The following is a 43182-nucleotide window of genomic DNA, read 5'->3' on the forward strand; positions in this document are numbered from 1 at the left end:
GACCGCCTTGACGAAGTTCTTGACCGCCTTCTCGGGCGACAGGTCGCCGGACAAGCCTTGCGCCATGTCGGCCAGCGTTTCCATCGCCAGGTACGGGTGCACGGCTTCCGCGCCGTAGCCGGCCAGCAATGCGAAGTGGTGCACTTCGCGCGCCGTGCCGGTTTCCACCACCAGGCCAGCCGAGGTGCGCAGGCCCTTGTCCACCAGGTGGTGATGAATGGCCGACGTGGCCAGCAGCGCGGGAATCGCCACGTGATCCGCATCGACGCGGCGGTCCGACACGATCAGGATGTTGTAGCCCGAACGCACCGCGTCCACGGCTTCCGCACACAGCGAGGCCAGGCGGGCTTCGATGCCTTCCTTGCCCCATGCCTTCGGATAGCAGATGTTCAGCTCGTACGAACGGAACTTGCCGCCGGTGTAGTGCTCGATGTTGCGGATCTTGGCGATGTCCTTGAAGTCCAGCACAGGCTGGGACACTTCGAGGCGCATCGGCGGGTTGATGTTGTTCAGCTCGAGCAGGTTGGGCTTGGGTCCGATGAAGGACACCAGCGACATCACCATGTTCTCGCGGATCGGGTCGATCGGCGGGTTGGTGACCTGGGCGAACAGCTGCTTGAAGTAGTGGTACAGCGTCTTGTTCTTGGACGACAGCACGGCCAGCGGGCTGTCATTGCCCATCGAACCGGTGGCTTCCTCGCCGGCCAGCGCCATCGGCGCCATCAGGAACTTGACGTCTTCCTGGGTGTAGCCGAAGGCTTGCTGGCGATCCAGCAGGCGCGCGTCGGGCTTCTTCTCGGCGGCCACGTCCTCGGGCTTGGCGTCGAGCTCGTCGAGCTTGATGCGCACGGCGTCGATCCAGCTCTTGTAGGGCTTGGCGTTGGCCAGGTTGTCCTTGAGTTCCTTGTCGTCGATGATGCGGCCTTGCTCCATGTCGATCAGGAACATCTTGCCCGGCTGCAGGCGCCACTTTTGCACGATGCGCGACTCGGGGAACGGCAGCACGCCGGCTTCCGACGCCAGCACCACAATGTCGTCCTCGGTCACATAGAAACGCGCCGGGCGCAGGCCGTTACGGTCCAGCGTGGCGCCGATCTGGCGGCCATCGGTGAAGCAGATTGCGGCGGGGCCGTCCCACGGCTCCATCATGGCGGCGTGGTATTCGTAGAAGGCGCGGCGGTTGTCGTCCATCAGCGTGTGCTGTTCCCAGGCTTCCGGGATCATCATCATCATCGCGTGGACGAGCGGGTAGCCCGCCATCGTCAGCAGTTCGAGGCAATTGTCGAACGATGCGGTATCCGACTGGCCGGGGTAGATCAGCGGCCACAGCTTGGGCAGGTCGTCGCCCAGCACCGGCGACGAGATCGCGCCGGTACGTGCGTTGACCCAGTTCACATTGCCCTTGACCGTGTTGATTTCGCCGTTGTGGGCGACCATGCGATACGGGTGGGCCAGTTCCCAGGCCGGGAAGGTGTTGGTSGAGAAGCGCTGGTGCACCAGGGCCAGSGCCGACACGGMRCGCGGGTCCTGCAGGTCGAGRTAGTAKTCGCCGACCTGGTYGGCCAGCAGCAGACCCTTGTACACCACCGTGCGCGCCGACATCGACGGCACGAAGTATTCCTTGCCGTGCTTGAGCTTGAGCGCCTGGATGGCGTGGCTGGCGGTCTTGCGGATCACATAGAGCTTACGTTCCAGTGCGTCCGTGGTCATGATGTCGCGGCCGCGACCGATGAAAATCTGGCGGATCACCGGCTCGGTGGTGCGCACCGTCGGCGACATCGGCATGGCGGCATCCACCGGCACATCGCGCCAGCCCAGCACGACCTGGCCTTCCAGGCGCACGGTGCGCTCGAGCTCTTGCTCGCAAGCCAGGCGGGATGCGTGTTCCTTCGGCAGGAAGATCATGCCCACGCCGTACTCGCCGGACGGCGGCAGGGTCACGCCCTGCTTGGCCATTTCCTCGCGGTAGAACTGGTCCGGGATCTGGATCAGGATACCGGCACCGTCGCCCATCAGCGCATCGGCGCCAACCGCGCCCCGGTGGTCCAGGTTTTCCAGGATCTTCAGGCCTTGCTGGACGATCTCGTGGCTCTTCTTGCCCTTGATGTGGGCGACCATGCCGACGCCGCAGGCATCTTTTTCATTGGCGGGGTCGTACATGCCCTGGGCTTGGGGACGCGAGGCAGGCGCGTACGCGGCGGCAGACTCTGCGGCCTGCGCTTGGGCCATCGTTGGCTTCGATTGGGATTGCGATTGGTCCACGGGCTTGATTCCGGTGAGGGCTGCGCAGCCAGCAAGGCAGACCGGAACGGGAACCGCACTCTTCCACCGGGGCCGGTCGTAAACCGGGATCGGGGCAACGAGAGAGACAGCGGGGCCGCAGCGGCGTACACAGGCGTGACGCGCCGCACAATGAATGTGGGTGGAGGAACTATAAAAGAATCGTACCCGTCCCGCAAAATTTTTAAATGGGGTCAGAACATAATTAATCTCGCACCACTTCAGGGATGGTCTTTATTTGGGGACAGATTAATCCTGGTGCATTGCAACGACGATTTGTGATGCGCTGTTGCTGTAGGTGATGACTCCGCCGCACGTGGCGGCGGCCGACCTTAGATCGAGTCCGGCTCTGCCTCCCTGGCGGCCGCCGAGCGGCCCACCGGCCTTCCCTTGGGCAACTGATGCACGCGCCGCCCACCCTGGCGCTCCAGTTGGGCGAGGAAGGCCGCATCGCCCAGGGGCCAGCCGCTATGCGCATGGCTGCGCAGCGTGGCCAGCGTCATCGAGGACAAGCCCTCGGCAGTCACGGAGCGGTAATTCGACTGGCGCTCGAATGGCGTATTGCCCAGCGCCCAGTATGCAGAGTGATCGCTCACAAATGGGCTGGCTTCGATGCCGGCGTGGTGGCGATAGCTGCTCCAGCGGTCACCTTCGGGCGAACTCACTTCGCCCGCGCGCACGGCGTTACCCTCCACATACAGCATCGCGGGCAACATCCAGGCCGCGGGATCGAACACCGCCGAACGGAAGCGGCCATCCCACAGCGTGCCCGTGCGGCCGGCAACCCGGTTGAAATGGCGCGCGTAGCGGCGCCCGACCGCCTGCATGGTCAGGCTGAGCGAGTCGGCATGGCGAGGGGTTGCCACGAGGTGAACATGATTTGGCCGCAAGGCGTAGGCGTGGATCGCCAGATCGTGCTCGCGCGCGGCCATCCGCAGGCAGTCGAGGTAGTGCGGGCGATCGTCGGCGCCAAGGAAGATCGGCTGGCGATTGTTGCCGCGTTGCAACACAAGCGCCGGCAGCGACGCCGGGGAAAAACGAGGAAGTCGGGCCATGGTGAGCGAGGAGAATCGGTGACCAGCGATCACCGGATGAATGGCTCAAGCGGATGCCATACCCGATGATAGCCTAGTCGCCGCCTGATCCGTCCCCAATTTCCCCGCCGTTTATGGCTGCCTAGTTCCCCTCGTCAACCGCAAAAATGCGGCGGTGCTCGCGAATCGCATAGCGGTCGGTCATGCCGGCGATGTAATGCGAGATCAGGCGAGACTGGTCGCGCCCCTGCCCGGCCTGGTACTGCGGCGGCAACAGGCGCGGATCCGCCATGAAGGCGTCGAACAGGTCGGTGATGATGCGGTGCGCCTTGGAGGACATGCGCATCACGAGGTAGTGGCGGTACAGATGGCGGAACAGGAAACGCTTGAGCGCCGCCGCTTCCTCGCGCACTGCCGGGCTGAAGGCCACCAGCGGGCCGGCGGCCCTTACCGCGTCAATGTTGCGCGGGTTGGCGGCGGCAATATTCTGGCTGGTGGTTTCGATCAGGTCGACGATCAGGGTGTTGATCATGCGCCGGACCGTTTCGTTAATGACGCGCCGCCCGTTGATGCCGGGAAACGCCGCCATCGCCTYGGCCCGGTGGCGCCCCCACATCGGTACTTCGTCCATCTGCTCGAGCGTGAGCAGGCCGGAGCGCAGGCCGTCGTCGATATCGTGGTTGTTGTAGGCGATCTCATCGGCCAGGTTGGCCAGTTGCGCCTCCAGCGAAGGCTGGGTGCCCTCCAGGAAACGCCGGCCCAGTTCGCCCAGCGCCGAGGCATTGACGCGCGAGCAGTGCTTGAGCACGCCCTCGCGGGTCTCGAAGGTCAGGTTTAGCCCGTTGAACCCGCCATAGCGCTCTTCCAACTCGTCCACCACCAGCAGGCTCTGCAGGTTGTGTTCGAAGCCGCCATGGTTCTTCATGCAATTGTTCAGTGCGTCCTGGCCGGCATGGCCGAAAGGCGTGTGCCCCAGGTCATGCGCCAGCGAGATGGCCTCGACCAGGTCTTCGTTCAGGCGCAGGTTGCGCGCAATCGAGCGGGCGATCTGCGCGACTTCCAGGCTATGGGTTAGCCGGGTACGGAACAGATCACCCTCATGGTTGACGAAGACCTGCGTCTTGTACTCGAGCCGCCGGAAGGCTGTGCTGTGGATAACGCGGTCGCGGTCGCGCTGGAACTCCGTGCGCGAAGACGAAGCCGCTTCGAGATGCGCCCGCCCAAGGGTCTGCGCGGAGCGGGCGGCATAGGGAGCGAGGTGGCTTTCGAGGTCGGTCATGCGGCAATCCGGTCAGGCATCCGGCCGGGCGGCTACGCGCCGTCCGGCCGGGGTTGCAAGGCACAACCGATCGCGTCAGGCGACCGGCGCCTCGGTAGGCGGCCTGAGCACCGCGTGCTGCAGCGTAGCGCGCAGGTCAGGATCCGGCACGGTGGTAATGAAGGCTTCGCCAAGCTTCCTCAGCAGGATGAACTTGATGCTGCCAGCTTCCGCCTTCTTGTCCACTTTCATCAGTTCGATGTAGCGGTCGGTGCCGAGTTCCGGCGCCACCACCGGCAGCATTGCGGCGCGCGTGAGCTGCACTACGCGGGCGCGCGTTTCGGTGTCGATAAAGCCGAGCCGGTGCGACAGGTCCGCCGCCATCACCATGCCGCACCCCACCGCCTCGCCATGCAGCCACTCGCCGTAGCCCAGGCCTGCCTCAATGGCATGGCCGAAGGTGTGGCCGAAATTGAGCATGGCGCGCAGGCCGCCCTCGCGTTCGTCCTGGGCCACCACCGCGGCCTTGATCTCGCAGGAACGCTTCACCGCCAGCGCCATGGTGTCCGGGTCGCAGGCATTGAGCGCGCGGATATTACGTTCGATCCAGCCGAAGTACTCGGCATCGGCCATCGCGCCGTGCTTGATCACCTCGGCCAAGCCGGCCGCCAGTTCGCGCGCGGGCAGCGTACGCAGCGTGTCGATATCGGCGATCACCGCGTTGGGCTGGTGGAAGGCGCCGATCAKGTTCTTGCCCAGCGGGTGGTTGATGCCGGTCTTGCCGCCCACCGAGGAATCCACCTGGGCCAGCAACGTGGTGGGCACCTGCACGAAAGGCACGCCACGCATGTAGCAGGCCGCGGCAAACCCGGTCATATCGCCCACCACGCCGCCGCCAAGGGCGATCAGCGTGGTCTTGCGGTCGGCACCCGCCGTCAGCAGCGCGTCGAAGATCAGGTTGAGCGTTTCCCACTGCTTGAAGGCTTCGCCGTCGGGCAGGGTGACGGTGCGCACGGTCTTGCCAAGCGCCGCCAGGGTGGCCTCGACCCGGGCGGCGTAAAGCGGCCCCACCGTCTCATTGGTGACGATAACAGCGTGCTGGCCACGTACATGGGGACGGAACAATTCGACCTGATCGAGCAGGCCGGTACCGATGTGGATGGGGTAGCTGCGCTCCCCAAGGCTGACTTCAAGGGTGATCATCGTGTTTCTGGTCCTGCGCCGGAAGATTGTCCGCGCACGCGCCGTCGCCCTCTTCGGGCTCCTCGGCGGCAACGGCAAAACCGGCCATCTCAAGTTGCATCAACACCATATTAGCAAGCTGCGCCACCGAAGGCTTGCCGGTTTCGATGATGAAATCCGCCACCTCGCGGTAAAGCGGGTCGCGCTCGCCATAGAGCGCTTCAAGCCGCCCCTTGGGGTCTTCGGTCTGCAGCAGCGGGCGATTGCGGTCGTGCCTGGTGCGCAGCCACAGGTCGTGCGGGCTGGCGCGCAGGTAGACCACGGTGCCGCGAGCCTTCAGGTGGGCGCGGTTCTCGGGCCGCAGCACCGCGCCGCCGCCGGTCGCCAGCACAATGCCGTGCCGCTGGGTCAGCTCGTCGATCATCAACGCCTCGCGGTCCCGGAAGCCGGACTCGCCCTCATGCTCGAAGATGATCGGAATACGCACGCCGCAACGCGCCTCGAGTTCGTGGTCCGAATCGAAGAACGGGTAGTTCAGGCGCCGGGCCACGGTGCGGCCAACGGTGGTCTTGCCGGCACCCATCAGGCCAACAAAGAAAAGGTTCGGGCGGGTGAATGTCACTGGCGTGTCGGGCGGGAGCCGGGTCTCTGGCCGGTCCTCGCGGTAGGAAACTGCATCATCTTCTTATGTTGGGGCGCTGCGGGCAAGTGGCGCGGCGCAATCGGCACAAGGCAACCCGCCTCGCGACCCGCCTTGCGCGCCTGCCATGCACCCTCGCGCCTGCTCGCCCGCCTGGGCAATAAAAAAGCCGCATCGGATCGATGCGGCCTGTCAGTCTACTGCATCCGGCGCGGCCGGGGCTATTTCAGCGACATGCTGTCGTTCAGCACGCGCGGCGTCAGGAACACCAGCAACTCGGTCCGGTTATTGACCTTGGCATTGTCCTTGAAGAAGTTGCCGAGTATCGGGATGTCGCCCAGCAGGGGCACCTTGTTCACATTGTTGGACTCGGTCTGGCTGTAAATGCCGCCGATCACCACGGTGCCGCCGTTCTCGACCAGCACCTGCGTCTGCACGTGCTTGGTGTCGATGGCGAAGCCCGACGTGGTCTGGATACCCACGCTGTCCTTGTTGACGTCGACGTCCAGCAGGACATTGCCTTCCGGCGTGATCTGCGGCGTCACTTCCAGCTTCAGGTTGGCTTTGCGGAACTGCACCGAGGTGGCGCCGCTGGAAGTGGCGGCCTGGTAGGGCAGTTCCGTGCCTTGCTCGATCAGTGCCTTGATATTGTTGGCGGTGACCACGCGCGGGCTGGAAATGATCTTGCCCCGCCCGTCGGCCTCAAGCGCCGACAGCTCCAGCGCCAGGAAACGGCCGGCCGTGTTGCTGAACAAGCTGACCGCGACCGAGCCCGGATTGACGCCGTTGATCGCTGCGGCCGGCAGGCTCAGTGCCGGGCTGCTATCCCAGGTGCCACCCGTGAGCGGGTTCGTGATCGGGCTGACCACATTGGTGTAGTTGTTGCCGTAGCCGGCGCCAGCCGTCTTGGAGGCAAAGCCCAGCCTGACGCCCAGGTTGCGGCTGAAAGTGTCATTGGCCTCGACGATGCGCGCCTCGATGATCACCTGGCGCACCGGAATGTCGATCTTGCCGAGGAAGCTCTGCACCTCTTCCAGCTTGGTCGCGATATCTGACACGAATAGCTGGTTGGTACGGGGATCGGCTGTCAGCGAGCCGCGCTTGGACAGCATGCGCGTGTTGCTGGCCGCCGCGCCGCCCACTCCACCCACCCCGCCGATCGCACCCGCGCCGCCCAGCGCCCCGCCACCGACGCCGCCCGCGGCCAGCCCGAGCAGCATGCGCCGCACGTCCTCGGCGCGCTGGTAGTTGAGCTGGAACACCTGGCTGCGGATCGGCTCGAGGTCGTTGATCTGCTGCTGCGATTCGAGCTCGAGTTTTTCCTTGGTGGCCAGCTCCGCCTTGGGCGCAACCAGCAGCACATTGCCATTGCGGCGCGAGGCCAAGCCCTTGGCGTCGAGCACAATCTGCAGCGCCTGGTCCCACGGCACATCCTTCAGGCGCAGCGTCAGATTGCCCTGCACGCTTTCGCTGGTGATGATGTTGAGGTTGGTGAAATCGGCAAACACCTGCAGCAGCGAGCGGATGTCGATGTTCTGGAAGTTCAGCGAGAGCCGGTCGCCGCGGAAGCCCGCGCCGCTGATCAGCTTGGCCGGATCTTCCTTGACCGGGCGCACCTCCACCACGAACTGCGTATCGGTCTGGTAGGAACTGTATTCCCAGTTTCCGCGCGGCTCGATGGTGAGGCGGGTGTTGCCGCTGTTTTCGCTCGCCCGCATGCCCTGCACGGGGGTGCCGAAGTCGGTCACGTCATAGCGCCGCCGCAGGCTGTCGGGCAATGTCGTATTGAGGAAATCGACCACGACGTTCTGGCCCTGCTGCGCGATATTGATGCCGGAATCCCGCGACGACAGGTCCACCACGATCCTGCCCGCGCCATCCTGGCCACGGCGGAAGTCGATATTGCGCACGGTCGACCGGTTCGACGGCGCCAGCGGCGCTTGCGCCGAACTTGGGGCGAACGTCGGCACCGCCGCCCGTGCCGTCTGGGCAACGTTGTCGAGCATCACCACGAACAGGTTGCCGCGCACTTCGGTACGATAGGTCGCCACGCGGGTCAGGTCGAGGACGACGCGGGTGCGGTCGCCGATCTGCACCACGTTGGCGCTCTTGAGCAACTTGCCGCCGAGGTCGTACTGGGCCCGTCCGGCCGCAAAGCCGGTATCGATGAAATCGATGGCGAGCTTGGGCGGGTTCTGCGTAGTGAAGTCGGCCGGCTTCTGCGATGGCGGCCCCTGCAGCTCGACTGTGAAGACAGTCTGCTCGCCCACCGTCGTGGCATCGACGCGCTTGACCGCATTGCCCGTTGTCGATTGCGCCTGCGCAGCCGGCGCGCCCAATACCAGCACCATCACCGCGGCGCCAGCAAGCGCGCGGTACCAACGACCGATGATCATGCCGACCCCTCCAGCTTCAGGCTGGTGATTTTCTCTTTCCACTCGGCTACCCCTTCCCGGACCAATTCGCGCAACACGATCTCCTGATCGCTGATGCGGACCACCCGGCCGTAGTTCTGGCCGAGATACTGACCCACCTTGACGTGGTGGATCTTGTTATCTACCTGCACGACGCCGTAGGTCTCGCCGCTCTTCTTCATGGCGCCCAGCATCTTGAAGTTCTCCAGCGGGTAATCCTCCAGCGGCTCTCGCCGCCGCCCGGACTCCGGCGATTCGGACAGCACACGGTTAAGGTCGCCGATCTTGTTCTGGGCAAACGGCTCAGGCGCGCTGCGCGCCGCGTACTCGCGCGGCGCATAGGGCTTGGGCTCGGGCAACGGGGCCGGCGGCGGCACCTTGGCCGCCTGGGCTTGCGCCATCCACTGGCGCAGGCTGTCTTCCTCGCTGCCGCCGCAGGCCGCCAGCAACGCGGCGCCAATCAGCGCGCAAGCGCAGGCACGCAGGCCCGGGGCCTGGATCACAGGCATCATTTCTTCACTCCCGCAGCCGTCTTGGCCGCCGCGGCTTCCGCCTTGCGCTGTGCCGCCTGTTCATCGGGATCAAGCGCGCGATAGGCCATCGCCACGGCTTCCATCGCCAGGCCACCATCCTTGCCGGTAGTGAACTGCAACCCTTGCATTGACACGATGCGGGAAAGCGCAGCCACGTCGGCATTGAACTGCGCCACGTCGTGATAGCGCCCGGTGACTTTCAGGTTGACCGGGATCTCGGCAAAGTAGGGCTTCATCACGGCGGCCTGCGGCTTGAACAGCTCGAACTGCAGGCCACGCGCCACGCCGGCGTGATTGACGTCGGCCAGCAGTGCATCCATCTCCGTCTTGTTGGGCAACTGGCGCTCGACCAGGGCCACGCGCTGCTCCACTTCCGCCTTCTGCTTGCGCAGCGCGTCCAGGTTGGCCACCTGCGCCACCTTGCTCAGGTAGGACTGCTTCAGGCTGTCCTGCTCGATATGTTTGCGATCGAGGTCGTCGAGCTTGCCGCTCCAGTAGAACTGCCAGCCCAGCACCAGCACCAGCACCGCCGCCAGCACGGCGAACAGCAGGCGCGGGGCGGTTGGCCAGGTTTCCGGCTCATTGAGGTTGAGGCCACGGAACTGCGCGCCGAGGTCGTTCAGCGTGGCCATCGAGATTTCGATATCACGTGCCATGGTCAGCCCTTTCCGCCAACGACGGCGCTTGCGGCCGCCGGCCCGGATTTGCCCTTCTTGCCGTCGTCCGGCACTTCAGCCGCACGGTAGGCGAAACGCATCGAGAAATCGAACAGGCGGCGCTGCTCACGCAGATTATTGGTCATCATCACGGCCTTGGATTCGACCAGTTCGGCCTTGTCCAGCCACTGCACCTGGCTGAGGTTGCGCAGCAGCTCCGAGACGCGCTCGTTCGACTGCGCGACGCCGCTCACGGTGAACGACTCGCCGGTCTGCTTGAGCGTGGTCAGGTAGACGCCTTCGGGTACCTGCCGCACCAGTTCCTCCAGCAGTTGCACGGGACGGTTGCGCTCGTTCTGCAGGCCTTCGATGGCCTTCTGCCGCTGCAGCAGGCCTTCGATGTCCTTGCGCAGCGTATTGACCTCTCGGATCTGCCCGTCCATGCGGCTGTTCTCGGCGGTGAGCACCTGGTTCAAGCTGGCAACGGCATCGATGCGGTGATCGATGTACATGCCGCCCAGCAGCACCACCAGCGCGCCGGCGCCGGCGGCCCCGCCCAACAGGGTGTAGACCTTCTTGCGCCGCGATGCCTTGCGGGCTTCGTGGTAAGGCAGCAGATTGACTGTCGGGATCGTATTGGTAGGCATGCGGCTTCCTCGCTCGCTTACTGCAGGCCGCGCAGCGCAAGCCCGGCGCTCACGATATAGGCCGGCAGGTCGCGCTGCAGATAGCGCTCGTTGACCTTTCCGGCTGTCATCATGTTCGCGAACGGGTTGGCCAGCGTGGTGGTGATCTCGGTCTGTTGCTCGATGGCCGCCTGCACGCCGACCAGCGAGGCGTGGCCGCCCGAGAGCAGGATCTCGTCGACCCGGCCGATGCTCGAAGCAGACAGGAAGTTGCGCACGGCCCCATGCACCTCCGCCGCCAGCGCCTCCAGGGAGGGACCGAGCAGCTGGGTACGCCAGGATTCCGGCAACGTGTTCTTGCGCTTCTTGATCTCGGCCTTGAGCGCGTCCAGCGTGAACATGCGCGCGGCGCTCTGGGTGAGCTGGTCGCCGTAGCTGTTGAGCGATTGCTCGTAGAGTTCTTTCCAGCCTTGGTAGAAGATCGCCTTGGAGCGGCTGCCGCCAAGGTGGATCACCGCCACCACGGGCAACTCCTTGGCATCGGTCGCGCTGATGTCGGCCGATACGCCCAGCATCTGCACCACGGAGCGCTGTACCGCGTATTCCTCGACGTCCATCACGTGCGGCTTCAGCCCGGCCATTTCGGCCGCGGTGACGCGTTCCTGCACGCGATCGCTGTTGGCGGCGGTAACGCGCACGCCAATGCCCCCCTCGGTTTCGCTGGGGCCGATCACGGCAAAATCGAAATTGACGGCCTGCGACGGCGGATAGAGGCGATGCGCCTCGGATTCCACCTGGACGTAAAGCTCATCCTCGGACAGGTTGTCCGGCAGGCTGACGGTCTGCGATTCGGTCAGCATCGACGGCACTCCCAGCACGACCTCTTTCGTGCGAATCCCGGCCTTGCCGAGTGCACGCTTGAGGGCGATGCCCACCGCTTCGATATTGACCACGTTGCCATCGGCAACGGCATTGCGATCCAGCAGTTCGCTGGCGCATTTTTCCAGCCGATAGTCGTTCTTGCCGCTGCCTACCGACAGCTCGACTACCTTCACGCTGGACGACCCGATGTCCACGCCGACCGTCGTACGGCGCAACAACCCCGACAAGATACCTCGCCGCAAGGTGACCCCCTGACCGTTGAACTCGCCTTGGCTTGGTTGCTCTAATTTGGCGAGTCTTTATTGTTTCTTGGATGAAACGTTTTGCTCTTTTGGTTGGTGGATTCTCACCAAAAATCGGGGCGCTGGCAATGTGCCGGTTTGACCACGATTGCTTTTAATGAGCGCCCCTTGCAAAGCGTTGCCAAAATCCCACGGTAGCCCTGCCCCTCCCCCGATCCGCTCATCTTTTCGTTTCATGCAGATCTCAATCCCATTACATCTTGTAACAGCGCGATAGCGGCGCGCACGCCACAACGCGCCGGGCCCCGCGGATCCCGGGAGATATAATCCCGGCACCTCTAACTAGGTATTTCCCTTATGGCCACAGCACAACAAAAGCCTGCCCTACCCGCCCGGCGTCCGATCTGGATGCGGCTGACCTTTTGGGCTCTGGGCCTGCTGGTGGCCGGGATCGTGGCGGTGGCGCTGCTGGTGGGATATGCGCTGCTGGTGGCCGCGCCCAACCTGCCATCGCTGGATACCATCACTGACTACCGGCCGAAGATTCCGTTGCGGATCTATACCGCGGATAACGTGCTGATTGGCGAATTCGGCGAGGAACGGCGCAATTTCGTGCCGATTACCGAAATACCCGATGTGATGAAGAAGGCGGTGCTGGCCATCGAGGATGACCGGTTCTACGAACACGGCGGGGTCGACTTCGTCGGCGTGCTACGCGCGGGGCTCGCCAACCTGCGCGGCGGGCTGTCGCAGGGTGCGTCCACGATCACCATGCAGGTGGCGCGCAACTTCTTCCTCTCCAGCGAGAAGACCTACACCCGCAAGCTGTATGAAATGCTGCTGGCCTACAAGATCGAGGCCAACCTCTCGAAGGACCAGATCCTCGAGCTCTACATGAACCAGATCTACCTGGGGCAGCGCGCCTATGGCTTCGCCAGCGCGGCACGTGTGTATTTCGGCAAGTCGATCAAGGACGTGACGCCGGCCGAGGCCGCCATGCTGGCCGGCCTGCCCAAGGCGCCCTCGGCCTACAACCCGGTGGTCAACCCGAAGCGCGCCAAGGTACGCCAGGAATACATCCTGCAGCGCATGCGCGACCTGCGCTACCTCACACCCGAGCAGTACGACCAGGCTATCCACGAAGAACTGAAGGTGCGCGGCGAAGGCAATGAGTTCTCCACGCATGCCGAGTACGTCGCCGAAATCGTGCGCCAGCTTATGTATGCGCAATACCGCGAGGAAACCTACACCCGCGGCCTGACCGTCTACACCACGCTCAACAAGACCGACCAGGACGCCGCCTATGAGGCCGTGCGCTCGGGCATCATGAATTACGAGCGCCGCCACGGCTACCGCGGGCCTGAGGCGTTCATCGACCTGCCCGCCAGCGCGGACGAGCGCGAGCAGGCCATCGACGACGCACTGCTGGAGCACCCCGGCAGCGACGACCTGCGCTCGGCCGTGGTCACCAGCGTGACCGCCAAGCAGGTGCAGGCCACGCTGCTGTCGGGCGAAGTCGCTACCATCGAAGGCCAGGCGCTGCGATTCATCGCGCCGTCGCTCGCGGCCAACGCGCAGCCCAAGGCCAAGATCCGGCCGGGCGCGATCATCCGCGTGACGCAGGACGAGAAAGGCGCGTGGACGGTCACGCAGTTGCCTGAAGTATCCGCGGCCTTTATCTCGCTCAATCCGGAAGACGGCGAGATCCGCTCGATGGTCGGCGGCTTCGATTTCAACCGCAACAAGTTCAACCATGTGACGCAAGCCTGGCGCCAGCCGGGATCGAGCTTCAAGCCGTTCATCTACTCGGCGGCACTGGAAAAAGGATTCTCGCCCGCCACCGTGATCAACGACGCGCCGCTCTCGATCAGCGACAACGGCGGCCAGGTGTGGGAGCCGAAGAACTACGACGGCAAGTTCGAAGGCCCGATGACCATGCGCCGCGCGCTGGCCAAGTCCAAGAACCTGGTGTCGGTGCGCATCCTGCGCGCCATCGGCACSCAGTACGCSCARGACTACATCACGCGCTTTGGCTTTGACGCCGACAAGCACCCGGCTTACCTGCCGATGGCGCTGGGCGCCGGCAGCGTCACCCCGCTGCAGATGGCTGGCGCCTACTCGGTCTTTGCCAACGGCGGCTACCGCGTCAATCCCTATCTGATCCAGAAGGTGGTCGATGCGCGCGGCAATGTGCTCTCCGAAACCAAGCCCCAGCGCGCTGGCGCGGATGCGGTACGCGTGCTGGATGCCCGCACCGCCTTTATCGCCGACACCATGCTGCGTGAGGTAGTGCGCAGCGGCACGGCCAACAGCGCCAAGCAGCGCCTGGGCCGCAACGACCTGGCCGGCAAGACCGGCACCACCAACGACGCCGTCGACGCCTGGTTCGCCGGCTACACGCCCAAGCTGGTGGCCATCGCCTGGATGGGCTACGACCAGCCCAAGAGCCTGGGTGTGCGCGAGACCGGCGGTGGCCTCGCGCTGCCAATCTGGGTGGGCTACATGGGCAAGATGCTGAAGGGCGTGCCCGAAATGCCCGAGCGCCAGCCCCCGGAAGGCGTGATCACCGTCGGCGGCGACTGGACCTTCGAGGAAAACRCGGGCGGCGCCGGCGTGGCTTCGGTTGGCCTGGGCGATCCGTGGCCGGGCAAACCGGACGAGAGCACGCAATCGCCGGCCGATACCGAGGCCCGCGCTCTCCAGCCGGTCCAGCTCCTGCTGGGCCAGCGCCAGGAACTCACTTTCACTCATGGGGGGCATGCTAAACTCCAAGGCCGCCGGCCAGCGTCATTTGCAGCATTCCGCGGCATTCGGCCAGTAGCGTATTGAAAAAGTACTTCGTATTTCCGTTGGTCCCGCCGCCCCTGCTTCAGGGACTGCCCGGGACCGTCCGGGACGACTCTGGACGTCTCGTTGGACTCTTAGCCTCTTAGACTCTTTAAGTAAGGACGACCCGATGTTGCGTCGTGTTGCGATTGTATCGGTGATTGCCGCCAGCCTTGCGATGCCCCTGTTGTCCGGATGTGGCATCCGCGGCCCGCTGACAATGCCCAAGCAGCCTCCCGCACCGGCCCAGCCCGGCGTACCGGATCCCGGCCTGGCCAATCCGGCTGTCCCGAATCCGGCGGCCATCCAGGGCACCGCACCGGCAGCGGCGTCCGCCACGGCACCGGTTGCAGTGCCAGCCGCCACCCCCACCGCCAAATAACCATGAACGCCTTCTTCCATCGCCACGACGGCGTGCTAGCCGTCGAGCACGTGCCGCTCGCGCGCATCGCCGCCGAATACGGCACCCCCACCTATGTCTACTCGCGCGCCGCGCTGACCGCCGCCTACCAGGCCTACGCCGCGGCGTGCCAGGGGCGCCGCGCGCGCGTGCAATACGCCATGAAGGCCAACTCGAACCTGGCCGTGCTGCAGGTTTTCGCCAGGCTCGGCGCTGGCTTCGACATCGTCTCCGGTGGCGAGCTGCAGCGCGTGCTGGCAGTGGGCGGAGATCCGCGCAAGGTGGTGTTCTCGGGGGTCGGCAAGACCGCTGCCGAGATGGAACTGGCGCTGACGCACGATGTGCTGTCGTTCAATGTCGAGTCGATCCCCGAGCTGGACCGCCTCAATGCCGTGGCCGGCCGGCTGGGCAAGCGCGCGCGCGTATCGCTGCGCATCAATCCGGATGTGGATGCCAAGACGCATCCATATATCTCCACCGGGCTGAAGGGCAACAAGTTTGGCGTGGCGTTCGAGGACGTGCTGCCCACCTACCGCGCCGCCGCGGCGCTGCCCCACCTGGAAGTGGCGGGTATCGACTGCCATATCGGCTCGCAGATCACCGAGGTGGCGCCCTACCTGGAAGCGCTGGACAAGGTGCTGGACGTGGTGGAAGCGCTCGAACGCGAAGGCATCAAGCTCGAGCACATCGACGTGGGCGGCGGTCTTGGCATCACCTATGACGATGAAACGCCGCCTGACATTACCGGCTTTGCCCGCACGTTGCTGGACCGCGTGGCCGAGCGCGGCCATGGCCATCGCGAGGTGCTGTTCGAGCCGGGCCGCTCGCTGGTGGGCAACGCCGGCGTGCTGCTGACCCAGGTCGAGTTCCTCAAGCCGGGCGCCGCCAAGAACTTCTGCATCGTCGATGCGGCCATGAACGACCTGGCCCGCCCCGCCATGTACGAGGCCTATCACCGCATCGAACCCGTGCAACTGCGCGAGACGGCGCAAGCCGCGGCCCTGACCTACGACGTGGTGGGCCCCGTGTGCGAATCCGGCGACTGGCTTGGCCGCGATCGCGCGCTGGCGGTGCAGCCGGGCGACCTGCTCGCGGTGATGTCGGCCGGCGCCTATGGCTTTGTCATGAGCTCCAACTACAACACCCGCCCGCGCGCGGCCGAAGTGATGGTCGACGGCGACGACGTGCACCTGGTGCGCGGCCGCGAGCGCGTGGAAGACCTGTTCCGCGACGAGCGCCTGCTGCAAGGCTAAGCGCCTGCCCAGCCCCGTGCCCGGGAGCGTCCTGATCCTGGGCGGGCGGCGCGGGCGCGGCGCGGATCGACTATCGCTATGCCAACGGCAGCAGGCTGCCCAAAGCCGTGCCGCCACGCCATCCGGCCGCGCGCGAGATCACGCTCCATCTCTGACGCGCCCTCAGCGCCCTGGCTGCTGTGCCCCGGGCTTGCGCCACCACCACCAGGCACGCATCGCCAGCAGTCCGAACACCACCGCGGCGTAGATCGAGACCGTGCCGAAATCATGCTTGCCGGCCTTGTGCCACCAGTAGTGCATGATGGCCAGCACGGCGACGGCGTACACGGAACGGTGCAGCCATTGCCACCGCTTCCCGCCCAGGCGCTTGACCATGGCATTGGCTGAGGTTGCCGCCAGCGGAATCATCAGCACGAAGGCGGCGAAACCCACCGTGATGAACGGCCGCTTGGCGATGTCCTTGACCATGTACGCGACATCGAAGCCACGGTCCACGCCAAGCCACAGCAGGAAATGCTGCAGTGCGTAGAAGAAGGCGAACAGCCCGAGCATGCGCCGCAAGCGAATCAGCCAGTTCCAGCCGGTGAAACGGCGCAGCGGCGTGACCGCCAGCGTGACGCACAGCATCACCAGGGTCCAGGTACCGGTCGAGCGCGTGACGAACTCCAGCGGATTGGCGCCGAACTGATCGGTAAAGCCGAGGTACAGCAAGCGCAGGAACGGCAGCATGGCAAGCAGCCACACGGCCAGCTTGACCGTGCGCACACGCCCTGGCGTGAGCGTCGCGAGACCAGGCTGCCCGCTCGCCCGTGCCGGGCGTGCGCCGGCGGCCGGTGCGCCCGGGCGCGGCGGCGAGAGATCCTGTGGGGCCATCAGAAGAACTTCCTCAGGTCCATGCCCTGGTACAGCGACGCCACTTGCTGGCCATAGCCGTTGAAAGGCAGCGTCTTGCGCTTGGGCGCGAACAACGCGCCAAAGCCGCCGCCCTTGTCTTCGCCGATGCGGCGCTCCGTGGCCTGGCTCCAGCGGGGATGATCCACGTCCGGATTGACATTGGAATAGAAACCGTACTCCTGTGCCGCAGCCAGGTTCCAGCTGGTGCTGGGCTGCTTGTCGACAAAGCGGATCCTGACGATGGACTTGGCACTTTTGAAACCATATTTCCAGGGGACCACCACGCGCACCGGCGCACCGTTCTGGTTGGGCAGCACCTCGCCGTAGAGGCCAAAGGCCAGCAAGGTCAGCGGATGCATCGCCTCGTCCATGCGCAGGCCCTCGGTGTAAGGCCATTCCAGCACGCGGGCGCTGACGCCAGGCATCTGCTTCTTGTCGTTGAGCGTGACGAATTCCACGTACTTCGCGCCGGCTTGCGGCTCAACGCGACGAATCAGTTCGGCCAGGGAATAGCCGCTCCAGGGAATCACCATCGACCAGCCTTCTACGCAGCGCAGCCGGTAGACCCGCTCTTCCATCGGCATCAGGCGCACCAGCTCGTCGATATCGTAGACCTTGGGCTTCTTCACCAGGCCTTCGACGGCAACCTGCCATGGACGCGTGCGCAGCGTACCGGCGTTGCGCGCGGGGTCCGACTTGTCGGTGCCGAACTCGTAGTAGTTGTTGTACGTGGTGACGTCCTCGTACGGCGTGCGCTTTTCCGTCACTACGTAGGCATTGTTGGGCGCGGCCGGCAGCTTCTGGCCGCGCGGGGCCTGGGCCAGCGCATCGCGCGCGAACCACGGGGCCGGCATGCTCCCGGCAGCCCCCGCGGCCGCCATGGCCAAGAGCCGGCGACGCGACTCGAACACACCGCGCGGGGTGATCTCGCTGGCGGCAATATCGTCGCCGCGCAGCCACTTGGGAGAGGGAATCAGCATCGTTGTTCCTCGTTGCATGCCATGGGTAAAAATCGATCCGCCGTTCGTGCCTGGCCCTTGGCAGCCCCGCGTGCACGATTGGACTCCGGCTTGAGTCGGATGGCGCACGCGAATCCTGACATCTTTTTTTGCCAGGGCGCCACGCCTGCACCCGGGGCCTTTGTCAGGCAGGGGGCCGGCCGGACTGCACAGCATGGCTGGCGGCCTCAGCCGCCTTGGTATTGCCGGTAGACTGACTGCGCCAGCGCCAGCAATGGCGCCCGCTCAAGCGGTCCGGCCAGCGCGAAGCCGATATCCCGGTCCACCCAATAGAAAGCCATGGTGCCGGCGGCGGCGGCCGGACGATCTCCCGGTCCCGTGCCCATCCGCTCGAGCCGGAAGCCGGTGTCCGGCGTATCCCGTGCCATGTGCCGTAACTGCAGCGACAATCGGGTTCCATCGTCGGTCTCATACATCAGGATGGCCGATGGGCCGCCCTCGGCGACGCCCAGGCGCCCGCCAATCAGGTGGAATCCCTGGGTGCGCAGATCGGGGACCCGCAAGGGCGCGCCGAGCCGCTTTGACAACCAGGCCACCAGATGGGCTTCATCGGTAGCGGCCACCTCGACCGGATGGCGCACTTCAGGTGCGTATACCACATGACTGGCCAGCGCTTCGCGCGCGAAGCGCTCCACCGAGGGGACGCGCGCCGCCAGGGTGTCCGTGCGCCCATGCGCGAACCAGCCGATCGCGCCGCCCAGAGCCAGCGAAGCCATGCTGGCCGCCAGTGCCATGCCCCACCCCGCCTTGCCGCGCACCCGGTCAGCGGCGCCGTCGCGCAGCCGGGACGGAAGTGCATTCAGCGGTACAGGCTCATTGAGCACGCCGTCGAACGCAGCATGCAGTTCACTTGCCTGCCGCCGCCAGCTACCGACCTTCTCTCCGGCATCGGGATAGGCGGCCAGGTACGCCTCCACCTCGGCACGGCGGGCGGGATCCAGCTGGCCATCGGCATAGGCGTGGAGATCGGCTTCGTTGACTGGGGACATCATTTGACTCGCTGCAGTCCGGCCGCCCGGCCGGAGGCCTGCGGGTTCGCCTCGGACGCTCCGTCCATCAGCAGGCGCATCTGCTCACGGGCGCGTGCCAGGCGGGACATCACCGTGCCCACCGGCACCTCCAGCACCTGCGCCGCCTCGGCATAGGTGAGTTGCTCCAGGCCGACCAGCAGCATGACCGCGCGCTGGGCTTCGGGCAAGCGAGCCAGCGCCCGTACCAGGTCCAGGCGCAAGGCGGGCTCTGGCGCAGCACTGGGTACGTCGGGAAGYGTGTCGGTGAAGGTCACAAGATCGGCACGCCGGTACGCATTGATGCGCAGCCGGTGCATCATGGTCAGCAGCCAGGACAGCAGGCCATCCGCGCCGTCGCCCCACCAGGCGCCGGCGCGCAGCCGGAAGCGCCAGCGGTAGCGCAGCGCGCGTTCCAGCGTGTCCTGCACCAGGTCGTCGGCCAATGCCGCATCCCCGGTCAGGCCACGGGCGTGGCGCCGCAGGCGCGGCGCCAGCGCGACCAGCTGGCGGTCGAAGCCGTCCATGCCGTCAGGCTGCCCGCGCCCGGATCAGGGAGCGGCCACGTGCCAGACGTTGTTGAAGTTATCGCCCATGCGGTCACCCGGTTTGGCATCCTTGGCGAAACGATAGAGCGGCTTGCCGCGATAGGCCCACTGCTTGGCGCCGTCGTCACGAGTGATGACGCTGTAGTCCCCCGTGGGGCTGGTGCCGGGCGCCGCCATCAGGGGCGGCCAGTTGGTGGCGCAGGGACCGTTGCAGGCGCTCTTGCCACCCGCATCACGGTCAAAGGTGTAGAGCGTCAGGCCCTGGGGATCGGTCAGCGCGCCGCCGGCGACTTTCACCGTGGGCGGCATATTGCCCGCACTGCTGCCACCCATGCCGCCCATGCCAGAACAGGCAGACAGCAGCACTGCGGCAGACGCCAGCGCGAGAACAGCGGGACGGGACAGCGATGCGAGAGAAGCGGCTGCGAAGGGACGGGAAAGGGCCATGATGTCGATCTCCATGCGATGCGGCGCCGCCAGCCGGCACCGTCCCTTCAGTAAACACCGGATGTGACGGCTTTATTCCATCTGGACGAAAAAAAACCTGCCGCGTCGGACCGACGGGGCAGGTTTTTCTTATTGCGGCGCAACATCCGGATCAGAGTTCGCCGTAACTATGCAGGCCCGAGAGGAACATGTTGACGCCCAGGAAGGCGAAGGTCGTGACCAGCAAACCCACCAACGCCCACCAGGCCGCCATGGTGCCGCGCAAACCCTTCATCAGGCGCATGTGCAACCAGGCCGCATAGTTGAGCCAGACAATCAGCGCCCAGGTTTCCTTCGGGTCCCAGCTCCAGTAGCCGCCCCACGCTTCCGCCGCCCAAAGCGCGCCCAGGATGGTGGCGATGGTGAAGAAGGCGAAGCCCACTGCAATCGCCTTGTACATCACRTCATCGAGCASTTCSAGCGASGGCAGSCGYTCRGCCAGGATGCCACGCTCCTTGCACAGGTAAGCCACCGAGACCATCGCGRCCAGGGCGAAAGTGCCGTAGCCTATGAAATTGGCCGGCACATGGATCTTCATCCACCAGCTCTGCAACGCTGGGACCAGCGGCTGGATCTCGCTCGCATCGCGGCTGACCGTGTACCACAGCAGGAAACCGACCGCCGCCGACACCACCAGCATCACGAACGGCCCAAGCGCGCGCGTCTGGTAGCGGCCTTCGTAGTAGAGGTAGAACAAAGAAGTGATCAGCGTGAACAGTACAAACACTTCGTACAGGTTCGAGATAGGAATGTGGCCGATGTCGGCGCCGATCAGGTAGGACTCGTACCAGCGCACCAGCATGCCGGTGAAGCCCAGCACCACTGCCGCCCACGCCATCTTGCTGCCGATCTGCAGCCCGGTCTCCGAGCGCGTCAGCAGGCCGCCCCAATAGAACAGGGTGGACAGGAACACCAGCGCGCTCATCCACAGGATGGCCGACTGGCTGGACAGGAAGTACTTGAGGAAGAAGGCCTGCTCGGCGCGCGGCAGCTGGCCCTGGTAGAGCTGGATCGCGAACAGCGACAGCACCGCCAGCAGCACCATCAGCAACCGCACCGGCTTCCAGTGCCATCCCAGCAACGCAAAGGTGGGCACCGCTGCAATCAGCACGCCTTTGTCGTAGACATTCATCCACTCGCCGTAGCGTGCCAGTGCGAAGCCCGCGCCCGCTGCCAGCAGCAAGGCAAAGACCCAGTCGACCCAGCCCAGCCGGCGAAGGAACGACGGCTCCAGGTAGGCCTGCTCCGCACCGCCGGCGCCACCGGCTGGAGCCGGGCTCGCCTGCATGGGCGGCCTGGCCTGATTCACATTCGAGGACATATTGGTTCCTGCTTAATTGCCGGCCGCGTTCAATGCGTGGCCGGGTCCGGCGTGCCCTTGCCGGCCGTGTCGAGATTACCGGCGGCCCGGCCTACATCGTCGCGCAGAGCGACAAATTCCTTCTCGAAATCCAGTGTACGCCGCTGCGTGGACATGGCCATCAGCACATGGCTGGCAGCACCGCCGCCCTCGCTTCCGGCCGATCCGCCGGCAGGGTCCCGGACCCACAGCCAGACGCGGCGCTCGCGGATGTAGAACATCGAGAACACGCCCAGCACCAGCAGCAGACAGCCAAGATACACGATGTTCTTCCCTGGTGCACGGGTCATCTGGAACACGCTGGCCTTCACCTCGGTGAAGTCGTCGAGCTGCAGGAAGACCGGCGCGGTGTAGAAGAAACTGTCGGATAGCGCATTGATGGCCTGCTGCAAGAAAGCGYCGCTCTGAGCACTATTCGGCACCACCGGCAGCTTGTCCTGCGCGCGTGCCAGTTGCCAGAGTTCCCACATCGAGCCGTTGAGGATCTTCAGCAGCACGTCGGCGGCCTTCTGCTGCTCGGCCGGCGGCACGGACTTTTCCAGGAAGGCGGCGATTGCCGTGAAGCCGCCAGGCGGCGCTTGCGGATTGCTTCGTGCGGCGCCAGCGAAGAGATCAAGCGCGCGCAGGGCGCTCTCGGCAAGCTGGCCGCGCAACACCTCGCGATCCTCGCCCGGCATCGAGGCCAGGGCAAAGCGGCGTGCCGCTTCGACCCGCAGCGCGCGGTCCTGCAGCGCGGCGCGCAGGCGCATCCAGTCGGCTACGCTGTTCTGCTCGTCGGCCGGGATGCGCAGGTAACGGAACGGCTCGCTGGGCGAATCGCGCATGCCGGCAAGGAAGACCGACTGCCCATCGAGCTGCACGGGCACCATGTAGTTGTTGAACTCGCGCGCCTGCCCGTTGCGGTCGCGCAGCTTGTACTGCACCGACGGACCCACGTTGCGCAGTTCCTTCGCGCGATCAGGATTGACCGCCGAGCCCAGGTGGGATTCCAGCTTCTCGTTGAGCGATTTGCGCGCCACGCCGCGGGCATCGGGCTTGCCCGACGCGTCGGTGACGTTCTCGATATTCATCAGGCGGAAATCGCTGAACTCGACCGTCAGTCCCTCGGCGTCGGCGGCGCTGCCCGTGCCGGTCAGCGGCGAGTTGGCGCCCACCGTACCGGCGAAGGCGAAGGTCTTGTCATTGCCGCCCTGCATCGGGTAGCCGACGAACTTCAGCTTGGAGCCGCCGTCCTCGAAACTCGACTGGTAGATGGCAATGCCGTCCACCACCAGCGGTTCGTTGACCTTGACAGTGGCTTCGGTCTTGCGGCCAGTGGTGCGGTCGGTGATGACCACATCGGAGGCGAACAGCTTGGGCATGCCGGTCGAGTAATRSTCGACSGTRAAYTTCTTSAGCGTGATRKTGAACGGCAGATCCTGCACCAGCGCMCCGTCCGAGATATTCAGGATGGCAGTGGAGACGGTCGCGCCTTCGGGCACGAAGGCATTGCCGCGAAAACCGGGATTGTTGACCGACAAGCGGTGCTGCGGCGGAATGTCGCTGATCACGGCGTTGCCGGTAATCGGACTCTTGCCGCCAAACCACATCTGGGCACGGATCAGCATGTCGCCGTCGAGCAGGCCACCGATGCAGATCACCACGATGGCGGTGTGCGCCAGGATGTAGCCCAGCTTGTTGGCCGCGCCCGCCTTGGCCGCCAGCAAGGTGGCGCCGTCATGGGGCACGGTCTTGATGCGATAACCGCGATTGGCCAGCAGCGCAGTGAGCCGCGTCACCGCATCGGCGCGCGGGCGGCCTGCATCGAACTCGGCGCGGTGATGGAAGGCGCGCAGGCTGCGCTCGCGCACGTGGTCCTTCCACGAACGCATATCCTTGATCATCTTGGGCGCGTTGCGCGTCAGGCACAGTGAGGTGGAGACCACCAGGAAGGCCAGGATCAGCAGGAACCACCAGGAGCCGTAAACCTTCTGCAGCGACAGCGTGTGGAACAGGTCAGCCCAGAATGGGCCGAACTGGTTGACGTAGTTGGGATAGGGCTCGTTCTGCTTGAGGACCGTGCCGATCACGCTGGCGATCGCGATGACCGTCAGCAACGCGATGGCGAAACGCATCGAGGACAGCAGTTCCACCGCGTCGCGCAGCAAGCGGTGAGAAGTCTTCAGGTGCAGTCCTGACGTGGAAGCGGTCGACATGTGCAGTGGGGCCCTCGGCCTTGAAATGAAAAAGGGTGGACATGCTTGCGCAGGCCACCCTCTTCGATTGTTGCCGTGCTGCCTGGTTGCACCCCTGCGGTCCACCTCGCAACGGCGAGGCCCGCGTGGGCGCTCCGGCTACCCGGCGCTGAACGACTTAGCGAATCCCTGCGACGTAGTCGGCCACGGCCTTGATCTCGGCATCCGACATCTTGGCGGCAATGGTGGTCATCACGGGATTGTTCTTGCGGGTGCCCTGGCGGAACGCGACCAGTTGCGCCTCGGTGTATTCGGACCATTGTCCGCCGATGCGCGGGTACTGGGCCGGGATGCCGGCGGCGGTGGGGCCGTGGCAGGCCGCGCAAGCGGGCACACCCTTGGCGGCGATGCCACCACGGTAGATCTTCTGGCCGGCTTCGATGGTGTCCTTGCTCTTGGCGGTGGCAGGCTTCAGGCTCTGCTTGGCCAGGTAGGCGCCGACGTCCTTCATTTCCTGCTCGGACAAGGCTGCCGCGTAGGGCGACATGATGGCGTTGCTGCGGGTCTTGGCCTTGAAGTCGTCGAGCTGCTTGTGCACGTACTCCGGATGCTGGGCGGCCAGCTTCGGATTGGCGGCGCCGCCACTGTTGCCGTTGGCGCCGTGGCAACTCAGGCAAGCCGGGACATTGCGATCGGGGGCACCTTGCGTGTAGAGGGTTTCGCCCTTGGCCGGATCAGCCTTTGCGGCGGCCTGCTCTGCGGCAGATGCCAGACCGGTCATGGCAGTGGCCGGCAGAGCCAGCGCCACGACAGCCAGAAGTTTCGCAATGCGGTTCATTCGCACACCTTGTCTGAATTGTTTTGAAATCCATGGGGCACGCCGTTCAGCACCTTGCCCGCGGTGAGGACGCGCATGGGCTGGTACTTTGACATCGGAAATTCACCACGACGGACCGCCAGCCCCGCTGAAGCCAAAAACGCCCAGGCGAGAGCCGAATGGCACCGCCCCCATGCGAACGAGAGCGGCAGACCGTGCGAATATCCCCGTAGCAGACCCAGCCCCCCGGCTGGCCCCCTTGCCGCTGCGCCATGCAGGCGCTGCAACAGACCAGACCGACAGGCTTGCTACCACGATGGAACGGACACGCAGAGCTTCCTGCTCAGATAAACGCAAGGCCAAGGATGCCGCGCGTCACCTAATCGGGAGGCCGTTAACCGCGTTATTGTACAATAAATCGTGTGCCGGATAGAGGATGTGCGCGCCGCGACGCGGCCAGACGCCAGCCCCGGCCATCCAGGCGGCAGCATGTGCCGCCCACCTCACTCACATCGGCGTGGTGACGCCGGCGGACCCGCCAAATGCAAGGCGGCGCCCCGCCCCCACCCGCCCCATCGCCCACGCGCATGTCCCTCCTACACCAGGCCCGCTTCTTCGTTACCGTCAACCACCTGCGCGACCTGCCTGCCACGGCGGTGCCGGAAGTGGCCTTCGCCGGGCGCTCCAACGCCGGCAAATCCACCGCCATCAACATCCTGTGCAACCAGAAGCGGCTAGCCTTCTCGTCGCGCACGCCGGGCCGTACCCAGCACATCAATTTCTTCGGGGTCGCACCGGTCAAGGCGCCGGATCCGCTGGCCTTCCTGGTCGACCTGCCCGGCTATGGCTATGCGCAGGTGTCAGGATCGGCCAAGTACCATTGGCAGACGCTGCTGAGCGACTACGTACAGACCCGTTCGCAGCTGGCTGGCCTGGTGCTGATGATGGACGCGCGCCGGCCCTTCACCGACCTGGATTGCCAGATGGTTGAATGGTTCCTGCCCACGGGCCGGCCCATTCACGTGTTGCTGACCAAGGCCGACAAACTGACCAACAGCGAAAACGCCCTGGCCCTGCGCGAAACCCGCAAGATCCTGGCCGGTTACGCCGAACAACTCGACACGCCCGTGGCCCTGACCGCGCAATTGTTCTCCAGCCTGAAGCGCCGCGGCATCGAGGAAGCCCAGCGCGTGGTGGCAGGCTGGCTGGCGCTGCCGGAAGCACAGCCGGCCGTGGTGCCGGGCAGCGAGTCCGCCGCCGCGCCGCAGGAAAAAGCAAAGCCCGACCAGCCGGCGGTTGTGCAAGACACACCGCCCGACGCGGCCGCGAACTGACCTTCCAGCCCCGCTTTGCGTACCCGCCCCTGCGGGTGCGGCGCGATAGCGAACCCGCGCATCCCCACGAATCGAACAGGCAAAAAAAACCCCGTTGCAAGCAACGGGGGCGAACTTTCCCACCGGTTGAGGGTGGGTACCCGCTCAGGGAGGAGTAGCGGGGGACGCTGCATCACGCAAGCGCAACGCAGAGTGTCCGCGAGTATGATAGCGGGCACGATCAAAAGTTTAGTTTTTCTTTCGGAGCGGCCTGCTGGATCACTCGCCAGCCACATCGCGCGCCAGCAGCCCGGCAAAATTCCGCACTCCCTCAGACATTCTCCCTCAAGCCATGTCCACTTTCCCCGAGTACCGTCCGCGCCGCATGCGCCGCGATGATTTCTCGCGCAGGCTGATGCGCGAACACCGCCTGTCGCCGGACAACCTGATCTACCCGGTATTTATCGTCGACGGCCACAACCAGCGTGAAAGCGTGGCGTCCATGCCCGGCGTGGAGCGGCTCTCGGTCGACCTGCTGCTGCCGGTGGCGGAGGATTGCGTCAAGCTGGGCATCCCGGTCATCGCGCTGTTCCCGGTCATCGATCCGGCCCTGAAGACGCCCGACGGTATCGAGGCCACCAATGCCGACGGCCTGATCCCGCGTGCCGTGCGCGCACTGAAAGACCGCTTCCCCGAGCTCGGCGTGCTGACCGACGTGGCGCTGGACCCCTACACCAGCCACGGCCAGGACGGCGTGCTGGACGCCGACGGCTATGTGATCAACGACGTCACTGTGGAGATCCTGGTCAAGCAGGCGCTGACTCAGGCCGCGGCCGGCGTGGATATCGTGGCACCGTCGGACATGATGGACGGGCGCATCGGCGCGGTGCGCGCCGCGCTGGAGGACGGCGGCCATATCCATACGCGCATCATGGCCTACTCGGCCAAGTACGCATCGGCCTTCTATGGCCCGTTCCGGGATGCGGTCGGCTCAGCGGCCAACCTGGGCAAGGGCAACAAGATGACTTACCAGATGGACCCGGCCAATACCGACGAGGCCTTGCGCGAAGTGGCGCAAGACATCATGGAGGGTGCCGACATGGTGATGGTCAAGCCCGGCATGCCTTACCTGGACATCGTGCGGCGCGTGAAGGATGAGTTCCGTTTTCCCACCTACGCCTACCAGGTCAGCGGCGAGTACGCSATGCTCAAGGCCGCAGCCCAGAATGGCTGGCTGGATCACGACAAGGTCATGATGGAGTCGCTGCTGGCCTTCCGCCGCGCCGGCGCCGACGGCATCCTGACCTACTTCGCGCGCGACGCTGCTCGCCTGCTCACGCGCTGAACCGGCCCGGATGCAGCTGTTAGGTTTTTCCGCCAGCCAGGTCCATCCGCTCGCCTCGCTCGACGAGGCGCGCGACTTTCTCGCGGGCAACGCGGCGGCCCGCTTCGTCTGGGTCGATACGCCGATCGAGGAAGTCAGCGCCGCGCCGACGGCCTGGCGCGACAGCGTCCAGGCCCTGACCGGCGCCCCGGTGCTGGATCTGCACCTGATCGATGCCACCAACCCGTCGCATCCTTCGTATTTCGATACGACGCATGCCTACGACATGGTGATCTTCCGCAAGCTCACCTTTGAAACGAGCCGGCTGATTGCCGAGGCCGGCGGCGAAACGGCGGCGGCGTCCGGAACGACAGCAACCGCGCCAGCCACCGCACCAGAATTGCCGCCAATCCCGGGAGCCTCCACGGCTTCCACTACGGTTTCAGCTACCGCGACAACCAGCCAGCCGCCCGCTTCAAGAACGCAGGCTCTGGCCAAACCGCGCCGCTACCCGCCAGGCTTTCTGCCTGCACTGGCCAAAATCGATACCCAGCCGGTCACTTTCTTTGTCTTCGACAATGTGCTGCTGACGGTCCGGCCCGCGCAGTCTCGCACACTCGACCAGGTGCGCCAGCGCCTGCTTGAGCTATGCCAGGCGCCACGGCCGCAGTCCGCCTCGAAGACCCGCCCCAACGGGCACGCCGCCGCGCTGGTACATGGCATCCGCCCGCCGACGCGCCCGGAAGACCTGATGCTGCGCCTGCTCAACGCGATGGTCGACCGCTACCTGGACCTGCGCGCGCCCCTGACGCGCCAGCTGGACCGTTGGCAGCGCGCGCTGCTAAACGCCCGGCGCAGCTTCTCCAGCTGGGAAGGCTTGCTCGATGCCCGCATTGAACTGCGGCGCCTGGAGCACCTGTGCGAGGAACAGCACGATGCGCTGCAGGAATTCCGCGACAGCCTGCTCGACAACAGTTACAGCGTGCAGAGCGAAGGAACCGCAAACGCGGCAGGCCGCGACGATGCCTTGCTGGTGCGCATCAACGACGTGATGGAACACATCTCGCGCGTGCTCGCGCACGCGCGCCGGCTGGAGGACTCGATCGAGTCCGCGGTGCAGATTCATTTTTCATCGGTGGCGCATCGCACCAACCGCACCATGCGTACCCTGACGCTGATCACTGCACTGTTCATGCCACTCACGCTGATCACCGGCATCTTCGGCATGAACTTCGAGCGCATGCCGTGGCTGCGCGAGCCGCAGGGCTTCTGGTGGTCGCTCGGGCTGATGGGCGCGGTGGTGGCAGTGCTGGCGGCAGTGTGGGGGCTGGGACGCCGGCTGGAGAAAAGCTAGCCGACGCCTGCGCAAGCCCGGGGGGTCAGGTGCTAGCTTTGGCGTCCAGGGCGCGCGCGAGCGTGTCAAGGAAACGGGCGGCGGGTTGGTAGCCGATTGCACGAACCGGCCGCTCGCGCCCGTCAGGACCGAACAGGATGATGCCCGGCGGGCCGAACAGGCCGAAGCGCTTGAGCAGTGCCCGATCGTCGGCGTTGTTCCGGGTGACGTCCGCCTGCAGCATCACCACCCCGGCAAGCCGGGCCCGCACGCGCTCGTCGCTGAACGTGAAGCGCTCCATCTCCTTGCAGCTCACACACCAGTCCGCATAGAAGTCGAGCAGCACGGGCTTGCCCGCTGCGGCGGCCTGCGCCACGCGAGCGTCGAGTTCGGCTACCGAGCGGACCCGCTCAAAGCGCACTGTGGTCGAGTCGCTGGCCGCCGCGTCTGGCGCGGTGCGACCTGCACCAAGATGCGCCAGCGGTTGCAAGGGATCCCGGCCACCGGACGCGAGCCCCACCAGCAAGATGGCTCCCGCCAGCGCGGCAAGCAGGCCCAGGCCCTTGCCCACCCTGGCCAGGCCATGCGCCTCGGGGCCAAGTGACTCGAAGGCGCTCAGGAAAACCGCGCCCACCAGCAGCAGCGCGGCCCAGCCTGCCATCAGCGCCCATGCCGGCAGCACCGGGCTGACCATCCACAGCGCCACGCCCAGCAGCAGGAAGCCGAAGAAGCGCTTGGTCATTTCCATCCACCGTCCGGCACGCGGCAGCAGGTTGCCCGCGCCCACGCCCACCAGCACCAGCGGCACGCCCATGCCGAGCGCCATCGCGAACAGCGCGCCGCCACCGGTTACGGCATCGCCGGTGCGTGCGATGTAGGCCAGCGCGCCGGCCAGCGGTGCCGTCACGCACGGCCCGACGATCAGCGCCGAGATCGCGCCCATGGCCGCGGCGCCGGCGAGTTGCCCGCCCTGGCGGCGGTTGGACGAAGCGGTCAGCCGCGTTTGCCAGTGTTGCGGCAGCTGCAGTTCATAGAGGCCGAACATGGAAAGGGACAAGGCCACCATCAGCAGCGCGAAAGCCGTCAGCACCCACGGCGACTGCAGCGCGGCGGACAAGCCCTCGCCAAGCAGGCCGGCCGCCACGCCAACAGCGGTGTAAACCACCGCCATGCCTAGCACATACGACAGCGACACCAGCAAAGCGCGGCCGCGCGTGACATGCTCACCCACCACGATTGACGACAGGATCGGCACCATGGGCAGCACGCACGGCGTAAAGGTCAGGAGCAAACCGAGGCCGAAGAACAGCGCGGCGATCACGCCGAGGTTGCGGCTGGCCAGCGCCCCGGCAATGCGGTCGTTCTCGTCGGCAGGCCCAGTCAGTTGGGCAGGGGAGGGGCCGGCAGATGCCGCCGCCCCGGCCGCGTCGCGGCTTTCGGTGCCCGGGCCGCTGCCAATGCTGCTGGAATCCGCCGGCGCCCGCTTGCCGAACAGCCCGTCGAGCACACCGCCGCCGACCTTGAAAACGCTCTCCATCGGGGGATAGCACAGGCCCTTGTCGGCACAGCCCTGGGAAGTCACCACCAGTGACCATTTGCCGTCCGCCGGCGCGGACGCCACCGGTACGCGGATAGTCACGCCACCATGGTAGGTTTCCATCTCCTTGCCGAAAGTCTCGTCGAACTTGACCTTGCCCGGCGGGAATACCGGAGCGCCAAGCTTGACGGAGGTCGGCTGCGCGGCGAAGGCAAAGCGCTCGCGGTAGAGGTAGTAGCCATCGGCTACATCGAAGCGCACTTCGACGGTCTGCGCGTCGACCTGCCGCGCCGCGAAACGGAAGGCTTGGTCCGGCGGCAGGAAGTCATCGTCGGCGGCATGCGCGGCGCCGCCGAGGCACAGCCACAATGCTGCGAGCAGCAAGATCAGGAGCCGCGCTGCGGCACTATGCCGCACCGACCCCGCTGCCGACCCGCAGTCCAAAGCGCCCGACATCACTCCGAAACCCATGCCCCATCCTTGAATTGTCATTCGTCGTATCCGTACCTCGAACGCCGCGCGGCGCCGGTTTCGGCCGCATCGCCCGCTAGCCGCCGAAGGACGGACATCCTTGCGCGTGCTTACGCGCTGTCATCGTCAGCGTCTGGCGTCCGCGTCTCCTGCGCCACCCACGCAAGGTAAGGCGCAAAGCCGGCCGCAACCGGCAATGCCACGATCTCCGGCACCTCATAGGGGTGCGCCAGGCGAATCGCGGCTTCAAGCGCCGTATAGCGATCCTGCGTAGTCTTGATCAGCAGCGGCCATTCCCGCGTGGTTTCGATCTCGCCGCGCCACCAGTACTCGGACTGACATGGCGCCAGCCGGTTCACACAAGCTGCCAGCCTGGATTCCAGCACTGCGCGGGTCATACGTGCGGCGGATTCGGCATCGGGCAACACCGTCATTACCAATAGCGTCTCGCTCATCGTGCTTTCCTCAAAAACCTGGCCCGGAAAGCAATCGAGCCAGGCATGCAGCCTGGCTCGATTGTAAGCGGTGTCCGCGCGGCTCGCCGCGACCAGTGGTCGCAAGCGGCCGGGACGATATCGACCTTATTCGCCTGCTTCTTCAGCCGGCGCTTCGGTGATTTCCGGACGATCCACCAGTTCGACCAGCGCCATCGGTGCGTTGTCGCCCTGACGGAAACCGAACTTCAGGATACGGGTGTAACCACCCGGGCGGGCGTTGTAACGCGGGCCCAGTTCGTTGAACAGCTTGGTAACCATGTCGCGGTCGCGCAGACGGGCGAAAGCCAGGCGGCGGTTGGCAACGGTGTCCTTCTTGGCCAGCGTGATGAGGGGCTCGACAACCTTGCGCAGTTCCTTGGCCTTGGGCAGGGTGGTCTTGATCAGCTCGTGCTGGAACAGCGAGTTGGACATGTTGCGCAGCATCGCGAGACGGTGCGACGAGGTGCGGTTCAGTTTCCGCAAACCATGACGGTGACGCATGATGATTCCTTTATTGCAATGTTTGACCAGCTCTTCTATCGCTCGGCCGGGATGCTCCCCGGTTCGGCGCGGGCCGGTAGTCTATTGGAGCGGCCGGCACATGCCGGTCGCCGGGATTACCGGCACGGCAACGGGACCAGCCCGCCGCCGCGCCAGGCAAATTACTTCTCCAGCCCTGCGGGCGGCCAGTTCTCGAGCTTCATGCCGAGGGTCAGGCCACGCGAAGCCAGCACTTCCTTGATTTCATTGAGCGACTTGCGACCCAGGTTCGGGGTCTTCAGCAGCTCGTTCTCGGTACGCTGGATCAGGTCGCCGATGTAGTAGATGTTTTCGGCCTTCAGGCAGTTGGCCGAACGCACCGTCAGCTCCAGGTCGTCCACCGGGCGCAGCAGGATCGGATCGATCTGCGGCGTACGGCTCGAAGCGGCTTCCGCCGACGACTCGGTACCTTCCAGCGCTGCGAACACCGACAACTGGTCAACCAGGATGCGCGCCGATTGACGAATCGCTTCCTCGGGCGAGATCACGCCGTCGGTTTCGATGTTCATCACCAGCTTGTCGAGATCGGTACGCTGTTCCACACGAGCCGATTCGACTGCGTACGAAACGCGGCGCACCGGCGAGAACGAAGCGTCCAGCACGATGCGGCCGATGACCTTGCCCGCTTCGTCGCCAAACTTGCGCACGTTGCCGGGGACATAACCACGGCCTTGTTCGACCTTGATCTGCATGTCCAGCTTGCCGCCGGCCGACAGGTGAGCGATCACGTGGCCGGGGTTGATGATCTCGACGTCGTGCGGCAGCTCGATATCGGCCGCGGTCACAACGCCTTCGCCTTCCTTGCGCAGCGACACCGTGACTTCGTCGCGGTTGTGCAGCTTGAAGACCACACCCTTCRGATTGAGCAGCAGGTTGACTACGTCTTCCTGAACGCCATCGATGGTGGAGTACTCGTGGACCACCCCAGCGATCGTGACTTCGGTCGGGGCATAACCGACCATCGACGACAGCAGCACGCGACGCAGGGCGTTACCGAGCGTATGGCCATAGCCACGCTCGAACGGCTCCATCACGACCTTGGCGTGATGGTCGCCGAGCGGCTCCACGGCAATAATTTTAGGCTTGAGTAGTGCTGTTTGCATTAGGTTGTCCTTTTCAATACCCTCGGCTCGTTACACCGATAAGGCTGACGTATGGAACCTGAAAATCCCATCGCACGATGGGCAATAAGCCCGACGCGCGGCAGCGCGTCGGGCTGAAAGTGAAGCTTGGCGGGAAACGCAAGCCCCTGGCCGTTCGATGGTGTCGGTCAGAATTCGTGTGATTAACGCGAATACAATTCGACGATCAGGCTTTCGTTGATGTCACCCGAGATATCGGCGCGATCCGGCACTTGCTTGAATGTGCCTTCGAACTTCTTCGCGTCCACGGCAACCCATGCCGGGAAACCCGATTGCTCAGCCAGCGACAGCGCTTCGGCGATACGGACTTGCTTCTTCGACTGCTCGCGGATGCTGATGACGTCACCAGCCTTGACTTGCGCCGACGGCACGTTCAGGGCTTGACCGTTCAGCAGGATCGCCTTGTGCGACACCAGCTGGCGCGCTTCAGCGCGGGTCGAGCCGAAGCCCATGCGGTACACGACGTTGTCCAGGCGCGATTCCAGCAGTTGCAGCAGCTTTTCACCGGTGTTGCCCTTGCGGCGGTCGGCTTCAGCGAAGTAGCGGCGGAACTGGCGCTCGAGTACGCCATAGATACGCTTGACCTTCTGCTTTTCACGCAGTTGGTTGCCATAGTCGGAGGTGCGTGCACCCGAGGTGCGGCCGTGCTGACCCGGCTTGCTGTCCAGCTTGCACTTGTCTGCAAGCGAGCGGCGTGCGCTCTTCAGGAACAGGTCAGTACCTTCACGGCGGGATAGTTTGGCCTTCGGGCCGATATAACGTGCCACTTTATCTTCCTTCCTGATCGATCGCRGCGCCTTGTTCGACGCGCCGCGAGTCCGCCTTCTCCGCCCCGGTTGATTGGGCGCATGAGTGGCAGACGGTGGGCTTATCCAGCGCGCTCCCATTCGGGCACGCGCAAAAGCATGACTAACTACTGCGCCAGGCGACCGACAACGACGTCGATCGCGCAAACGCAAAACGAAAACCTGCTGCAAACAGATGCAGCAGGTCAACGTGCAATGCTACCACACCGGGCTGCACACGGGGAAGACCCCGATTGCAGCCTGGGTATCACATCGGCACTTAGATCCGACGGCGCTTCGGCGGACGGCAGCCGTTGTGCGGCACCGGCGTCACGTCTTCGATGATCGAGATCTTGATGCCGAGCGCGTTCAGGGCGCGCACAGCCGATTCACGGCCAGGGCCGGGGCCCTTGATGCGCACGTCCAGGTTCTTGATACCCTGGTCTTGCGCCACGCGGCCGGCATTCTCGGCGGCGACCTGAGCTGCGAAGGGAGTCGACTTACGCGAACCMTTGAAGCCCTGGCCACCCGAGGTTGCCCACGCCAGAGCATTGCCCTGACGGTCGGTGATCGTGATGATGGTGTTGTTGAACGAAGCGTGGACGTGCGCAATGCCGTCGGCAACGTTCTTCTTGACCTTCTTACGCGCGCGCTGGGCGGCGTTATTCGGACCTTTTGCCATTAGTTTCTTCCTCTGCCTTCGGCTTTACTTCTTCAGAGCCACGCCGGCCTTACGCGGACCCTTGCGGGTACGGGCGTTGGTGCGGGTGCGCTGACCGCGCATCGGGAGACCCCTGCGGTGACGGACGCCACGATAGCAACCAAGGTCCATGAGACGCTTGATGTTCATCGTGGTTTCACGACGCAGGTCACCCTCAACCGTGGCCTTGGCTACTTCGTCACGAAGCTTTTCCAGGTCGCCGTCGGTCAGGTCCTTGACCTTCTTGTCAAAGGGAACGCCGGTGGCCACGCAAATCTTGCGGGCGCGCGAGCGGCCGATACCGTAAATAGCCGTCAGGCCGATCTCGGTATGCTTGTGGTTCGGGATGTTAACCCCTGCGATACGTGCCATTCGTCAATCCTCTTTACGATTAGCCTTGGCGTTGCTTGTGGCGGGGATCCGACGAGCAGATCACGCGCACGACACCGTTGCGCTTGATAACTTTGCAGTTGCGGCAAATGCGCTTAACAGAAGCCAGCACTTTCATGATTTTCCTCTTCCTTCAATTCCTGTTCGCTTCACTTCGTCCGAAAGACGATGCGCGCGCGTGACAGATCATATGGAGTCAGTTCAACCGTCACCCGATCACCCGGAAGAATCCGGATGTAGTTCATTCGCATCTTGCCGGAGATATGGCCCAACACTACATGGCCATTTTCCAGTTTGACGCGGAACGTCGCGTTAGGGAGGTTTTCCAGGACCTCCCCCTGCATCTGGATGACGTCGTCTTTTGCCATACCTAGCCTGTACCGACCCGGCTTCAGCGCAAGGTCAGATTACCCTTGAAATTCGCTTTCTTCAGCAGGGACTCATATTGCTGCGACATGACATAGGACTGAACCTGGGCCATGAAGTCCATCGTGACGACCACGATGATCAGCAACGAGGTTCCGCCAAAATAGAACGGAACGTTCCAGCGCAGTACCAGGAATTCCGGCAACAGGCAGACCAGTGTGATGTAGATCGCACCAGCCAGCGTCAGACGGACAAGAATCTTGTCGATGTAGCGCGTCGTCTGCTCGCCCGGACGAATGCCCGGAATGAAGGCACCGCTTTTCTTCAGGTTGTCTGCGACTTCCCGGCTGTTGTACACAAGAGCCGTATAGAAGAAGCAGAAAAATATAATTGCAGCAGCGTACAGCAGGATGTAGACCGGCTGTCCCGGCGAAAGCGTCGCAGCCAGGTCCTTGATGAACCGGCCGGCAGCGCTCGTCGAGTCAGACGTGAACCAGCCCGCGATGGTCGCCGGGAACAGGATGATCGACGATGCGAAGATCGGCGGAATCACCCCTGCCATGTTCAGCTTCAGCGGCAGGTGCGACGACTGGCCGCCATACACCTTGTTGCCGACCTGACGCTTGGCATAGTTCACCAGGATCTTGCGCTGGCCACGCTCGACAAACACCACGGCGAAGGTCACCCCGGCGATGATTGCAACGATCAGGATCGATGCAATGATGCTCATGGAACCGGTGCGAACCAGCTCGAAGAGCCCGCCGATCGCGTTGGGCAAGCCCGCCGCGATACCGCCGAAGATGATGATCGAGATACCGTTGCCCAGACCACGCTCGGTGATCTGCTCACCCAGCCACATCAGGAACATCGTACCGGTCACCAGCGTGATCACCGCCGTAGCCCGGAACATCAGGCCCGGATCGATCACCAGCCCCGGCTGAGATTCCAGCGCGACTGCGATCGACAGCGCCTGGAAGGTGGCCAGGACCACCGTGCCGTAGCGCGTGTACTGCGTGATCTTGCGTTGACCCGCCTGCCCTTCCTTCTTCAGCGATTCCAGCTGCGGCAGCACGATCGTCAGCAATTGCATGATGATCGACGCCGAGATGTACGGCATGATGCCGAGCGCGAAGACGGTAAAGCGCGACAGCGCACCGCCCGAGAACAGGTTGAACATCCCGAGGATGCCACCCGACTGACTCTGGAAAAGCTTCGCAAGCTGTTCAGGATCGATTCCCGGCACCGGAATATGCGCTCCGATGCGGTACACGATCAAGGCCAGCACCAGGAACATCAGCCGGCGCTTTAGGTCGCCGTACTTCGCCGTGTTCTTGGCTTGCGTGCTTGCATTGGGTTTCGCCGTGGCCAAACGATGCTCCGACTGTGACTCGCCTATGCTGCGAAATCTGCTGCTAAATTACGCCGCGATCTGACCGCCGGCGGCTTCGATCGCAGCCTTGGCACCAGCGGTGGCGCCCAGACCCTTGATCGTAACCTTGCGGGTCAGCTCACCAGCCTTGATGACCTTGGCGCTCTTGGCCAGCTCAGCCACCAGGCCAGCTTGCTTCAGAACCAGCAGGTCCACCTCGGTGGCTTCCAGGCGCTCGATATCACGCAGGGTCACTTCGGCGTTGAAGGCCTTCGTCAGCGACGTGAAGCCACGCTTCGGCAGGCGACGATACAGCGGCATTTGACCGCCTTCGAAGCCGACCTTGTGGAAGCCGCCCGAACGCGACTTCTGACCCTTGTGACCACGGCCGGCAGTCTTGCCCAGGCCGGAGCCGATACCGCGGCCGACGCGACGCTTGGCGTGCTTCGAACCGTCAGCCGGTTTGAGGTTGTTGAGTTGCATCTTGCTCTCCGTGTCCCGGGACTCAGGCCAGAACCTTGACCAGGTACGAGACCTTGTTGATCATGCCGCGCACGGCAGGCGTGTCCTGCAGTTCCGACACCGAATTGATACGGCGCAGGCCCAGGCCACGGACGGTGGCGCGATGATCCTCGCGCGTGCCGATCAGGCTGCGCACGAGTTGCACTTTTACGGTTTGTTGCGACATTTCGTCCGACTCCTTAACCGAGGATGTCTTCAACAGACTTGCCACGCTTTGCGGCGATCTCGCCCGGCGTGCTCATCTTTTGAAGACCGTCCAGCGTGGCGCGAACCATGTTGTACGGATTGGTCGAGCCGTGCGACTTGGTCACGACGTTGGTCACGCCCATCACTTCGAAAATCGCGCGCATCGGGCCACCAGCGATCACGCCGGTACCTTCCTTGGCGGGCATCATCAGCACCTTGGCGGCGCCGTGCTTGCCAACGACTTCGTGTTGCAGCGTGCCGTTCTTCAGCGAGACCTTGACCATCTTGCGACGGGCTTCGTCCATTGCCTTCTGAACTGCAACCGGCACTTCCTTAGCCTTGCCCTTGCCCATGCCGATGCGGCCATCGCCGTCACCAACCACGGTCAGCGCAGCGAAACCGAGAATCCGGCCACCCTTCACCACCTTGGTGACGCGGTTGACCGAGATCATCTTCTCGCGGAGGCCGTCGTCGCGTTCGTCCTGCTGGACTTTTGCTTGCATTTTTGCCATGACGTATCTCTCTATGTGCGCTTAGAACTTAAGGCCGGCTTCGCGTGCTGYGTCAGCCAGTGCCTTCACGCGACCATGGAAGCGGAAGCCGCCGCGATCGAACGCAACGGTTTCCACGCCAGCTGCCTTCGCCTTTTCGGCGATGCGCTTGCCAATCAGGGTCGCGGCGGCGGCGGTAGCACCGCTGCCAGTCAGTTCCTTGCGCACTTCTGCCTCGACGGTCGAAGCCGATGCCAGCACTTGCGTGCCGCACGGCGAGTAGACCTGGGCGTAAATATGCGAATTCGTACGGAACACGGTCAGACGGTTGATCTTCAACTCCGCGATTTTGGCGCGGGTCTGACGTGCACGGCGCAAACGAGCGTCTTTCTTGTTCATGATTGCACCCCTTACTTCTTCTTGGTTTCCTTCAGGATGACGCGCTCGTCCGAGTAGCGAACGCCCTTGCCCTTATAGGGCTCAGGCGGACGGTACGCGCGGACTTCCGCAGCCACCTGACCGACTTTCTGCTTGTCCGCACCCTTGATGATGATCTCGGTCTGCGTGGGCGTTGTCGCCGTCACGCCTTCCGGCATCGCATGGATCACGTCGTGCGAGAAACCAAGCTGGAGCTTCAGCGCAGTACCTTGCAGCTGGGCACGATAGCCCACGCCGACCAGGTTAAGCTTGCGCTCGAAACCGGCGGTTACACCCTTGACCATATTGGCCACCAGGGCGCGCATGGTGCCCTGCAGTGCGTTTGCTTCGCGCGATTCATCGACCGGAGCGAAGGTCAGCGTGTCGTTTTCGACATTGACCTTGACCAGGCTGTGAATCGGCTGCGTCAGCGTGCCGAGCGGGCCCTTAACGGAGAGCACGCCAGCCGCCACATTGACTTCCGCGCCTTTGGGCAGCGCGATGGGAGCCTTACCTACACGGGACATGGTCTACTCCTTACGCGACGTAGCAAAGAACTTCGCCGCCCACGCCAGTGGCACGTGCCTTGCGGTCGGTCATCAGACCCTGGGGGGTCGAGATGATTGCGACRCCGAGGCCGTTCATCACTTGGGGGATGTCGCTGCGGCCCTTGTACACGCGCAGACCAGGCTTCGAGACGCGTTCAATGCGCTCGATGACCGGACGGCCGGCGTAGTACTTCAGACCGATGCTCAGTTGTGCCTTGCCGCCTTCTTCTTTCACGGCGTAGTCGTCGATGTAGCCTTCGTCCTTAAGGACCTTGGCGATTGCCACTTTCAGCTTCGACGACGGCATGACAACCGACACTTTCTGCACGCCTTGGGCGTTGCGGATGCGCGTCAGCATATCGGCGATAGGATCGCTCATGCTCATACTGTTTCTCCTGTAGCCTGTGCGTAATTACCAGCTGGCTTTCGTCAGACCCGGGATTTCGCCACGGAAGGCGATTTCACGGATCTTATTACGCGCCAGGYCAAACTTGCGGAAGGTACCGCGGGGACGACCGGTGATCGCGCAGCGGTTACGCTGGCGAGTCGGGTTAGCGTTGCGCGGGAGCTGTTGCAGCTCGAGACGCGCGCTATAACGCTCTTCTTCCGACTTTTCCTGGTCGTCGATAATGGCCTTGAGGGTTGCACGCTTGTCGGCATACTTTGCCACGAGCCTAGCGCGCTTCTTCTCACGTTCAATCAGAGCCAATTTAGCCACGGTTACCCCTTAATTACGGAACGGGAACTTGAATGCTGCGAGGAGCGCCTTGGCTTCCTCGTCATTCTTCGCCGTCGTCGTGATGCTGATGTTCAGACCACGCAATGCGTCGATCTTGTCGTACTCGATTTCGGGGAAAATGATCTGCTCTTTCACACCGATGTTGTAGTTACCACGACCATCGAACGAGCGGCCCGACACGCCACGGAAGTCACGCACGCGGGGCAGAGCCACGGTCACGAGACGATCGAGGAATTCGAACATGCGTTCGCCGCGCAGCGTCACCATCGCGCCGATGGGATAGCCCTGGCGGATCTTGAAGCCGGCGATTGCCTTCTTGGCCTTGGTCACCACCGGCTTTTGACCGGCGATCTTGGTCAGGTCGCCCACGGCCAGCTCAATGACCTTCTTGTCATTGATGGCTTCGCCAAGGCCCATGTTCAGGGTGATCTTGGTGATGCGCGRCACTTCCATGACCGACTTGAAGCCGAACTGCTCGATCAGCTTCGGAACAACCTGTTCTTTGTAAAACTCTTGCAGACGTGCTGTCATGCTCAACTCCTCTTCGTGCCCAGAATCAAGCTGCCACGACGGCACCGGTGGTCTTCAGCACGCGCACGCGCTTGCCGTCTTCCACCTTGATACCGACGCGCGACGGCTTGCCATTGGCATCCACGAGCGCAACGTTAGAAATATGCAACGGCATGACTTTGTCGATGACGCCACCAGTGGTGCCCAGCATCGGGTTCGGACGTGCGTGCTTCTTGGCAACGTTGACGCCTTCCACCACGACCTTGTCGCCGAGCATGGCTTGCACGGTGCCGCGCTTGCCCTTGTCTTTGCCGGTCAGGACGATGACTTCGTCGCCTTTACGAATCTTGTTCATGGCGGCTCCTTACAGCACTTCYGGSGCSARCGACACGATCTTCATGAASYKCTCGGTACGSAGTTCACGAGTCACCGGCCCGAAAATACGGGTGCCGATCGGCTCGAGCTTGGTGTTCAGCAAGACAGCGGCATTGCTGTCGAACTTGACGAGCGACCCATCAGCGCGACGCACGCCCTTGGCGGTACGCACGACGACGGCGTTGTAAATATCGCCYTTCTTSACGCGWCCGCGCGGCGCTGCGTCCTTGACGGTCACCTTGATGATGTCGCCCACGCTCGCATAGCGGCGCTTGGACCCACCCAGCACTTTGATGCACAGCACTTCGCGCGCACCAGTGTTATCGGCTACTTCGAGCCGGCTTTCTGTCTGAATCATGGTGTTATCTTCCCAACTTAATCCACCGGGCAACGCCCGCCGGTCAGTCTTGGTCCCGTCAGCCCCTGGCTTTGCGCCAGCAACCGTTTGGGTTGATCAACTTTGAAGTCGGTAGTTACCAGGCGGCCTGAACATGGTTAATCAGGAGCCGCTCGGCCAGGTTCGCTTCATCGACTCGCCGGGGTGATACAACTAAGGCGAATGCAACAAAGCGGAAGTCCAGGATTATAGCACATAACCCTGGACTCGCAAGCCAACCTAAAACCGTGTGGTTTTTTAGATGACGCGCGCAGCTTCGACCAGACGGGAAACCACCCAGGACTTGGTCCGCGACAGCGGACGCGTTTCCTGGATCTCGACCTTGTCGCCTTCCTTGTACTGGTTGGCTTCGTCGTGTGCGTGGTACTTCTTGGAACGCAGCACGTACTTGCCGTACAGAGGATGCTTGACGCGGTTTTCGATCAGGACCGTGACGGTCTTGTCCATCTTGTCGCTAACTACCCGGCCGACCAAAGTACGGCGAAGCGACGATTCCGTTTGTGCAGTTTCAGTCATTTCGTGGTCGCCTTTTCGTTCAGCACGGTTTGCACCMGCGCGATGTCCTTGCGCACCTTCTTCAGCTGGCTGGTGTTCTGCAGCTGTTGGGTGGCCTTTTGCATGCGCAGGCTAAATTGGGCCTTCAGCAGCTCGGAGAGCTCCTGGTTCAGCCCGGCGGCATCTTTGCCGCGAAGTTCGGATGCTTTCATCCCTGCTCTCCTTACGTCCCGACCTGGCGCACCACGAAATTGGTGGCGATCGGCAGCTTGGCGGCCGCGAGGCGGAACGCCTCACGAGCCAGCTCTTCCGTCACGCCATCCATTTCGTACAGCATCTTGCCCGGCTGGATTTCTGCCACGTAGTATTCCGGATTACCCTTACCGTTACCCATACGGACTTCGGCGGGCTTCTTCGAGATCGGCTTGTCCGGGAAAATCCGGATCCAGATGCGGCCGCCACGCTTGATGTGACGGGTCATCGCACGACGTGCCGACTCGATCTGACGAGCCGTCAGACGACCACGGCCCATCGCCTTCAGGCCGAATTCGCCGAAAGACACGGCGTTGCCACGGGTAGCCTTACCCGTGTTGCGGCCTTTCTGCTCCTTGCGGTATTTTCTGCGCTTAGGTTGCAGCATCGTTATTCTCCACTCTTCGCATCTGCGCCAGGAGCGCGGCGACCTGCACCGGCACCCGCGCCACCGCGGCGATTGCCACCCGGACGGCCGCCTTCGCCTTCACGGCGACGACCATCAGGACGACCACCCGGGCGACGACGACGCTCGTCTTGCGGCTCTTCCACCACCGGCGCATCGTTGCGGCCGAGGTGATCACCCTTGTAGACCCACACCTTGACACCGATGATGCCGTAGGTGGTTTCTGCTTCGGAGAAGCCGTAGTCGATGTCGGCGCGCAGGGTGTGCAGGGGCACACGGCCTTCGCGATACCACTCGGTACGAGCGATTTCGATGCCGTTCAGACGACCGGCGCTCATGATCTTGATGCCCTGGGCACCGAGGCGCATCGCATTCTGCATCGCGCGCTTCATTGCGCGGCGGAACATGATACGGCGCTCGAGCTGCTGGGTGATCGAATCGGCGATCAGCTGCGCATCGGTTTCCGGCTTGCGGATTTCCTCGATGTTCACGTGCACGGGCACACCCATGCGGCGTTGCAGCTCGGCCTTGAGCAGTTCGATGTCCTCACCCTTCTTGCCGATCACCACGCCCGGACGCGAGCTATAAATGGTGAGACGTGCATTGCGGGCGGGGCGCTCGATCACGACGCGGCCTACCGAAGCGTTCTTGAGCTTCTTCTTCAGAAACTCGCGAACTTCGATGTCTTCCTTCAGCATGCCGGCGAACTTCGTGTTGTTGGCGTACCAACGCGAAGCCCAGTTACGGCTGACGGCCAGACGGAAGCCAGTCGGATGAATCTTCTGTCCCATCGTGACTCCTTAGTTGCCGAGCGTCACAGTGATGTGACAAGTTTGTTTCTCGATGCGGTTGCCGCGGCCCTTTGCTCGTGCCGTGAAACGCTTGAGCGAGGTTGCCTTGTCGACGAAGATGGTCTTGACCTTCAATTCGTCGATGTCGGCGCCTTCGTTATGCTCGGCGTTGGCGATGGCCGATTCGACCACCTTCTTCACGATGACGGCAGCCTTTTTCGGGCTGAACGTCAGAACGTTGAGCGCGCGCTCGATCGGCAGACCGCGGATCTGGTCAGCGACCAGGCGCGTTTTCTGGGCGGAGATGCGGGCACCGCGATGAATCGCTTTCACTTCCATGATGGCACCTTACCTCTTCGCTTTCTTGTCAGCCGCGTGGCCCTTGAACGTACGCGTGAGCGCAAATTCACCGAGCTTGTGGCCAACCATGTTTTCCGAAACATACACCGGCACGTGTTGACGGCCGTTGTGTACGGCGATCGTCAGGCCGATGAAGTCCGGCAGAATGGTCGAGCGACGCGACCAAGTCTTGATGGGCTTCTTGTCCTTGCCGCCTGCAGCTGCTTCCACCTTTTTCAGCAGGTGGGCGTCACAGAACGGACCCTTTTTTGCGGAACGTGTCATGTCTAGGCTCCTACCTACCGATTAACGCTTGTGGCGGCGCTGCACGATCATGCTGGCAGTGCGCTTGTTGCTGCGGGTACGGTAACCCTTAGCCGGGGTACCCCACGGCGAAACGGGGTCACGACCTGCGGCGGTCTTGCCTTCACCACCAC

50 protein-coding genes and 2 pseudogenes (1 of these 52 only partly in view) are annotated in these 43182 nt (G+C 63.9%); 6 read left to right on the plus strand and 46 right to left on the minus strand.

What is annotated here, in order from left to right; all coding sequences use genetic code 11:
• From AC1DKD_RS06340 to AC1DKD_RS06390, 11 genes are all read right to left on the minus strand, one after another.
• Window positions 1-2229, minus strand: partial view of a glutamate synthase-related protein gene (locus tag AC1DKD_RS06340; RefSeq protein WP_477143102.1) — the 5' portion only. The gene continues 2544 nt to the left of window position 1, outside the view; the window shows 2229 of its 4773 coding nt (coding positions 1-2229); it begins with the start codon at window positions 2227-2229; its stop codon lies off the left edge, out of view.
• 383 nt (window positions 2230-2612) lie between these two features.
• Window positions 2613-3335, minus strand: a complete 723-nt coding sequence (locus AC1DKD_RS06345; protein ID WP_276286477.1) for a transposase — start codon at window positions 3333-3335, stop codon at window positions 2613-2615.
• A gap of 121 nt (window positions 3336-3456) precedes the next feature.
• Window positions 3457-4593, minus strand: coding sequence for a deoxyguanosinetriphosphate triphosphohydrolase (locus tag AC1DKD_RS06350; RefSeq protein WP_477143103.1), 1137 nt, complete (start codon window positions 4591-4593; stop codon window positions 3457-3459).
• Between the two features lie 75 nt (window positions 4594-4668).
• Window positions 4669-5775, minus strand: coding sequence for a 3-dehydroquinate synthase (gene aroB, locus AC1DKD_RS06355; protein ID WP_477143104.1), 1107 nt, complete (start codon window positions 5773-5775; stop codon window positions 4669-4671).
• Entirely contained in the window at window positions 5762-6337 is a 576-nt protein-coding gene (locus AC1DKD_RS06360) for a shikimate kinase (RefSeq protein WP_430869761.1), read from the minus strand. The genes aroB and AC1DKD_RS06360 overlap by 14 nt, the downstream gene beginning before the upstream one ends.
• Window positions 6338-6615: 278 nt before the next feature.
• A complete protein-coding gene (locus tag AC1DKD_RS06365; RefSeq protein WP_477102477.1) occupies window positions 6616-8790 on the minus strand; it encodes a type IV pilus secretin PilQ in 2175 nt (724 codons plus the stop codon).
• Complete coding sequence (locus AC1DKD_RS06370; protein WP_441632752.1) at window positions 8787-9317, minus strand: pilus assembly protein PilP; 531 nt, start codon at window positions 9315-9317, stop codon at window positions 8787-8789. Before AC1DKD_RS06370 ends, AC1DKD_RS06365 begins: the two co-directional genes overlap by 4 nt.
• Window positions 9317-9997 carry a type IV pilus inner membrane component PilO gene (locus tag AC1DKD_RS06375; RefSeq protein WP_441632699.1) on the minus strand — a complete coding sequence of 227 codons (681 nt, stop codon included), beginning with the start codon at window positions 9995-9997 and terminating at the stop codon, window positions 9317-9319. The genes AC1DKD_RS06370 and AC1DKD_RS06375 overlap by 1 nt, the downstream gene beginning before the upstream one ends.
• Window positions 9998-9999: 2 nt before the next feature.
• Entirely contained in the window at window positions 10000-10644 is a 645-nt protein-coding gene (locus AC1DKD_RS06380) for a PilN domain-containing protein (protein ID WP_441632701.1), read from the minus strand.
• Window positions 10645-10661: 17 nt separating this feature from the next.
• Window positions 10662-11732: a type IV pilus assembly protein PilM gene (pilM, locus tag AC1DKD_RS06385; protein ID WP_441632703.1), complete on the minus strand. Its 1071-nt coding sequence runs from the start codon at window positions 11730-11732 to the stop codon at window positions 10662-10664.
• Window positions 11733-11804: 72 nt separating this feature from the next.
• Entirely contained in the window at window positions 11805-11984 is a 180-nt protein-coding gene (locus tag AC1DKD_RS06390; protein WP_152561905.1) for a hypothetical protein, read from the minus strand.
• A gap of 120 nt (window positions 11985-12104) precedes the next feature.
• Here AC1DKD_RS06390 and AC1DKD_RS06395 point away from each other — a divergent pair.
• The 3 genes and pseudogenes from AC1DKD_RS06395 to lysA all read left to right on the plus strand — a co-directional run.
• Window positions 12105-14396: pseudogene (locus AC1DKD_RS06395) on the plus strand (penicillin-binding protein 1A); the annotation flags it as partial.
• A 307-nt stretch (window positions 14397-14703) separates the two neighbouring features.
• Window positions 14704-14955 carry an LPS translocon maturation chaperone LptM gene (gene lptM, locus AC1DKD_RS06400; protein ID WP_441632707.1) on the plus strand — a complete coding sequence of 84 codons (252 nt, stop codon included), beginning with the start codon at window positions 14704-14706 and terminating at the stop codon, window positions 14953-14955.
• A 2-nt stretch (window positions 14956-14957) separates the two neighbouring features.
• The gene (gene lysA / locus AC1DKD_RS06405; RefSeq protein ID WP_441632709.1) at window positions 14958-16226 is read left to right on the plus strand and encodes a diaminopimelate decarboxylase; all 1269 of its coding nucleotides are present in this window, start codon (window positions 14958-14960) and stop codon (window positions 16224-16226) included.
• 162 nt (window positions 16227-16388) lie between these two features.
• Here lysA and msrQ read toward each other — a convergent pair whose 3' ends face one another.
• The 8 genes from msrQ to AC1DKD_RS06445 form a co-directional block, all read right to left on the minus strand.
• Window positions 16389-17099, minus strand: coding sequence for a protein-methionine-sulfoxide reductase heme-binding subunit MsrQ (gene msrQ / locus AC1DKD_RS06410; RefSeq protein WP_441632711.1), 711 nt, complete (start codon window positions 17097-17099; stop codon window positions 16389-16391).
• The gene (gene msrP / locus AC1DKD_RS06415; protein ID WP_441632713.1) at window positions 17099-18100 is read right to left on the minus strand and encodes a protein-methionine-sulfoxide reductase catalytic subunit MsrP; all 1002 of its coding nucleotides are present in this window, start codon (window positions 18098-18100) and stop codon (window positions 17099-17101) included. Before msrP ends, msrQ begins: the two co-directional genes overlap by 1 nt.
• 206 nt (window positions 18101-18306) lie before the next feature.
• The gene (locus tag AC1DKD_RS06420; RefSeq protein WP_441632715.1) at window positions 18307-19131 is read right to left on the minus strand and encodes an anti-sigma factor family protein; all 825 of its coding nucleotides are present in this window, start codon (window positions 19129-19131) and stop codon (window positions 18307-18309) included.
• Entirely contained in the window at window positions 19128-19673 is a 546-nt protein-coding gene (locus tag AC1DKD_RS06425; protein ID WP_441632717.1) for an RNA polymerase sigma factor, read from the minus strand. Before AC1DKD_RS06425 ends, AC1DKD_RS06420 begins: the two co-directional genes overlap by 4 nt.
• A gap of 24 nt (window positions 19674-19697) precedes the next feature.
• Window positions 19698-20141, minus strand: coding sequence for a COG4315 family predicted lipoprotein (locus tag AC1DKD_RS06430; RefSeq protein WP_035870803.1), 444 nt, complete (start codon window positions 20139-20141; stop codon window positions 19698-19700).
• A gap of 151 nt (window positions 20142-20292) precedes the next feature.
• Window positions 20293-21468, minus strand: coding sequence for a c-type cytochrome biogenesis protein CcsB (ccsB, locus tag AC1DKD_RS06435; RefSeq protein WP_477143114.1), 1176 nt, complete (start codon window positions 21466-21468; stop codon window positions 20293-20295).
• A gap of 62 nt (window positions 21469-21530) precedes the next feature.
• Complete coding sequence (locus AC1DKD_RS06440) at window positions 21531-23735, minus strand: cytochrome c biogenesis protein ResB (RefSeq protein ID WP_477143105.1); 2205 nt, start codon at window positions 23733-23735, stop codon at window positions 21531-21533.
• A gap of 157 nt (window positions 23736-23892) precedes the next feature.
• Window positions 23893-24552: a c-type cytochrome gene (locus tag AC1DKD_RS06445; RefSeq protein ID WP_035870737.1), complete on the minus strand. Its 660-nt coding sequence runs from the start codon at window positions 24550-24552 to the stop codon at window positions 23893-23895.
• 566 nt (window positions 24553-25118) lie between these two features.
• On the opposite strand from AC1DKD_RS06445, the gene yihA reads away from it, so the two are divergent.
• The 3 genes from yihA to AC1DKD_RS06460 all read left to right on the plus strand — a co-directional run bounded on the left by yihA (window position 25119) and on the right by AC1DKD_RS06460 (window position 28522).
• Window positions 25119-25865: a ribosome biogenesis GTP-binding protein YihA/YsxC gene (gene yihA / locus AC1DKD_RS06450; RefSeq protein WP_477102479.1), complete on the plus strand. Its 747-nt coding sequence runs from the start codon at window positions 25119-25121 to the stop codon at window positions 25863-25865.
• Window positions 25866-26196: 331 nt separating this feature from the next.
• Window positions 26197-27189 (plus strand): porphobilinogen synthase, encoded by a 993-nt coding sequence (hemB, locus tag AC1DKD_RS06455; RefSeq protein ID WP_035870740.1) that lies wholly within the window; start codon window positions 26197-26199, stop codon window positions 27187-27189.
• Between the two features lie 10 nt (window positions 27190-27199).
• Entirely contained in the window at window positions 27200-28522 is a 1323-nt protein-coding gene (locus tag AC1DKD_RS06460) for a magnesium transporter CorA family protein (protein WP_441632724.1), read from the plus strand.
• A gap of 25 nt (window positions 28523-28547) precedes the next feature.
• On the opposite strand, the gene dsbD is transcribed toward AC1DKD_RS06460, so the two are convergent.
• The 27 genes and pseudogenes from dsbD to AC1DKD_RS06595 form a co-directional block, all read right to left on the minus strand.
• Complete coding sequence (gene dsbD, locus AC1DKD_RS06465; RefSeq protein ID WP_441632756.1) at window positions 28548-30494, minus strand: protein-disulfide reductase DsbD; 1947 nt, start codon at window positions 30492-30494, stop codon at window positions 28548-28550.
• Between the two features lie 125 nt (window positions 30495-30619).
• Window positions 30620-30964, minus strand: a complete 345-nt coding sequence (gene cutA / locus AC1DKD_RS06470; protein WP_441632726.1) for a divalent-cation tolerance protein CutA — start codon at window positions 30962-30964, stop codon at window positions 30620-30622.
• Window positions 30965-31090: 126 nt separating this feature from the next.
• Window positions 31091-31486: a 50S ribosomal protein L17 gene (gene rplQ / locus AC1DKD_RS06475; RefSeq protein ID WP_006160427.1), complete on the minus strand. Its 396-nt coding sequence runs from the start codon at window positions 31484-31486 to the stop codon at window positions 31091-31093.
• Window positions 31487-31647: 161 nt separating this feature from the next.
• A complete protein-coding gene (locus AC1DKD_RS06480) occupies window positions 31648-32628 on the minus strand; it encodes a DNA-directed RNA polymerase subunit alpha (protein WP_477143106.1) in 981 nt (326 codons plus the stop codon).
• Between the two features lie 182 nt (window positions 32629-32810).
• The gene (gene rpsD, locus AC1DKD_RS06485; RefSeq protein WP_035870746.1) at window positions 32811-33434 is read right to left on the minus strand and encodes a 30S ribosomal protein S4; all 624 of its coding nucleotides are present in this window, start codon (window positions 33432-33434) and stop codon (window positions 32811-32813) included.
• A gap of 298 nt (window positions 33435-33732) precedes the next feature.
• A complete protein-coding gene (gene rpsK / locus AC1DKD_RS06490) occupies window positions 33733-34134 on the minus strand; it encodes a 30S ribosomal protein S11 (protein WP_477143107.1) in 402 nt (133 codons plus the stop codon).
• A gap of 24 nt (window positions 34135-34158) precedes the next feature.
• Window positions 34159-34524 carry a 30S ribosomal protein S13 gene (rpsM, locus tag AC1DKD_RS06495; protein WP_006160431.1) on the minus strand — a complete coding sequence of 122 codons (366 nt, stop codon included), beginning with the start codon at window positions 34522-34524 and terminating at the stop codon, window positions 34159-34161.
• A 19-nt stretch (window positions 34525-34543) separates the two neighbouring features.
• Complete coding sequence (gene rpmJ / locus AC1DKD_RS06500) at window positions 34544-34660, minus strand: 50S ribosomal protein L36 (RefSeq protein WP_006160433.1); 117 nt, start codon at window positions 34658-34660, stop codon at window positions 34544-34546.
• A 31-nt stretch (window positions 34661-34691) separates the two neighbouring features.
• Window positions 34692-34910: a translation initiation factor IF-1 gene (gene infA / locus AC1DKD_RS06505; RefSeq protein WP_006160436.1), complete on the minus strand. Its 219-nt coding sequence runs from the start codon at window positions 34908-34910 to the stop codon at window positions 34692-34694.
• A gap of 23 nt (window positions 34911-34933) precedes the next feature.
• Window positions 34934-36277, minus strand: a complete 1344-nt coding sequence (gene secY, locus AC1DKD_RS06510) for a preprotein translocase subunit SecY (RefSeq protein ID WP_006160437.1) — start codon at window positions 36275-36277, stop codon at window positions 34934-34936.
• A 48-nt stretch (window positions 36278-36325) separates the two neighbouring features.
• Window positions 36326-36760 (minus strand): 50S ribosomal protein L15, encoded by a 435-nt coding sequence (gene rplO, locus AC1DKD_RS06515; RefSeq protein ID WP_006160439.1) that lies wholly within the window; start codon window positions 36758-36760, stop codon window positions 36326-36328.
• A 22-nt stretch (window positions 36761-36782) separates the two neighbouring features.
• The gene (gene rpmD, locus AC1DKD_RS06520) at window positions 36783-36965 is read right to left on the minus strand and encodes a 50S ribosomal protein L30 (protein ID WP_006160440.1); all 183 of its coding nucleotides are present in this window, start codon (window positions 36963-36965) and stop codon (window positions 36783-36785) included.
• 13 nt (window positions 36966-36978) lie between these two features.
• Entirely contained in the window at window positions 36979-37497 is a 519-nt protein-coding gene (rpsE, locus tag AC1DKD_RS06525; protein ID WP_006160449.1) for a 30S ribosomal protein S5, read from the minus strand.
• 21 nt (window positions 37498-37518) lie between these two features.
• Window positions 37519-37875 (minus strand): 50S ribosomal protein L18, encoded by a 357-nt coding sequence (gene rplR / locus AC1DKD_RS06530; RefSeq protein ID WP_477143108.1) that lies wholly within the window; start codon window positions 37873-37875, stop codon window positions 37519-37521.
• 11 nt (window positions 37876-37886) lie between these two features.
• Window positions 37887-38420: a 50S ribosomal protein L6 gene (gene rplF / locus AC1DKD_RS06535; protein WP_035870753.1), complete on the minus strand. Its 534-nt coding sequence runs from the start codon at window positions 38418-38420 to the stop codon at window positions 37887-37889.
• A 10-nt stretch (window positions 38421-38430) separates the two neighbouring features.
• Complete coding sequence (gene rpsH / locus AC1DKD_RS06540; RefSeq protein WP_006160454.1) at window positions 38431-38826, minus strand: 30S ribosomal protein S8; 396 nt, start codon at window positions 38824-38826, stop codon at window positions 38431-38433.
• 27 nt (window positions 38827-38853) lie between these two features.
• Window positions 38854-39159: a 30S ribosomal protein S14 gene (gene rpsN, locus AC1DKD_RS06545; protein WP_477143109.1), complete on the minus strand. Its 306-nt coding sequence runs from the start codon at window positions 39157-39159 to the stop codon at window positions 38854-38856.
• A 9-nt stretch (window positions 39160-39168) separates the two neighbouring features.
• Window positions 39169-39711, minus strand: coding sequence for a 50S ribosomal protein L5 (gene rplE / locus AC1DKD_RS06550; RefSeq protein ID WP_477143110.1), 543 nt, complete (start codon window positions 39709-39711; stop codon window positions 39169-39171).
• Between the two features lie 25 nt (window positions 39712-39736).
• Window positions 39737-40045 (minus strand): 50S ribosomal protein L24, encoded by a 309-nt coding sequence (gene rplX, locus AC1DKD_RS06555; protein WP_035870755.1) that lies wholly within the window; start codon window positions 40043-40045, stop codon window positions 39737-39739.
• 9 nt (window positions 40046-40054) lie between these two features.
• Window positions 40055-40423: a 50S ribosomal protein L14 gene (gene rplN / locus AC1DKD_RS06560; protein WP_477143111.1), complete on the minus strand. Its 369-nt coding sequence runs from the start codon at window positions 40421-40423 to the stop codon at window positions 40055-40057.
• 276 nt (window positions 40424-40699) lie between these two features.
• On the minus strand, window positions 40700-40978 hold the full coding sequence (gene rpsQ, locus AC1DKD_RS06565; RefSeq protein ID WP_006160462.1) for a 30S ribosomal protein S17: 279 nt from the start codon (window positions 40976-40978) through the stop codon (window positions 40700-40702).
• A complete protein-coding gene (gene rpmC, locus AC1DKD_RS06570; protein ID WP_477143112.1) occupies window positions 40975-41169 on the minus strand; it encodes a 50S ribosomal protein L29 in 195 nt (64 codons plus the stop codon). The genes rpsQ and rpmC overlap by 4 nt, the downstream gene beginning before the upstream one ends.
• 11 nt (window positions 41170-41180) lie before the next feature.
• Entirely contained in the window at window positions 41181-41597 is a 417-nt protein-coding gene (gene rplP, locus AC1DKD_RS06575; protein WP_006160465.1) for a 50S ribosomal protein L16, read from the minus strand.
• 2 nt (window positions 41598-41599) lie between these two features.
• Window positions 41600-42406: a 30S ribosomal protein S3 gene (gene rpsC, locus AC1DKD_RS06580; protein WP_035870762.1), complete on the minus strand. Its 807-nt coding sequence runs from the start codon at window positions 42404-42406 to the stop codon at window positions 41600-41602.
• A gap of 9 nt (window positions 42407-42415) precedes the next feature.
• Window positions 42416-42745 (minus strand): 50S ribosomal protein L22, encoded by a 330-nt coding sequence (gene rplV, locus AC1DKD_RS06585; RefSeq protein ID WP_006160469.1) that lies wholly within the window; start codon window positions 42743-42745, stop codon window positions 42416-42418.
• Window positions 42746-42754: 9 nt separating this feature from the next.
• Entirely contained in the window at window positions 42755-43030 is a 276-nt protein-coding gene (gene rpsS / locus AC1DKD_RS06590; RefSeq protein ID WP_035870763.1) for a 30S ribosomal protein S19, read from the minus strand.
• 21 nt (window positions 43031-43051) lie between these two features.
• Window positions 43052-43182, minus strand: a pseudogene (locus AC1DKD_RS06595) (50S ribosomal protein L2); the annotation flags it as partial.

This window comes from Cupriavidus sp. 05T313, assembly GCF_056396665.1.

Excerpts from the sequence above, each read along its gene's own strand:
- AC1DKD_RS06345 (WP_276286477.1), bottom strand. The coding sequence starts at position 3,335 with ATGGCCCGACTTCCTCGTTTTTCCCCGGCGTCGCTGCCGGCGCTTGTG.
- AC1DKD_RS06360 (WP_430869761.1), bottom strand. The coding sequence starts at position 6,337 with ATGGGTGCCGGCAAGACCACCGTTGGCCGCACCGTGGCCCGGCGCCTG.
- AC1DKD_RS06365 (WP_477102477.1), bottom strand. The coding sequence starts at position 8,790 with ATGATCATCGGTCGTTGGTACCGCGCGCTTGCTGGCGCCGCGGTGATG.
- AC1DKD_RS06370 (WP_441632752.1), bottom strand. The coding sequence starts at position 9,317 with ATGCCTGTGATCCAGGCCCCGGGCCTGCGTGCCTGCGCTTGCGCGCTG.
- AC1DKD_RS06375 (WP_441632699.1), bottom strand. The coding sequence starts at position 9,997 with ATGGCACGTGATATCGAAATCTCGATGGCCACGCTGAACGACCTCGGC.
- AC1DKD_RS06380 (WP_441632701.1), bottom strand. The coding sequence starts at position 10,644 with ATGCCTACCAATACGATCCCGACAGTCAATCTGCTGCCTTACCACGAA.
- AC1DKD_RS06390 (WP_152561905.1), bottom strand. The coding sequence starts at position 11,984 with ATGAAACGAAAAGATGAGCGGATCGGGGGAGGGGCAGGGCTACCGTGG.
- lptM (WP_441632707.1), top strand. The coding sequence starts at position 14,704 with ATGTTGCGTCGTGTTGCGATTGTATCGGTGATTGCCGCCAGCCTTGCG.
- lysA (WP_441632709.1), top strand. The coding sequence starts at position 14,958 with ATGAACGCCTTCTTCCATCGCCACGACGGCGTGCTAGCCGTCGAGCAC.
- msrQ (WP_441632711.1), bottom strand. The coding sequence starts at position 17,099 with ATGGCCCCACAGGATCTCTCGCCGCCGCGCCCGGGCGCACCGGCCGCC.
- msrP (WP_441632713.1), bottom strand. The coding sequence starts at position 18,100 with ATGCTGATTCCCTCTCCCAAGTGGCTGCGCGGCGACGATATTGCCGCC.
- AC1DKD_RS06420 (WP_441632715.1), bottom strand. The coding sequence starts at position 19,131 with ATGATGTCCCCAGTCAACGAAGCCGATCTCCACGCCTATGCCGATGGC.
- AC1DKD_RS06430 (WP_035870803.1), bottom strand. The coding sequence starts at position 20,141 with ATGGCCCTTTCCCGTCCCTTCGCAGCCGCTTCTCTCGCATCGCTGTCC.
- AC1DKD_RS06445 (WP_035870737.1), bottom strand. The coding sequence starts at position 24,552 with ATGAACCGCATTGCGAAACTTCTGGCTGTCGTGGCGCTGGCTCTGCCG.
- yihA (WP_477102479.1), top strand. The coding sequence starts at position 25,119 with ATGTCCCTCCTACACCAGGCCCGCTTCTTCGTTACCGTCAACCACCTG.
- AC1DKD_RS06460 (WP_441632724.1), top strand. The coding sequence starts at position 27,200 with ATGCAGCTGTTAGGTTTTTCCGCCAGCCAGGTCCATCCGCTCGCCTCG.
- dsbD (WP_441632756.1), bottom strand. The coding sequence starts at position 30,494 with ATGTCGGGCGCTTTGGACTGCGGGTCGGCAGCGGGGTCGGTGCGGCAT.
- cutA (WP_441632726.1), bottom strand. The coding sequence starts at position 30,964 with ATGAGCGAGACGCTATTGGTAATGACGGTGTTGCCCGATGCCGAATCC.
- rplQ (WP_006160427.1), bottom strand. The coding sequence starts at position 31,486 with ATGCGTCACCGTCATGGTTTGCGGAAACTGAACCGCACCTCGTCGCAC.
- rpsM (WP_006160431.1), bottom strand. The coding sequence starts at position 34,524 with ATGGCACGTATCGCAGGGGTTAACATCCCGAACCACAAGCATACCGAG.
- rpmJ (WP_006160433.1), bottom strand. The coding sequence starts at position 34,660 with ATGAAAGTGCTGGCTTCTGTTAAGCGCATTTGCCGCAACTGCAAAGTT.
- infA (WP_006160436.1), bottom strand. The coding sequence starts at position 34,910 with ATGGCAAAAGACGACGTCATCCAGATGCAGGGGGAGGTCCTGGAAAAC.
- rplO (WP_006160439.1), bottom strand. The coding sequence starts at position 36,760 with ATGCAACTCAACAACCTCAAACCGGCTGACGGTTCGAAGCACGCCAAG.
- rpmD (WP_006160440.1), bottom strand. The coding sequence starts at position 36,965 with ATGTCGCAACAAACCGTAAAAGTGCAACTCGTGCGCAGCCTGATCGGC.
- rpsE (WP_006160449.1), bottom strand. The coding sequence starts at position 37,497 with ATGGCAAAAATGCAAGCAAAAGTCCAGCAGGACGAACGCGACGACGGC.
- rplF (WP_035870753.1), bottom strand. The coding sequence starts at position 38,420 with ATGTCCCGTGTAGGTAAGGCTCCCATCGCGCTGCCCAAAGGCGCGGAA.
- rplX (WP_035870755.1), bottom strand. The coding sequence starts at position 40,045 with ATGAACAAGATTCGTAAAGGCGACGAAGTCATCGTCCTGACCGGCAAA.
- rpsQ (WP_006160462.1), bottom strand. The coding sequence starts at position 40,978 with ATGACTGAAACTGCACAAACGGAATCGTCGCTTCGCCGTACTTTGGTC.
- rplP (WP_006160465.1), bottom strand. The coding sequence starts at position 41,597 with ATGCTGCAACCTAAGCGCAGAAAATACCGCAAGGAGCAGAAAGGCCGC.
- rpsC (WP_035870762.1), bottom strand. The coding sequence starts at position 42,406 with ATGGGACAGAAGATTCATCCGACTGGCTTCCGTCTGGCCGTCAGCCGT.
- rplV (WP_006160469.1), bottom strand. The coding sequence starts at position 42,745 with ATGGAAGTGAAAGCGATTCATCGCGGTGCCCGCATCTCCGCCCAGAAA.
- rpsS (WP_035870763.1), bottom strand. The coding sequence starts at position 43,030 with ATGACACGTTCCGCAAAAAAGGGTCCGTTCTGTGACGCCCACCTGCTG.